General features: G+C 68.9%; 48 protein-coding genes and 5 pseudogenes (1 of these 53 running past the window's edge). 21 read left to right on the top strand and 32 right to left on the bottom strand.

What is annotated here, in order from left to right; all coding sequences use genetic code 11:
- Positions 1-197, bottom strand: the 5' portion of a protein-coding gene (locus tag ACZ69M_RS49025) for a hypothetical protein (protein WP_470060199.1). Its footprint begins 457 nt before the window's first position; the window shows 197 of its 654 coding nt (coding positions 1-197); the start codon lies at positions 195-197; its stop codon lies beyond the left edge, outside the window.
- Positions 198-302: 105 nt separating this feature from the next.
- Entirely contained in the window at positions 303-848 is a 546-nt protein-coding gene (locus ACZ69M_RS49020) for an AAA family ATPase (RefSeq protein ID WP_470060198.1), read from the bottom strand.
- Between the two features lie 266 nt (positions 849-1114).
- Between ACZ69M_RS49020 and ACZ69M_RS49015 the strand changes: the two genes are divergently transcribed.
- Entirely contained in the window at positions 1115-1642 is a 528-nt protein-coding gene (locus ACZ69M_RS49015) for a hypothetical protein (protein ID WP_470060197.1), read from the top strand.
- 177 nt (positions 1643-1819) lie between these two features.
- On the opposite strand, the gene ACZ69M_RS49010 is transcribed toward ACZ69M_RS49015, so the two are convergent.
- A complete protein-coding gene (locus tag ACZ69M_RS49010) occupies positions 1820-2755 on the bottom strand; it encodes a LysR family transcriptional regulator (protein WP_470060196.1) in 936 nt (311 codons plus the stop codon).
- A 133-nt stretch (positions 2756-2888) separates the two neighbouring features.
- Here ACZ69M_RS49010 and ACZ69M_RS49005 point away from each other — a divergent pair, with 133 nt between their 5' ends.
- From ACZ69M_RS49005 to ACZ69M_RS48995, 3 genes and pseudogenes are all read left to right on the top strand, one after another.
- Positions 2889-4199 (top strand): MFS transporter, encoded by a 1311-nt coding sequence (locus ACZ69M_RS49005; RefSeq protein ID WP_470060195.1) that lies wholly within the window; start codon positions 2889-2891, stop codon positions 4197-4199.
- A gap of 249 nt (positions 4200-4448) precedes the next feature.
- A pseudogene (locus tag ACZ69M_RS49000) lies at positions 4449-4679 on the top strand (transposase family protein); the annotation flags it as partial.
- A gap of 223 nt (positions 4680-4902) precedes the next feature.
- Entirely contained in the window at positions 4903-6045 is a 1143-nt protein-coding gene (locus ACZ69M_RS48995; protein ID WP_470060194.1) for an ISL3 family transposase, read from the top strand.
- A gap of 22 nt (positions 6046-6067) precedes the next feature.
- On the opposite strand, the gene ACZ69M_RS48990 is transcribed toward ACZ69M_RS48995, so the two are convergent.
- Complete coding sequence (locus ACZ69M_RS48990) at positions 6068-6646, bottom strand: DUF4240 domain-containing protein (RefSeq protein ID WP_470060193.1); 579 nt, start codon at positions 6644-6646, stop codon at positions 6068-6070.
- A 268-nt stretch (positions 6647-6914) separates the two neighbouring features.
- Positions 6915-7532 (bottom strand): TetR/AcrR family transcriptional regulator, encoded by a 618-nt coding sequence (locus ACZ69M_RS48985; RefSeq protein WP_470060192.1) that lies wholly within the window; start codon positions 7530-7532, stop codon positions 6915-6917.
- Positions 7533-7698: 166 nt separating this feature from the next.
- On the opposite strand from ACZ69M_RS48985, the gene ACZ69M_RS48980 reads away from it, so the two are divergent.
- From ACZ69M_RS48980 to ACZ69M_RS48960, 5 genes are all read left to right on the top strand, one after another.
- On the top strand, positions 7699-8847 hold the full coding sequence (locus ACZ69M_RS48980; RefSeq protein ID WP_470060191.1) for an FAD-dependent oxidoreductase: 1149 nt from the start codon (positions 7699-7701) through the stop codon (positions 8845-8847).
- 386 nt (positions 8848-9233) lie between these two features.
- Positions 9234-10460 carry an acyl-CoA dehydrogenase family protein gene (locus ACZ69M_RS48975; RefSeq protein WP_470060190.1) on the top strand — a complete coding sequence of 409 codons (1227 nt, stop codon included), beginning with the start codon at positions 9234-9236 and terminating at the stop codon, positions 10458-10460.
- Between the two features lie 5 nt (positions 10461-10465).
- Positions 10466-11698 carry a CaiB/BaiF CoA transferase family protein gene (locus ACZ69M_RS48970; protein WP_470060189.1) on the top strand — a complete coding sequence of 411 codons (1233 nt, stop codon included), beginning with the start codon at positions 10466-10468 and terminating at the stop codon, positions 11696-11698.
- A gap of 402 nt (positions 11699-12100) precedes the next feature.
- Positions 12101-13090 (top strand): 3-hydroxyacyl-CoA dehydrogenase NAD-binding domain-containing protein, encoded by a 990-nt coding sequence (locus tag ACZ69M_RS48965; protein ID WP_470060188.1) that lies wholly within the window; start codon positions 12101-12103, stop codon positions 13088-13090.
- Positions 13087-13992: a 3-hydroxyacyl-CoA dehydrogenase gene (locus tag ACZ69M_RS48960; protein WP_470060187.1), complete on the top strand. Its 906-nt coding sequence runs from the start codon at positions 13087-13089 to the stop codon at positions 13990-13992. The genes ACZ69M_RS48965 and ACZ69M_RS48960 overlap by 4 nt, the downstream gene beginning before the upstream one ends.
- 223 nt (positions 13993-14215) lie before the next feature.
- Here the strand turns inward: ACZ69M_RS48960 and ACZ69M_RS48955 are convergent, their stop codons facing one another.
- Positions 14216-14668 carry an iron chaperone gene (locus tag ACZ69M_RS48955; RefSeq protein ID WP_470060186.1) on the bottom strand — a complete coding sequence of 151 codons (453 nt, stop codon included), beginning with the start codon at positions 14666-14668 and terminating at the stop codon, positions 14216-14218.
- A 180-nt stretch (positions 14669-14848) separates the two neighbouring features.
- Between ACZ69M_RS48955 and ACZ69M_RS48950 the strand changes: the two genes are divergently transcribed.
- Positions 14849-15442, top strand: a complete 594-nt coding sequence (locus tag ACZ69M_RS48950) for a TetR/AcrR family transcriptional regulator (RefSeq protein ID WP_470060185.1) — start codon at positions 14849-14851, stop codon at positions 15440-15442.
- 86 nt (positions 15443-15528) lie between these two features.
- Here ACZ69M_RS48950 and ACZ69M_RS48945 read toward each other — a convergent pair.
- The 4 genes and pseudogenes from ACZ69M_RS48945 to ACZ69M_RS48930 form a co-directional block, all read right to left on the bottom strand.
- Positions 15529-16295 (bottom strand): annotated as a pseudogene (locus tag ACZ69M_RS48945) (SDR family oxidoreductase).
- 168 nt (positions 16296-16463) lie between these two features.
- Positions 16464-17045 (bottom strand): NADPH-dependent FMN reductase, encoded by a 582-nt coding sequence (locus ACZ69M_RS48940; protein WP_470060184.1) that lies wholly within the window; start codon positions 17043-17045, stop codon positions 16464-16466.
- 123 nt (positions 17046-17168) lie between these two features.
- Positions 17169-18089, bottom strand: coding sequence for an RNA polymerase sigma-70 factor (locus ACZ69M_RS48935; protein ID WP_470060183.1), 921 nt, complete (start codon positions 18087-18089; stop codon positions 17169-17171).
- Positions 18086-19024: an NAD-dependent epimerase/dehydratase family protein gene (locus ACZ69M_RS48930; RefSeq protein ID WP_470060182.1), complete on the bottom strand. Its 939-nt coding sequence runs from the start codon at positions 19022-19024 to the stop codon at positions 18086-18088. Before ACZ69M_RS48930 ends, ACZ69M_RS48935 begins: the two co-directional genes overlap by 4 nt.
- Before the next feature lie 828 nt (positions 19025-19852).
- On the opposite strand from ACZ69M_RS48930, the gene ACZ69M_RS48925 reads away from it, so the two are divergent.
- Both ACZ69M_RS48925 and ACZ69M_RS48920 read left to right on the top strand, forming a co-directional pair.
- Positions 19853-20119, top strand: coding sequence for a hypothetical protein (locus tag ACZ69M_RS48925; RefSeq protein ID WP_470060181.1), 267 nt, complete (start codon positions 19853-19855; stop codon positions 20117-20119).
- A gap of 452 nt (positions 20120-20571) precedes the next feature.
- The gene (locus tag ACZ69M_RS48920; RefSeq protein WP_470060180.1) at positions 20572-21975 is read left to right on the top strand and encodes an SLAC1 family transporter; all 1404 of its coding nucleotides are present in this window, start codon (positions 20572-20574) and stop codon (positions 21973-21975) included.
- A 130-nt stretch (positions 21976-22105) separates the two neighbouring features.
- Here the strand turns inward: ACZ69M_RS48920 and ACZ69M_RS48915 are convergent, their stop codons facing one another.
- From ACZ69M_RS48915 to ACZ69M_RS48865, 11 genes are all read right to left on the bottom strand, one after another.
- The gene (locus ACZ69M_RS48915) at positions 22106-22387 is read right to left on the bottom strand and encodes a hypothetical protein (protein ID WP_470060179.1); all 282 of its coding nucleotides are present in this window, start codon (positions 22385-22387) and stop codon (positions 22106-22108) included.
- A 38-nt stretch (positions 22388-22425) separates the two neighbouring features.
- Positions 22426-23232: a DUF6551 family protein gene (locus ACZ69M_RS48910; protein WP_470060178.1), complete on the bottom strand. Its 807-nt coding sequence runs from the start codon at positions 23230-23232 to the stop codon at positions 22426-22428.
- Between the two features lie 151 nt (positions 23233-23383).
- Positions 23384-23800 carry a hypothetical protein gene (locus ACZ69M_RS48905; protein WP_470060177.1) on the bottom strand — a complete coding sequence of 139 codons (417 nt, stop codon included), beginning with the start codon at positions 23798-23800 and terminating at the stop codon, positions 23384-23386.
- Complete coding sequence (locus ACZ69M_RS48900) at positions 23797-25935, bottom strand: hypothetical protein (RefSeq protein ID WP_470060176.1); 2139 nt, start codon at positions 25933-25935, stop codon at positions 23797-23799. The genes ACZ69M_RS48905 and ACZ69M_RS48900 overlap by 4 nt, the downstream gene beginning before the upstream one ends.
- Entirely contained in the window at positions 25932-27863 is a 1932-nt protein-coding gene (locus tag ACZ69M_RS48895; protein ID WP_470060175.1) for a hypothetical protein, read from the bottom strand. Before ACZ69M_RS48895 ends, ACZ69M_RS48900 begins: the two co-directional genes overlap by 4 nt.
- Positions 27853-29331, bottom strand: coding sequence for a tyrosine-type recombinase/integrase (locus tag ACZ69M_RS48890; RefSeq protein WP_470060174.1), 1479 nt, complete (start codon positions 29329-29331; stop codon positions 27853-27855). Before ACZ69M_RS48890 ends, ACZ69M_RS48895 begins: the two co-directional genes overlap by 11 nt.
- A 728-nt stretch (positions 29332-30059) precedes the next feature.
- Positions 30060-30842 carry an SDR family NAD(P)-dependent oxidoreductase gene (locus ACZ69M_RS48885; protein WP_470060173.1) on the bottom strand — a complete coding sequence of 261 codons (783 nt, stop codon included), beginning with the start codon at positions 30840-30842 and terminating at the stop codon, positions 30060-30062.
- 81 nt (positions 30843-30923) lie between these two features.
- On the bottom strand, positions 30924-31451 hold the full coding sequence (locus tag ACZ69M_RS48880; protein WP_470060172.1) for a carboxymuconolactone decarboxylase family protein: 528 nt from the start codon (positions 31449-31451) through the stop codon (positions 30924-30926).
- Between the two features lie 93 nt (positions 31452-31544).
- Positions 31545-32078: a DinB family protein gene (locus ACZ69M_RS48875; protein WP_470060171.1), complete on the bottom strand. Its 534-nt coding sequence runs from the start codon at positions 32076-32078 to the stop codon at positions 31545-31547.
- A 15-nt stretch (positions 32079-32093) separates the two neighbouring features.
- On the bottom strand, positions 32094-32375 hold the full coding sequence (locus ACZ69M_RS48870; RefSeq protein ID WP_470060170.1) for a hypothetical protein: 282 nt from the start codon (positions 32373-32375) through the stop codon (positions 32094-32096).
- A gap of 130 nt (positions 32376-32505) precedes the next feature.
- Positions 32506-33393 (bottom strand): LysR family transcriptional regulator, encoded by an 888-nt coding sequence (locus ACZ69M_RS48865; RefSeq protein ID WP_470060169.1) that lies wholly within the window; start codon positions 33391-33393, stop codon positions 32506-32508.
- A gap of 131 nt (positions 33394-33524) precedes the next feature.
- On the opposite strand from ACZ69M_RS48865, the gene ACZ69M_RS48860 reads away from it, so the two are divergent.
- The 4 genes from ACZ69M_RS48860 to ACZ69M_RS48845 all read left to right on the top strand — a co-directional run bounded on the left by ACZ69M_RS48860 (position 33525) and on the right by ACZ69M_RS48845 (position 38515).
- Positions 33525-34553 carry an alcohol dehydrogenase catalytic domain-containing protein gene (locus tag ACZ69M_RS48860; protein WP_470060168.1) on the top strand — a complete coding sequence of 343 codons (1029 nt, stop codon included), beginning with the start codon at positions 33525-33527 and terminating at the stop codon, positions 34551-34553.
- Positions 34554-34620: 67 nt separating this feature from the next.
- Positions 34621-35733 (top strand): flavin monoamine oxidase family protein, encoded by a 1113-nt coding sequence (locus ACZ69M_RS48855; RefSeq protein ID WP_470060167.1) that lies wholly within the window; start codon positions 34621-34623, stop codon positions 35731-35733.
- Between the two features lie 88 nt (positions 35734-35821).
- A complete protein-coding gene (locus ACZ69M_RS48850; protein WP_470060166.1) occupies positions 35822-37090 on the top strand; it encodes an MFS transporter in 1269 nt (422 codons plus the stop codon).
- A 225-nt stretch (positions 37091-37315) separates the two neighbouring features.
- A complete protein-coding gene (locus ACZ69M_RS48845) occupies positions 37316-38515 on the top strand; it encodes a hypothetical protein (RefSeq protein ID WP_470060165.1) in 1200 nt (399 codons plus the stop codon).
- A gap of 209 nt (positions 38516-38724) precedes the next feature.
- Here the strand turns inward: ACZ69M_RS48845 and ACZ69M_RS48840 are convergent, their stop codons facing one another.
- The 3 genes from ACZ69M_RS48840 to ACZ69M_RS48830 form a co-directional block, all read right to left on the bottom strand.
- The gene (locus ACZ69M_RS48840) at positions 38725-39519 is read right to left on the bottom strand and encodes an SDR family NAD(P)-dependent oxidoreductase (RefSeq protein WP_470060164.1); all 795 of its coding nucleotides are present in this window, start codon (positions 39517-39519) and stop codon (positions 38725-38727) included.
- Positions 39520-39887: 368 nt separating this feature from the next.
- Positions 39888-40418, bottom strand: a complete 531-nt coding sequence (locus tag ACZ69M_RS48835) for a GNAT family N-acetyltransferase (protein ID WP_470060163.1) — start codon at positions 40416-40418, stop codon at positions 39888-39890.
- 553 nt (positions 40419-40971) lie between these two features.
- Entirely contained in the window at positions 40972-42219 is a 1248-nt protein-coding gene (locus ACZ69M_RS48830; RefSeq protein ID WP_470060209.1) for an MFS transporter, read from the bottom strand.
- 205 nt (positions 42220-42424) lie between these two features.
- Here ACZ69M_RS48830 and ACZ69M_RS48825 point away from each other — a divergent pair, with 205 nt between their 5' ends.
- Complete coding sequence (locus tag ACZ69M_RS48825) at positions 42425-42559, top strand: hypothetical protein (RefSeq protein WP_257017117.1); 135 nt, start codon at positions 42425-42427, stop codon at positions 42557-42559.
- 96 nt (positions 42560-42655) lie between these two features.
- Positions 42656-44173, top strand: a complete 1518-nt coding sequence (locus tag ACZ69M_RS48820) for an aKG-HExxH-type peptide beta-hydroxylase (RefSeq protein WP_470060162.1) — start codon at positions 42656-42658, stop codon at positions 44171-44173.
- A gap of 55 nt (positions 44174-44228) precedes the next feature.
- On the opposite strand, the gene ACZ69M_RS48815 is transcribed toward ACZ69M_RS48820, so the two are convergent.
- Complete coding sequence (locus tag ACZ69M_RS48815) at positions 44229-44924, bottom strand: LuxR C-terminal-related transcriptional regulator (RefSeq protein ID WP_470060161.1); 696 nt, start codon at positions 44922-44924, stop codon at positions 44229-44231.
- Between the two features lie 358 nt (positions 44925-45282).
- On the opposite strand from ACZ69M_RS48815, the gene ACZ69M_RS48810 reads away from it, so the two are divergent.
- The gene (locus ACZ69M_RS48810; protein ID WP_470060160.1) at positions 45283-46395 is read left to right on the top strand and encodes an ABC transporter substrate-binding protein; all 1113 of its coding nucleotides are present in this window, start codon (positions 45283-45285) and stop codon (positions 46393-46395) included.
- Positions 46396-46660: 265 nt separating this feature from the next.
- Here ACZ69M_RS48810 and ACZ69M_RS48805 read toward each other — a convergent pair whose 3' ends face one another.
- The 6 genes and pseudogenes from ACZ69M_RS48805 to ACZ69M_RS48780 form a co-directional block, all read right to left on the bottom strand.
- Positions 46661-47905, bottom strand: coding sequence for a ricin-type beta-trefoil lectin domain protein (locus ACZ69M_RS48805; RefSeq protein ID WP_470060159.1), 1245 nt, complete (start codon positions 47903-47905; stop codon positions 46661-46663).
- Positions 47906-48578: 673 nt separating this feature from the next.
- Positions 48579-49658, bottom strand: a pseudogene (locus ACZ69M_RS48800) (sensor histidine kinase).
- A complete protein-coding gene (locus tag ACZ69M_RS48795) occupies positions 49651-50379 on the bottom strand; it encodes a response regulator transcription factor (protein ID WP_470060158.1) in 729 nt (242 codons plus the stop codon). The pseudogene ACZ69M_RS48800 and the gene ACZ69M_RS48795 overlap by 8 nt, the downstream one beginning before the upstream one ends.
- 92 nt (positions 50380-50471) lie before the next feature.
- Positions 50472-51200: a VanZ family protein gene (locus tag ACZ69M_RS48790; RefSeq protein WP_470060208.1), complete on the bottom strand. Its 729-nt coding sequence runs from the start codon at positions 51198-51200 to the stop codon at positions 50472-50474.
- 90 nt (positions 51201-51290) lie between these two features.
- A pseudogene (locus tag ACZ69M_RS48785) lies at positions 51291-51778 on the bottom strand (transposase family protein); the annotation flags it as partial.
- 42 nt (positions 51779-51820) lie between these two features.
- Positions 51821-53245: a Mucin-2 gene (locus tag ACZ69M_RS48780; protein WP_470060157.1), complete on the bottom strand. Its 1425-nt coding sequence runs from the start codon at positions 53243-53245 to the stop codon at positions 51821-51823.
- Positions 53246-54049: 804 nt separating this feature from the next.
- Here ACZ69M_RS48780 and ACZ69M_RS48775 point away from each other — a divergent pair.
- Entirely contained in the window at positions 54050-54694 is a 645-nt protein-coding gene (locus tag ACZ69M_RS48775; RefSeq protein WP_470060156.1) for a hypothetical protein, read from the top strand.
- Positions 54695-54885: 191 nt separating this feature from the next.
- Here the strand turns inward: ACZ69M_RS48775 and ACZ69M_RS48770 are convergent.
- Positions 54886-55006: pseudogene (locus ACZ69M_RS48770) on the bottom strand (IS5-like element IS4811 family transposase); the annotation flags it as partial.
- Positions 55007-55145: 139 nt separating this feature from the next.
- On the opposite strand from ACZ69M_RS48770, the gene ACZ69M_RS48765 reads away from it, so the two are divergent.
- Complete coding sequence (locus ACZ69M_RS48765; RefSeq protein WP_470060155.1) at positions 55146-56276, top strand: protein kinase family protein; 1131 nt, start codon at positions 55146-55148, stop codon at positions 56274-56276.
- Positions 56277-56312 lie beyond the last annotated feature (36 nt).

The raw sequence follows: 56312 nt of genomic DNA, 5'->3' as shown, positions 1-56312 counted from the left end.
CCGAGCGGGGTCTTCGTCTGCTGCAGGGCACTGGCCAGCAGGTCGCTGGGGACCGGCTTCGGGATCCCTGTCGGATTCCCGACGCGAAGGTGCTGGGCGGGGTCGCGGAAGACCACCCGTTCCCGCTTCAGCGTCCTGAACAGGCTGCGCAGGGCGAGGGCGAGCTGTCGGCGGGCACGTCCGGCATGGCCGTCCACGGCCGCGTCGACGTGGTGCCGGGTGATCTCTCGAAGCGAGAGCAGACCTGCCTCCGCCGAAGCGACTGGCCATATTCCGGGCGCCTTTCGCGACGCCCGGGTGTCCTACCTGTCCGAACCCACCCCGATACGGGCCAACACCCGGTCGGCCAACTCCGGCGGTGTCAGCTCTCCGTCCAGGAACACCGTGTCGCCGGGCAGGGTGTCGACCGCGGCCATGCACGGCGCGATCCTGTCCATGCTCCAGCGTCGGACCTGCTCCTCCCGCTCGGGATCATCAGGGAAGAAGATTCGTCCGTCGATCCGCTTCTCCAAGACCTCTCGAGAGGCCTTGAGGAAGAAGTGGTGAAGGTCGATGCCCGCGTTCTTCAGCACGCCGAAAATCTCACCGACATAGCCGGGGTCGACCACGGTCATGGGGACCAGGAGCGGGCGACGGTACTCCTCGATCAGCCCTACCGCCAGGTCGGCAACCTGTCGCCGCCACAACCGAAGATCCTGGAAGTCGCCAGTCGGCACCTCCACGATCTCCCGCAGCACGAAGCCGACCATCTCGGGGTCATAGACGAGTGCCTCGGGCCAACGAGGACGCAACTCGTCCACCAGCGTGGTCTTCCCGCTGCCGAACGCACCGTTCACCCAGACGATCAACGCGATCCTCCCTACCCCGTCGCCAGGCCCGCGCGTCGAACCCGGCGTGTCGGATCAGCATGCCGGTCGACCTGAGCGGGGCCAAATTCCATTGCCGGACCATGCCTGGAAGATCGCTGATTGGGGTCGAAGCAAAGCTGTCAATCGGAGCCGGTTCACGTTGCCGAAGCCAACGGGTCACGAGTGTCGACGACGGCGTAGTTCTCCGTGCCGTGGTCGCGTAATTCCCCAGGTCCTGGGGTCGGTGTGAGGTTAGGTTGGCGGGCATGAGCAATGGTCGAAGGAGCTATGGCTATGTCGGACCCGCCCACTTGAAGACTCTTGTCCGAGCGGGAAGCGAGGGCCGGAGCATGCGCTCGGCGGCGGACTTCGACGAGTGGGCCTCGACCCAGACAGCAGGAGAGCTGGCTGAGTCCTTCACCTTCGTAGTTGATGCCTTCGGGAACCTGCGGCTCGCACCGCGCCGGAGCGAGCACGTGGTTTGTGCCGGTGGAGGACCGGTTCTCAGTGCCGGTGAGGTCAGCTTCCGCAAAGAGTCCGGTCGGTGGACGGTCGAAGAGGTCAGTAACCAGTCGACCGGCTACTGCCCGGACGTCAGCTCATGGCCGGCTGTGGCGGAAGCCCTGGACCGAGCCGGGATCTTCCGGCCCTCCACTTTCACGTATCAAGTGGTGTTCCGACGCTGCGCATCCTGTGGGCAGCTCAACATCGTGAGAGAGGAGGACTTCGTCTGCGTCTTTTGCGACGCAGTCTTGCCGGCGGAGTGGAACGTAGCCGAACCGTATGCTAGTTGATCGGCGGTTTGCTGGTCTTGTCTGGTCGGGTTCTTGGGGCGCTTGTTCGGGCGGTAGCCGGGGCCACCGCTCGTTAAGTGTCCGGACCGTTCCGATCCGTGAGTGTGCCGATCGGCACTACTGCCCTCGAGCCACCGTCCGCCGATCCGCCGACGCTGATCACGGACGCGGCGGCGCTCAGCGCGGAATCACCCAGCTCGGCGCCCAGGTCCCGGTGGCGTCGTGGTCGGCTGCTGTCGCGGCGAGGTGGGCGCGGAGGGTGGCCAGCGCCGGGTGGGGGTTGTCGCGGTGCCAGAGGAGCGAGTGCGGGTAGACGGGCGTCGGGTCGGTCACCGGGATGCGGCGCAGGCCGTGGCCGGAGGGCCAGACGAGGCGGGTGTGCCCGCCCATGAAGGTGGCCAGGGCCGGGGTGTCGGCGACGGTGTCGAGGAGCGCGTCGGAGCCGAAGTTGGGGCCCGTCGCCTCGATGGTGAGGCCGAACTCGGCGACGAGGTCGTCGTAGTAGGCGGCCCACTCGGTACCGGGGACGATGCCGGGCATCCAGATCCGGTGCCCGGCGAGCTGAGCGACAGTCACCGACCGGGCGCCCGCCAGCGCGTGTGCGGGGCCGGTGAGGAGCTCGAGCGGCTCGTCGAGCACCCGGACGGACTCGATGTCCTCGGGAAGGGGCCGGCCGGGCGCGGCGACGGCGCGGAAGGACGCGTCGATCGCACCGGACCGGATGGCGGCGACGGCCGTCTCGATGTCGAACAGCATCACCACGTCGAGGTCGATCTCGGGATGCGCACGGTAGAAGCCGCGCATCAAGCCCGCCGCCGCGCCACGCGAGGCGATCACGTCGACGCGCAGCGGACGGCGGCCGGGGCGCACGGACGCGACCGCGCGCTCGGCGACGCGCAGCAGCTCGCGCGCGTGGGGCAGGAACGCCTGCCCGTCGATGGTGAGCTCGGCGCCGCGCGCGGTGCGAGTGAACAGCCGCACACCGAGATTGCGCTCCAGCGCGGCGATGCGCTTGGAGACGGCCTGCTGGGTGACCGCCAGCTCGGCGGCGGCCTCCTGGAACTGCCCCGCGTCGGCGGCGACGACGAAGGTCCGGACGGTATCGAGGTCCATGCCGACACCCTACGAGCACAACCGATGGTTGTGGTTGGTGGCCCTACGGTTGTTTGATCCCCTGGTGTGACGCTCGCTTTGATGTCTCCGAACGCGGATCGGTTGTGCGGGTGAGTGGCGAGGGGCGTCGGGCATGAGGGGCGGACACCGGTTGGGACATCTGCTCGGACATCGGCTGGGGTGGCGGTTCGGGTGGCTGTGGGGAGCGTACGGGACCAGCGCGCTCGGCACCTGGCTCGCCTTCGGCGCGTTCCCGCTGATCGCCATCCGGGTGCTGCACGCCGGACCGGCCGAGGTCGCCGCCCTCTCCTCCGTGGGGGCTGCGGTGGGCGCGGCCGTGGCGGTGCCGCTCGGCCCGTGGGTGGAGTTCCGCCGCAAGCGGCCGGTCCTGATCGCGATGGACCTGGCGCGGTTCGCGGCGCTGCTGACGATCCCCGCCGCGTTCGCGCTCGGCGTGCTCACCTTCCTTCAGCTCCTGCTGGTCTCGGTCGTCGTCTCGGCGGCCGACATCACCTTCCGCGCTGCCTCCGGCGCGTACCTGAAGAACCTGCTGCCGGCCGAGGACCTGCTCGTCGCCAACGCCCGATTCGAGTCCACGGCCTGGACGACCACGATCATCGGACCGCCGCTGGGCGGCGCGGCGATCGCGCTCCTCGGCCCGGTGGCGACGGTGGTGGCCGACGCGGTCAGCTACCTGCTCTCGGCCCTGGGCATCCGCGCGACGGGCGGACACGAGCCGCGGCCCGAGCGCCGGGAGGGCGGGCACTTGCGGGCCCGGGACCTGCTCGCCGGCTGGCGGTACATCCTCGCCGACGCGACGCTGCGCCCGCTGTTCTTCAACACCGCCTTGTTCAACGGCCTGGTGATGGCCACCCAGCCACTGCTTGCCGTCCTGATGCTCGGCCGACTCGGGTTCACACCGTGGCAGTACGGCCTCGCCTTCGCCGCGCCCTCGATCGGCGGCCTGCTCGGCTCGCGACTGGCCCGACCGCTCGTCACCCGGTTCGGACAGCACCACGTCCTGGTCGTGACCGGGGCGCTGCGCGCGCTCTGGCCCGTCGGCCTGGCCTTCCTCGGGCCGGGCACCGGCGGGCTGCTGCTCGTGATGGGCGTCGAGCTCGGGCTCATCTTCTGCTGCGGGGTCTTCAATCCGGTCTACGCCACTTACCGCCTCGAGCGCACCGCGACGGACCGGATCACGCGCACCCTGTCCGCCTGGACGGTGACGACCAAGGCCTCGACCGCGCTCCTGACGGCCGTCTGGGGCGTGTTGGGCGGCCTGCTTGGCCCGCGTACGGCCATTGGCCTGGCCGGCGTGCTTCTGCTGGCGACCCCGCTGCTGCTTCCCCGCCGCGCGGCAGCGCCTCTCGCCGAGCCGGAACCGGAGCCGGAGCCGGATCCGAAGCCGGAGTCGGAGTCGGAGTCGGCACCGGAGCGCGCCTGACGGTCCGCCATCGCCGCCACCGCGATCGGGCTGCGCCGCCCTTCTTCGGAGCGGCGGTTCACCCCGCCACATACAGCTCGGGGATGACTGCGACGGCCTCCGCCGTATCCGGGGCCGTGAGGGTCGCGGCCCGACGCATCGTCGCGCACGTGCCCCACGGCGGGGAGATTCAGGGCTCTGTCCGCAGTTCCGTGAATCCCCAGGTCAGCGGAGCGAGCGAGGGATCGTTTCGGCAGAGCATGTCCCGGCATGGCGAGCAAGACGGTCGAGGCTGTGCTGTTTCCCGGGATCGATGTGCGAGTGGAGCGCGTCAGCGACTCCTCAGACGTCCTCGTGGTGGCGGCGGTGTCCACCGCTCGGCCGGGCTGGTGCCCGGACTGCGGGACGCAGGCGAGGCGTAGACACAGCACGTACCAACGTGCCCTGGATGAGAGGCCGTTGGGCTCTCGCCGGGTCATGATACGGCTGCGGGCCCGCCGGTACTTCTGTGACCGGAAGAGCTGTTCCCGTAGGACGTTCGTCGAGCAGGTGCCAGGGCTGTCCGAGCGGCACCGCCGCTCCAGCACCGGGCTGACAGGCTGGCTGCGGTCGATCGCGATCGAGCTCGGCGGCCGTCCAGCCGCACGGCTGTGCCGTCGCCTGCGGTTGGCTGCGGGCCGGACCCGGCTGCTCAGGCTGCTGGTAGCGCCGTTGGTTCCGGACCGTGCGCCGCAGGTGCTGGGGGGTGGACGAGTTCGCCTTCCGCAAGGGCTGCACCTACGGCACCGTGCTGGTCGACATCGCAGCCGGCCGGGTCGTGGACGTGCTGCCCGACCGCACCTCCGAAACCTTCGCGGCCTGGCTCCAGAGCCATCCCGGCGCCGAGATCATCTGCCGGGACCGGGCCAGCGCCCACACCAAGGCGGTCAGGGAAGCCGCCCCTCATGCCCTGGAAGTCGCCGACCGCTGGCACCTGTTGCAGAACCTGTCCGCCGCGGCGGAGAAGACCTGCCACCCGCACCGCGACTGCCTGCGCAAACGCGCCGAGGAGGAGATGGTGACCGAGGTGCCGGAGGTGCCCCCGATGCTGTTACCGCCCGCGGAACCGCCCCGCACTCAGATCATCGAACGCACCCGCCACCGCTACAAGGACATCCACCGCCTGCTGGAGAAACGCTGGACGATCAGTGCCATCGCCCGCCGTCTGAACCTCGACCGCAAGACCGTGCGCCGTTTCCGCGACACCGACCTCGACGAGTTGCTGGCCTCCGCCCGCGAGCGCCGCCCCAACGGCGTCCTGGAGCCGTTCAAGGCATACCTCAACACCCGCTTCACCGAAGCACAAGGCCAGGTCAGCGGCACCCGACTGTTCCTGGAGATCCAGGCTGGCGGCTACCGCGGCAGCCGCCAGGTCGTTCGCAAACACCTCGCTGCCCTTCGCGCGGGCATCGCCGCCCCGGTCCGGGCTGACATTCCGAGCCCCCGCAAAATCACCTCGTGGATCACGCGGCCCCGGGAGACGCTCACCGAAAGCCAGGACAAGCGACTCCTCCAAGTCCGGCTCGCCTGCCCGGACATCACCCAGGCTTGCGATCTCGCCCGGGCGTTCGCCGACCTGGTCCGTCACCAGCGCGGATATCTGTTGCTGGAGTGGATCCGGCAGGCCGAGCAGGACGCGCCGAAGCCCATGAAGGGCTTCGTCGGCTTCCTCCGCCAGGACCTCGACGCAGTGACCGCCGGACTCACCCTCCGGTGGAGCTCCGGTGTGGTCGAAGGACACGTGAACCGCGTGAAAACACTCAAACGAGCCATGTACGGCAGGGCCTCGTTCGAACTCCTCCGAGCCCGCATCCTCACCCAGCCATGAGCATCACGGAACGGCTCGAGCCTCATTTCCAGGGGCTTGTGCCAAGGAACAGGGCGGCCAGACGGGGAAACCGACGGCTCATCTCCCTGTCGTCGTCGAAATCGAAATCCTCGCCCATATCAACCGTGTTGTCGCTCTCTGTGTTAGCCGCGCGGAAACTGCGCCAGGCTTCGTAGAAGGCATCCGCATCACCCGTGATCCGTTCGAACGCCCCGCTGGCTGCATAGTTCACGTCCTCGTAGAACAGCACCTCGGAACGGTCCTGGACGTTCGCCGCCTGATCGACATAAGGGTGCGCAGCGAGGCTGTCGGGGTCAGCGGCCACGCGCTGGTACCACTGACAGCCCAAGGCGATCACACCGGCGCGAAAGTCCATGAAACTGTCGTCGGAGCACCCGCCCCCGATGAGGTAAGCAGCCGCCCACACATCCCAGCGATACAGGGCGTCATGCAACTCATCGAAGCGTTCCGCATACTCCAGGATCTCCTGCCGCGGTCTCTCTGCGAGCTGCTTGACGAGAACCTCGTCAAACGGCTCGCCCGTTGTGGCAGCCCCGGCTTGCGCGGCTTCGATGACGTCCCAGAACGTGTCGATCTCCATGACCGCGCACTCTGCCACGAGCCGATGACAATCGATCTGGCCAACCTGCCGATACCCGTTTCACGGAACTGCGGACAGAGCCAGATTCAGACATCGCCGTCACCACGAAGTCGCGTGCGGCTCAGCGAGCAGGACCTCGAGCGGTCGCCGCCACACGCAGGCCCCGTTCCACTCCCGTAGCCGACACCGCAGCCGACGCCGCTCACGCTGCGGCAGCAGCGGTTCCAGGAGCTTTCAGGAGCTTTCAGGGGTGATCCATCTCGATGTGTCAGCTCTTGCAGGAGCCTGCGATTGCATCCCCGGAATCGTGCTGTGACTGCCAACCGTGGATCAGCAGGTCGAACACCGTCTCCACGGTCGCGCGTGGATCGTGTCGGCCCTTGGCCAAGGTCGGGACTTCCAGGACGAACCGTGCGAGTGCCGAGCATGCGAGATCATCCGTTTCGCGGCCGAGTTCCTCCGCGATGACGGCGCTGAGGGTGCCCGCGTGCCGCATCCACATACGCTCCGCGTACTCGCGGAGCGCGGGCGTCTGGTCCACCAGCGCGGTGAATTGATGCAGACGTGGATTCGACGCGATCGGCACCCAGGACTTCAGCGCGTGGGCGCGGAGCGCCTCGACCACGTTCTGGTCCTTGGGCCGTTCACGGACGGCGGCGGTCAGCTCTGCCTCGACTTCCTCCTCGCGGTCGAAGACCAGCGCCTCCTTGCTGGGGAAGTGTGCGAAGAGGGTCGTCGTCGATACGTCGGCTCGTTCGGCGATGTCGCGGACGCTCGCTTGTTCGAAGCCGTGTTCCAGGAAGAGGTCCAGGGCGGCGTCGGCAATGGCCTGCCTCGTTGCGGCCTTCTTGCGCTCGCGGCGGCCCACGGTCGGAGAGTCGGGCATGACGTCACTGTACCTCATAACTGGAATGAGGCAGAAACTGGAACGGTTGCACTTACGGACTCGTTTCTGCTTTGGTGGTCTCCGTAGGGGTTGCCGCATCCCGACCGGGTCGCGGCGCCGGCCGCCGCCGCGCCGCCGAGAACCCCACCGACGAAAGGAATCCACCGTGGACTCTCCGATGCCCGCAAACGCGCGGATCAGCATCATCGGCGCCGGACCGGGAGGCCTGACGTGCGCACGCATCCTGCAGCAGCACGGCATTCCGGTGACGGTGTACGACCGCGAAACAGACGTGAACTCCCGCAACCAGGGGGGCTCACTCGACCTGCACAAGGAAGACGGCCAACTCGCGCTCCGAGAAGCGGGCCTACTGGAGGAGTTCTTCGCGCTCGCCAGGCTCGAGAGCCAGGAGATGCGCCGCATAGACCCTTCAGGGCGCGTCCTTACCCACCATCTGCCGGACGAGGGCGAAACGGTCAGCCCCGAGATCGACCGAGGACAGCTTCGCGATCTCCTGTTGGGCTCACTCGCTGCAGGGACGGTTCAGTGGGGACGCACACTCGAATCAGTGAGCGGACCGGCCGACGGGCCGCGAACGCTGACATTCACCGACGGGACGGCCGTCGAAGCGGATCTCGTGATCGGTGCGGACGGCGCCTCCTCCCGCGTCCGCACGGCCCTGTCGCCCGCGACACCGCGCTACACCGGGGTCAGCTTCCTCGAGGCATGGTTCGACGACATGGAGACCGCGCACCCCGAGCTTTCCGAACTGGTCGGGAAGGGCAGCGCCCACGTCGCCGACGGCGAGCGCGGCCTCTTCGCGCAGCGCAACAGTGGCAGCCACATGCGCGTCTACATCATGCAGCGCGTCCCTGTGGACTGGATCACGAAGAACGGGCTTCGCCCCGAGGACACCGAGGGCATCCGCGCGCACCTGTTGAGCGAGTACGCGGCCTGGTCACCGCAGACACTCCGGATGATCACCGACAACGACGGCCCGTACGTCGATCGTCCGCTCTTCGCCCTGCCGGTGCCGCACACATGGGAGTGCTCGCCCGGCGTGACACTCCTGGGAGATGCCGCACACCTCATGCCACCACTCGGCGTCGGCGTCAACCTCGCCATGCTCGACGCCAGCGAACTCGCGCTCGCGCTCGTCCACTCCTCCACCATCGACAACGCGGTACACAACTACGAGAAGTCGATGCTCCCGCGCTCGGCCGAGATGGCGAGGATGCTCGAAGGCGGCGCTGAGCATCTTCTGTCCGTGCCCGACCCCGACGAGACCGCGCGGTTCGGTCCGTCCCAGCCCTGACATCGCGGCCGCGGCTCCGTCAACCAGCCGAACGCTCAATCCTTGGGCCCTGACCTTCTCTCAGGTCCGCCGTGGCGACCGGCCGCCGCACCGGCGAGCTTGGTCAGGGCGCGGATGTCCTCCAGTACCCGGTGACCTCCCGCTTACCCAGGCTTGTCCGCGTCCCTCTCGGGCACCTCGCAGTGCTGCCTCATCTCTCCGACACCAGGGGGGACGGGCCACTGGAGTGGTCCGTGGAGACAACGGCACTCGTGCGCGGCGCGGGTCCGGAGGACCGGCCCGGGATCCGCGTTTAATCGCGCCGGAGAACCGAAACGCCAGGAGCGGAGAGCGCTGACGGGCGTGGATCTCCGGGTGACGCCCCACAGCGCTTGAGGGAGATTGCAATGACTGGCACAACGACCTTGCCGACACCATCCGGTCCCTGCCTGGAGAAGGGGCTGCTGCCCGCCGACTTCTACGCCTACGAGGACCTGCTGTCGGGCGGGGAGCGGGAGAAGCTCGAGTCCGTCCGCGAATTCCTCCGCACGCAGGTCGCCCCCATCGTCGACGACCACTGGGCCCGGGCCGAGTTCCCCTTCCAGCTGATCAGAGGCTTCGGCGGGCTCGGTCTGATGGACTGGGCCGACCCGGACTCCCCGGAATCCAAGCCGAGCAACCTCCTCGCGGGCTTCCTCGCACTGGAGTTGGCGCATGTCGACGCGTCCGTGGCCACGTTCGTGGGCGTGCACACGGGTCTGGCCATGGGCACCATCGTGACCTGCGGCTCCGACGAACAGAAGCGTCGGTGGCTGCCGGAGATGAGCCGCTTCGAGAAGATCGGCGCCTTCGGGCTGACCGAGCCGCACGGCGGCTCCGACGTGGCCGGGGGACTGCAGACGACCGCGCGCCGTGACGGCGACGAATGGATCCTCGACGGCGCGAAGCGGTGGATCGGCAACGCGACGTTCGCCGACCTGGTGGTCGTCTGGGCCCGCGATGTCGAGACCCGTCATGTGCTGGGCTTCGTCGTGGAGAAGGACACCCCCGGGTTCACCGCGACGAAGATCGAGAACAAGATGGCGCTGCGGATCGTGCAGAACGCCGACATCGTGCTTGACGGCTGCCGTGTTCCGGAGGCCAACCGGCTGCAGAACGCGAACTCGTTCAAGGACACCGCCAAGATCCTGCGCCAGACGCGCAGCGGTGTGGCGTGGCAGGCGGTGGGAGTGATGTTCGCCGCCTACGAGATCGCCCTGCAGTACGCCAAAGAGCGCGAGCAGTTCGGGCGCCCGATCGGGGGCTTCCAGCTCGTGCAGGACCTGCTCGTGAAGATGCTCGGCAACGCCACGGCCTCGTGCGGGATGATGACTCGTCTGGCCCAGTTGCAGGACGCCGGGGTTTTCCGGGATGAACAGTCCGCCTTGGCGAAGGCCTACTGCACCGTGCGGATGCGCGAGAGCGTGGGGTGGGCGCGGGAACTGCTGGCAGGCAACGGCATCCTCCTCGACTACAAGGTCGGCCGCTTCGTCGCCGACGCCGAGGCCATCTACTCGTACGAGGGCACGCGGGAGATCCAGACCCTCATCGTCGGACGCGCCGTCACCGACGGCCTGAGCGCCTTCGTGAGGTGACGACGATGACCACCGAATCCGTCTTCACCGGCCTGAAGGTCCTCGACGCGTCGAGCTTCATCGCGGGACCGGCCGCGGCCACCGTGCTCTCCGACTTCGGAGCGGACGTCATCAAGATCGAGCCGCCGGGCAAGGGCGACCCCCAGCGGAAGCTGAGCTCCGTGCCGCCCAGCCCCCGAGCACAGGCCAACTACAGCTGGCACCTCGCCAACCGCAACAAGCGGGGCATGGTCATCGACCTGAAGGCACCGGCGGCCACCAAGATTCTCAAACGCCTCGTCGAGTGGGCCGACGTGGTGATCACCAACTTCCCGCACGGCACGCGCGAGAAGCTGCACCTCGGCTACGACGAGGTCGCGGGCTGGAACCCGCGGGTCGTCTACGCCGACATCACGGGCTTCGGGGATGCCGGTCCCGACGCCGGGCAGCCGGGCTTCGACCTGACCGCCTACTGGTCGCGCAGCGGGCTGCTGGCCTCCACTCGGGACGCGGGAGCCCCGCCGACGGTCCCGGTCTGGGGCAGCGGCGACTACATGTCGGCGATCGGGATCTACGCGGCGATCGTGACCGCCCTCTACCGTCGCGAGCGGACGGGAGAAGGGGCCAGCGTCGGGACGTCACTGCTCGCCGAGGGGGTCTGGGCCACGGGAACGCTCGTGGCCGGAGCGCTCGCCGACGGCACCCCGTTCGATCTGCACGACCGGAAGGCGCCGGCGAACCCGCTGATCAACCCCTACCGGACCGCGGACGGCGAATGGTTCATGCTCGTCACCTCAGCTCCGCACTGGCCGGGACTGACACGGGCCATCGGGCACCCCGAGCTGCTCGAGGATCCCCGTTTCGCGGACATCGAGGGCTTCGTCAAGAACGCCACCGCGCTGACAGAGCTGCTCGACGCCGAGTTCCGCTCGCGGCCCTTTGCCCACTGGAAGGACGCCCTGACCCGGGAACGTGTCACTTACAGCCTCATCCAGACACCGGAGGAGGCCGCGCGGGATCCGCAGTTGCGCGCGAACGACATCGTCGTACCGCTGGAGGGAGTCAGCGGGCTGGACTACACAGTCAACAGCCCGGTCAACCTGCGAGGCGTCGCGAAGGTCCCGGCGAAACGGGCACCGGACCTGGGCGAGCACAACGACGAGGTCCTCGCCGAGCTGGGATTCAGCCCCGCCGAGATCGCCGAGCTGCGCGCCGAGGGAGCGATTCCCGGCCCGGCGGAAGCGGAGGGGGCGCGATGAGCGCGGCGCCCGACGCGTCCGGCGCAGTACTCCACTAGCGCCGCGGCAGTCGTGGGCCGAGGCCATACGCGGTCCCGTGACGGCAGAGGGCGAGCTGGTCAGGCCCCGGCGCCTACGCCCGCTCCACGTTGTCGCGCGTACTGCTCACGGCTGAGCCGCTGAACGCCGCCGAAGGCAGCCGTCAACGAGGTCCTGCGCGAAACGCAGGGCTCATAGGAGAGCGACGGGTTCAGACACCAGGACGAGCTCACGAGCGGGTCGGCCGCCGACCAGGACGCGCTTGAAGGGGCACGGGCGTTCGCTGAGAAATGTGCCCCCACCTGGCGCGGCCGCTGGTGCCGGCCACTTCAGCCGCTTTTCCCCCGCAGCCCGTGTCCGACTTTCAGGAGCAGTGAACCAGCCATGAACGCACACAAGCCCGTCCATCGCGTAGCGATCGTCGGCACCGGCACGATCGGTGCGAGCTGGGCCACGCACTACCTCGTCCGAGGCTTCGACGTCACGGCGACGGACCCCGCCCCCACCGCGGAGACGGCCCTGCGGTCGTATGTGGAGGCGGCATGGGACACGGCAGCTTCGATCGGCCTCGCGCCCGGAGCGTCGCCCGATCGCCTGAGCTTCACCACGGACATGCGTCAAGCCGTCGCGGACGCCGATTTCGTACAGGAGAACGCGCCGGAGCGTCCGGAACTCAAGGTCAAGCTGTTCGCCGACATCGACGACGCCACGCCGCCGGACGCGATCATCGCGTCGAGTTCCTCGGGCATCACGATGAGCGTCATCCAGGCCGAATGCCGGCGGCCTGAGCGAACCGTCATCGGCCATCCCTTCAATCCGCCGCACGTCGTCCCGCTGGTCGAGGTCGTGGGCGGGACGAAGACCGCCCCGGAGACGATCCGGGACGTCATGTCGTTCTACGCCGCGATCGGCAAGAAACCGATTCACCTCAAGAAGGAGCTTCCCGGGCACGTCGCCAACCGTATCCAGGTCGCGCTGTACCGAGAGGTCGTGTACCTGGTCCAAGAGGGAGTGCTCGACGTGGCGGACTCCGACGACGCGGTGTCCTGGGGGCCGGGGCTCAGATGGGGTGTCATGGGTCCCCATCTGTTGTGGCATCTCGGCGGAGGAGAGGGTGGCATTCAGCACTTCATGGACACTCTCATGCCGAGGATGGTGGCTTCCTGGCAGGACCTGGGCATCCCAGAGTTCACGCCCGAGCTAAGGGAGAAGATCGTGGGCGGCGTCCTGCAGGAGGCACACGGCGACTCGGTCGACGAGCTGGCCGCCCGGCGCGACGCGATGCTGTGCGCCCTGCTGGCCGTGCGGGCCGAGCACGACCCGCTCGGCCCGCGGAGCGCCGCAGCTGGTCGAGCGGCGAAGGAGGAGTCGTGACGCGGCCCCTGGAAAGACTGTTCGTGCTCGAGGCCAGCAGCGGCGGTCGCCTGTTCTCCGTGAACCCGGACGGCTCCGACAAGAAGGTCATCGTCACCGGATGCAGGATCCCTGACGGGGTCGCCGTCGATGTCACGGCCGGGCACATCTACTGGACGAACATGGGCTGTCCGCCGGAGAACGACGGCTCGATCGAACGCGTGGACCTGGACGGAGGCAACCGGACGACGATCGTCCCGAGCGGTGGCACGTATACGCCGAAGCAACTCCACTTGGAGGCCGCCGGCCGGAAGCTGTACTGGGGTGATCGCGAAGGCATGCGCGTGATGCGCTGTGACCTCGACGGCCACAACGTCGAGACCCTCGTACAGACGGGACAGGGAGAGGACGACCGCCGCGACGAGACCAAGTGGTGCGTGGGAGTCGCCGTCGACCCGGTCGGCGGACACCTCTACTGGACACAGAAGGGCCCGAGCGACGCGGGACTCGGGAAGATCCTGCGGGCCGGAATCGACCTGCCTGTTGGGGAAAGCGCGGCCGAACGCGGCGACATCGAGGTGCTGTTCGACGGGCTGCCCGAGCCGATCGACCTGGAACTCGACCTCACCCAGCGCATGCTGTACTGGACGGATCGCGGCGACCCGCCGCGGGGCAACAGTGTGAACCGCTCGCCGGTGGACGCGCCGGAAGGGCAGCGGACCCCCGAGATCCTGGTGACCCACCTCATGGAAGGGATCGGCCTCGCCCTCGATCCGGACGACGGCCGCATGTACGTGACCGACCTCGCCGGGAACGTCTACGCGGCCGATCTCAACGGCTCGAACCGGAGCGAGATCCTCATCCTGCAGGGCAACCTCACCGGCATCGCCCGTGCCGTGCTGCCGACCGGAACGAACGGATAGGCCGTGTCTGACTCATCGCGCCCGAATCATGCCCGCATCCCGCCCGGCGTCCTCCGGGCGGACGGCGCTCCTTGCCACACACGGCCGAGCCAGGGGGTGGAACTCGCCGCCTGCGGTGCTCAGCCCGGCGCCTCGACGCCGTCAGTGAGGAGGTGCGGCACATGCCGCATCAGTAGTGCCAGGCGGCCGGGCGCGCGAAAAGGCCGCAGAACCCGGGCGCGGCTCAGCTCACCGCCTGCTTCACGAGCGCACTGATCCGCGCCTCCACCTCAGGCGTCACCTCGGCGAGGGCGAATCCGGCCGCCCACATCGTGCCCTCGTCCAGCTTCGCCTGGTCGCTGAACCCGAGCGTCGCGTAGCGCGCCTTGAACTTAGCCGCGCTCTGGAAGAAGCAGACGACCTTGCCGTCCAGCGCGTAGGCAGGCATCCCGTACCAGAGCTTCGGCGCGAGGACGGGGGCGCCGGCTGTGATGACGGCATGGACGCGTTCGGCCATGATCCGGTCCGAGTCCTGCATCTCGGCGATCTTCGCGAGTACCTCCCGCTCCGCCTCCGCCGCCTTGTCCGCGCGCGAGTCGCGGCGCGCTGCTGTCTTGAGCTCTTGGGCGTGGTCCTTCATCGCGGCCCGTTCCTCGGCCGTGAATCCCTCGTGCGTGCTGTTGTCGGTGCTGGTCATGGCAGATCTTCCTTCGTCGATCCGATGTGGCGGGTGTTGATCTGTTCCGGCGGGACTTCGGGCGTCCGTGGCGACACGCCGTCACTCCGGCATCGGCATGCACCGTGCCGATCGATACTGAATGCTGCGCGCAGCCCTCGGCATTGTCAACGGCACGCCACGTGCCGATAAAATGGGGGCATGAGCGACCCGCCCGCCACGCCACGCCGCCGAGGTGCCGTGCGCACCGAAGAGCTGCTGCGGGTGACCCTCGATCTGGCTGCGGAGGTCGGGTACGCGGGCCTGAGCATCGAGGCGGTCGGCCGACGGGCCGGTGTCGGAAAGCACACGATCTACCGGCGCTGGCCGTCCAAGGCGGCGCTGCTGCTCGACGCGCTCAGTCACGTGTGGACCAAGGACCTGGAGTACTGCGACACCGGGGACGTCCGAAGGGATCTGCGCGAACAGTTCCTACGTTCGGGCTTCGCCCTCTCCAGCCCGCCGATCGGCCCCATCTACCGCGCAGTTATCGCGGAAGCGCAGGCTGATTCCACGCTGCGGGCGACTCTGCACGAACGATTCCTGGCCACCGTCGAGCAGAGCACCCTCGATCGGATCACCCGCGCCCAGCACACCGGCGAGCTGACCGCGGCAGCGAACCTGGAATTCGCCGCCGAGGTGCTGTGCGGCACTCTTTACTACCGCAGCCTGCTGTCGACCCGCCCCATTGACGAGGCCGCGATCGACGGACTGCTGGACATGTTCATGGCTGCCTACGGAACCACCGACAGGTGATCGACGGTGTGCTGTGACGTCTGCGGACTGGACCTGGTTGCCTGTTGGGTGAATTCCGCGCGGAGACAAAAGCTCGGCGGTCACCATCACCAGGGCACTGGGCCGTCCTCGCTGAAGAACCCACCGGTCGGCCCGCCTGCGCCGAACGTGGCCAGGCGCACCAGGACCGCGGCACCCTGCGCGACCGTGAGGTACCCGCTGTCGTTGTTGATCTCCGTGTCGACGTAGCCGGGGTCGGCCGCGTTGACGAGGATGCCGTTCTTGCGCAGTTCACTGGCGTATTGCACGGTCAGTGCGTTCAGCGCGGCCTTGGAGGGCGTGTACGCCGCCGACGTCGGCAGAGCCGTCAGCGGGCCGTCCGGGTCGCTCGTGACGGTCAGCGAGCCGACGGCGCTACTGACGTTGACGATGCGTGGCGCCGGTGACCGTCGCAGCAGAGGGAGCACGGCGTTGGTCACCGCGATCACCCCGAAGACGTTCGTCTCGAACACCCGCCGGACCATGTCCAGGTCGACGGAGCTTGGGACTTGATCGTGGGCGTCTTCGGGAGAGACCTGTCCGGACCCGGTGATGCCGGCGTTGTTGATCAGCACGTCGAGGTGGCCGAAGCGCTCCGAGATCTGCTGTGCGGCCGCCCGGACGGTGGCCTGGTCGGTGACGTCCAGGACGACCGCGTGCGCGTCGCCGCCGGCCGCGCGCAACGCCGCAGCCGCATCCTCGCCACGCCGTGGGTCTCGGGCACCGATCAGGACCGTCATGCCCACGCGGCGAGCTGCTCGGCAGCCGCACGGCCGATTCCCTTGTTCGCCCCGGTAATCAGCGCGATCTTCTGGTGGGTGGCGTACTCGCTCATGACCGGCTCCTTGCTACGGGATGGTGGCGTCCAGTGACTCGTGGTGGGAGCGCGTCCGACGATCGGATCGACGGGGCGGTCCGCCTCCGGCGCAAGGTCGGGGTGCGGACCGCCAGTTCGTACGGCGGATCCAAGTTGTAGGGATGGCGATGATGGGGTTCCGGCCGTTCAAGCAGCGGCCCGGGAAGCCGCGCGCAGCGGGCCGAGCGCCTGCGCCCACGCCAGGAGCTCGTCGATGAGTCCGTGCACCTCCGCCACGTGCAGCCCCTGAGGCCGGAAGTCGGCAAAGGCTTCGAAGTCCTCGCGCAGCGAAAGCGCCACCTGAGGCCCGATGTCCGCCATCCGCAACGGGCCCGCCTGCGCACGTAGCTTCTGCACCGCCATGACCGCGCCGAAGATGCCGTAGCCGACGTAACCGACCGGCTTGCCGCCCCACTCCGCGTACAGGTAGTCGATGGCATTGGTCAGGGCGGCGGGCGGGGCGGTGTTGTACTCGGGCGTGACGACAATGAAGGCGTCGCACGATCCGATCCGCTCGGCCCATCGCCGTGTGTGCGGCCGTCGGCCCGGTGCCATGCGCGCCGGCACGGGCTCGTCGAGCAGCGGCAGCGCGTAGTCCTTCAGGTCCACGAGCTCGAACTCCGCGACGTCGCCTGCGTGTTCAACCGCCAGGTCCCGCACCCATTGGGCCACCTGGTCGCCGTTCCGGCCGGGGCGGGTGCTGCCGATGATGATGCCGATCCTGATCATGTCCGATTCTCCTGTTCTGGTACTGGTTCTGGTTTTGGTTCCTGGTGCGCCGAACCTGTCGCTGCTCGGTTTCTGGTCGGGGCGCCGCAAGCCGTTGCCATCCGCCGCAGTGAGCTCTTCAGGTCAGTCCGCGTCTCGAAGGACCTGTGTTGCGCGCAGGACCGCCCATGCGTCAGCCACGGGGCCCATGTGCCCGAGCTTGTCGGGGTTGCTCACCGTGCGGATCGTCTGGATGTGTCCGCCGAGGATGTCGAGAGTCCAGGTGTTGAGGACCTTGCCGTCCGCGTCGCGGAAGATCGCGCCTGGCTGGCCGTTCACCTGGTGCGGTTCCACCGAGCCGCCGATCTGGATGAAGGGCGGAAGGAGGATGGCGAGCACCTGGGACACATGGTCGGCGCCGAAGAAGCCCCTGGCCCACTGCGGAGCCTTGCCGCCGCCGTCCCCGACCAGCGACACGTCGTCGGCGAGGAGTTGCCGCAGCCCGTCGATGTTCCCCTCCCGCAAGGCGTCGAAGAACCGCTCGGCGAGCCTCTCGCGCTCCTTCCGGTCGGCCTCGAACCGGGGTCGGCCCGCGTCCATGTGGCGGCGTGCCCGCACCGCGAGCTGGCGGCACGCCGCCTCCGACCTGCCCACCGCCGAGGCGATGTCCGGGAAGCCGAAGGCGAACACCTCCCGCAGGACGAAGACCGCACGTTCCAGCGGGCTGAGCCGTTCCAGCAGCAACAGGGATGCCATCGACAACGTGTCGGCCAGTTCCGCCGAGTGCTCCGGGTCCTCGTAGGGGTCGGTGAGCAGCGGCTCGGGGAACCACGGCCCGACGTACTCCTCCCGTCGCAGGCGGGCCGAGCGCAGCACGTCGATCGAGATCCGGGTGACCACGGCCGAGAGGAACGCCTTGGCCGACGTGGGCCGGGTCGCGGAGAGCTCGTAGCGCAGCCAGGTCTCCTGGACCGCGTCCTCGGCCTCGCTCACGCTGCCCAGGATCCGGTAGGAGATCGAGAACAGCAGTGGCCGCAGCTGTTCGAACTCCTCGGTGCGGGTCACGCCAGCCCCTCCTTGAAGCCCTGCCGCCACGACGGATAGCGCGGCTCCCAGCCGAGCTCCCGCTTGGCCTTCGCGTTGGAGAAGCCGCGCCCCTCGGTCATCATCGTCACCACCACCTGTCCGGCCAGCAGCCGGGCCAGCCACGGGGGGATGCGCACCGGCCGCTTCGCCCCCGCGCACGCCGCGAGATGGGGCAGCCACTCGTCGGCCGGGGCCGGGTCGTCATCGACGATGTTGAACACGCCCCTCGCTTTCCGCTCGACGGCCAGGACGGTGGCGCTCGCCGCGTCGTCGAGATGGATCCAGGAGGCATAGCCGGTGCCCTTGCCGACCAGCGGGAACTGCCGCTTGCGCACGAGTACGACCTGGTCGTCGGTGGCGCCGGGCCCGTAGAACGCGCCGTATCGCAGCACCGCGCCGCCGGCGCTGGTGACGGCATCCTCGACGTGGCGCAGCGCTGCCATCGCCGGGTGCGCGGGTGTTTTCTCGTGCAGGTCCAGCGGGTCCTCCTCGGTCTTCACCCAGCCGCCCTCGCGGATCCCGTTCCAGTTGGCGTAGCCCTGCGCGACGAAGTGCGGCACGCCGGTCGCCTCGGCGGCGGCCAGCAGGTGATCGGTTCCTTCGGTGCGCAGCCTGATGGTGGGCAGGGACCAGCGGTCGAAGTGCTTCAGGTCGGGCTTGCCGGCGTGAGCCATGCTGATCCCGGTCATCTGATGCACGATCACGTCCGGGCGGGCGGCCGCCACCGCTTCGCCGACGGACATCGGGTCCAGTCCGTCCATCACGACGCCGTCCGCGCCCAGTTGCTCCACGAAGCCGAGCTTGGCCGTGTTCGTCGTCGTGGCCGTCACCTGATGACCACGAGCCACGAGCTGCGGCACGAGCCGCCGCCCCAGGACTCCACTGCCGCCTGCCACGAACACCCGCATGACCATCACCTTCCTGCTTTCGGATTCCGTCTTCGACGATCTGAGACGAGACAGCCCCGCCGTTCTGTGACATCGGAGGGCGCGGGAGGGAAATGGCGGGGAGGAGGCCGCCGGTGCCGCCCGGGCACGGGCCGAGGCGGGGACGGACCCGCCGCACGTCGGCAGGTGGTCAGGTCGTCAGGTCGTCATGAAGGGCCCGGGTTGCCGACCGGACGAGCAGCGAAAGAGCGCGGCTGACTAGCCACCGGCCAGCTGGGCCAGGGCTCTTGCCCTTCCCCGGCGAGAAGGGCGTGCGCACGGTCGCGACCTGGTTCGTCATCGACGGCGCGGCGCCGACAACGGCCGCCGTCAGCTGCACCGAGCGCATGGTGGTGACGCGGCTCGCCGGCGATGATGATCCCGATGAGGACACCGTCCCCTGCCCGAGGCACTGCGGATCATCAGCCACATCCCCGGCACGGGCTTCCCCTCCCCTCTGACGCGGCTTGGCCGGTCGGCCGTCGGCCGGGCCAGTGCCTGGGGAATCGCCTGGCCACAGCCCCTGGGGCATGACGTCGGCGTCGGCGAACGGGCGCCGGGATCCGTCGTTCCGGGAGTGCGGGCGCGTACGGAGTGCTCTAGCGTCGTATGAGCGAGGGTGGCCGATTCCGGGCCGATCGGGTCTCGGAGGAAGCGCACACCACCCGCACGACAGGCACGGCACACCGCCTGCTCGACCCCTGTGGTGCTCGATCCCCGGGGGATCTCGTCTCGCGCGTTCGCTCGCGCCGCCCCCGCCCGCGGTCCGGCGCGCCCGGGACCGCGTGATCCGACCCAGAGAGCAGGTGCATCCTCATGCGTCGTTCGGCTTGTATTCCCAGTGTTCTCGCCGGTCTGGCCCTCGCCCTGGGCGGCACCGTCATCGCCGCACCAGCCGCCCACGCGGACATTGCGGCCTGCGCGAACCTTGTCCAGAACCAGGGCACCGAGGTCACGGACGCCGTCCGGATGGGGTGTTACGTCGGCCTGGTGGGCGACCAGAACGGCTGTGTCGGCGATCTGGCGCGGGCCGGGGTGGCGGACGCCGTCGCCACCGAGGCGTGCCGCCTGGCCCCGCAGTAGGTCGCTGCTCTCAAGGAACGGGCCGAGTGCTCCGGAGACCTTCGCGGGCCCCATGACGGACGGTGCCCGGTAGCCGAGTTCGAATAACCGCCGCCCGTCTACGCCACAGGCTCCGATCGGCGACGGCCGCGCTGCCGGCCCTCGCCGCCGCAGGTGCCAACAGCTGCTCAGCACCAGAACATGCCCCGCATGGCGAGCCATCAGCGCCGCAGTCGCTGAACAATGACGAACTGTCAGGTGACGGTGTCTGTACGGGCAACTCGTGGTCTCGGCAATCACGGGCGGCAGCAGGCCGACCGGGGTGCCGCCACCGCGGCCGGTACACGGTCGCGACCGGTCGGGTCGGCCCCGCGGGACTGCCGCACGGTGGCGGTCGCTCGATATGTGCTCCAAGCCCCTCGCATCTGGACATGACCGGCGGTGCCGCCCCGACCCCGCCGTAGGTTCGGGTCATGAATTCCTCCTCGTCCGCCCGTCCCTTGCCGCCTGCCGCAGACACACCCACGCGTGCGGTGTTCGGCCCCAGCTGGTTCGCGGCGGTCATGGGCACGGGCATCGTCGCCAACGCGGCTGTCACGCTGCCCCGGAGCTTTCCCGGGCTGCGGACTTTCGCCACGGTGATCTGGCTGGGTGCCGCGCTGCTCCTGATCATGCTGGCCGTCGGTTACCTCAGGCAGCGGGCGCTGCGGGTACACGCGGCTGATCCGGTGGCGGCCCAGTTCTTCGGCGCGCCGCCGGTGGCGCTGCTCACGGTGGGCGCCGGGGCGCTGGTGCTGGGTCGGCGGCTGATCGGGCTCGAGGCAGCGCTGAGTGTGGACTGGGTGCTCTGGTCACTCGGTACCGTGCTCGGTCTTGTCACCGCGTGCACGGTGCCGTATCTGATGGTCACCCGGCACCGCTACGCGCCGGACGCGGCGTTCGGCGGCTGGCTGATGCCGGTGGTGCCGCCGATGGTCTCCGCCGCGACGGGCGCGCTGCTGGTCCCCCACGCACCGGCCGGGCAACTGCGGCTCACCTTGCTGCTGGGGTGTTACGCGATGCTGGGGCTCGGCTTCGTCGCGGCGCTGCTGGTGCTGGCCATGATCTACGGGCGCCTGGTGCACCACGACGTACCTGCCGCGACAGTGGTGCCCACGGTGTGGATCGGCCTGGGGGCGTTGGGCCAGGCGGTGACGGCGCTCGGCGCGCTGGCCGCGGTGGCGCCGAGCGCGTTGCCCGCGCCCTACGCGCGAGGCGCCGCGGTCGCCGCGTTGCTGGGGGGAGTGTCGGTATGGGGCTTCGCCATGTTGTGGCTGGCGCTCGCCGCGGCGCTGACCGCACGGACGGTCCGGGGCGGGCTGCCCTTCGCACCCACATGGTGGTCTTTCATCTTCCCGGTGGGCGCCTGTGTGACGGCCACGAGTGCTCTCGCGGCGCGGACCGGCTCGCAGCTGTTCACATGGGCGGCTGTCGTGCTCTACGTGCTGGTGGTCATTGCCTGGATCGTGGTGGTGAGCCGCTCCCTGCGCTACGCCGCCGGACATGTGCGCCGCCGGCCCGTCATCGAGCACGCGCGCCGCCGGCGGGCCGAGCCCGACGCGCGCCGAGGCGTGGCGTCCGTCCTCAGGGGCACCGTCCGCAGCAGCACCACGGACGGCCGCCCGGTTTCCGAGGCCCGTGTCACCCTCCTGGACCCGGCGGGCGACGTCGTCGGCATCGCGCTCACCGCCGAGGACGGCTCGTACGCCTTCACCGGTCTCGAAGCGGACCAGTACACCGTCGTCGCTGCAGGTTACCCGGCCCGGGCAGCATCCCTCACCCTGGATGCGGCCGGCCAGGACGCCTTTGATCTGACGCTGGCACACGACGAGGGATGAACGGCTCTGTCACCGACGGGCCTGCTCCGCGCGTTCGGAGCGGGCCCGCCGTGGCATTCGCGTGATCATGGGGGCAGGGCCACGCGGCTGCCGGCCGCGGCCGGCCCCCTTCTCGCAGCGGCACGTGGTGTCACGTCAACTGCTGCTCATGTCCCTTGCGCAGTGCGGCGAGCCGGGCCATTTGCTCACCCATGCCGCGTGTCCCGGCCAGTGGTGTGCGGGCGTGTGGCCAGATGGCGCGGACGAGGGCCACAACGGGGTCGAGGAGCACGATGTTGCGCACCGTGGCCTGCCTCGGTAGGGCTTGGGCCGTGACGGCGTCGGCAGCGCCATGGGGGGTGTCGTACGGGTCGATGACCTCGTCGAGGTCGAGCAGGCCGTAGCGCGCGGAGAGGTTATGAGGGTCTTTCAAAACTGTCCGTTGTCCGCATGCTCTGGACGTCCTCAGACTCAGCCAGTGAGGCTGATCATGTTCTCCGTTCCCAGACGGCGGTTGTAGATCGTGACGATGTTCGAGGCGAGAGGCGTGGACCGTGAGGAGGAGCCACCACCACCCGTGGTGGCGCCGATCGCGTTGGCTTTCCAACGACCAACCGGCATCTTCTCCAAGGTCTTGATCAGACGCGCATGGTTGATCTTGTCCCAGTTCTGATGAATGACCATGCCCAGAGCGCGAAGCATCATGTTGTCCCAGGTCGTCGAGTCACGACCCCATGCCCCCTCAGCCGTCTCAAGGACGACCTCCACGAGTCCCGGACGCTTTGCGCCGAGGGCCATCAGAGCCTGGACGGCGCCGATTCGGTTGGTTGAGGTGCCGTTCGAAACCTGTAGGCCACGGCTGCTCACCTCAGCGTCGATCTGCATCACCAGCGGGTCCCTCGCGGTTCGAGCGACCTTGAAGTTGTCAAACGGCTTCACGGGCTTGCGGTCCCGGTTCGCAGCCAAGAAGAGTCGAGCCTCCATCTGAATATCGAGGAACTCATAGACCATGCAGTCCCGGCGAAAATCCGGCCCCTCAAGGTCCATGGCAACCCGGGTGCTGTGCTGCCCGTCGATCAGGTAGTACTTCCCGTCCGTGCGCTTCGCGACCGTTGCCACCAACAGCACCTGGGGATCCCAGATCTTCGCGAGCTTGGTCGCCCAGGTGGGCTGGAAGATCCTCTGCGCGTCGTGATTCGGGTCGATGTGCAGCTGCCCGACGGGAATCGACTCGTAGTACTTCTTGATCGGCTTCTTAACGATCACCTTGCGCGTCATGACGAATCCCCTCGATAGCGGTGTCGTCATGACGGTAGGCGAAGATATCTTCGCTCGTCAGGGATTCTCGCTGATTCGAAATCCTCGCTCCATGAAAATCCTCGCTCCTCTCCACTCCCTATGCGCTCGCCCGTGGATCTGACCTGCGGCTTCAGCTACTCCCAGAGGTATCCCCCGACGATCGACGGCGTTCGTCAAGGTGGGCAACACCTGACTGAAGGTGTAGCTCATCTTGCAGTTGTGCCGTCTTGAGCGTCAGTTGGCGGATCGCTTCGGCGTAGATCCGCACCTGTTTGCGGAGGTCCGTGTTCTCGCGTCGGAGGCGGGCCAGATCGTCCTCGCGCTTGGTTGTGTCCCTCTCGGTCACCGCCTCCTGGCGTCGGGTGGCGAGCTGAGCCTTGAACCACTCGATCAGGTCGGGGTAGTTCCGGTAGAACGTCGCGTGCGTGACGCCGAGCTGCTTCTCGATGTTGGTGGCGGTGGCCCGTCGGCCGCTGGCCTCGCTCTCGGCGAGTTCGGCCGTCATCGCGCTGCGGACCTGCTTCTCGGTGGGCAGCTGGCGGTTCATGATGTCTCCGGGGTGACGGCCTGAGCTGGGTCGATGGTCGCGGCGAGGAAGTCGACGATCTCTTGTCGACGGGTTTGCAGGCGGTGGCGGACGAGTGGGGCAAGCAGCTCACCCCGGGCAAGTTCGCGGTCGTAGGCGGTCAGAGCGTCTCGCATTTGGGCGAGGTTTTCGCTGGTCAGCGCGACGTTGCGGCAGCGCAGGGGCTGGCAGTCGGGCAGCGACGGGCCTTCCGTCCCGTCCGGCCGGTGGCAGAGTGCCCGGTCGCGGTTGTGGACGCAGGTGACGTACTCACCTGGATAGATGTGCGGGTCGTAGCGGTTCATGTGTCGCTGGAGCCGCTTGCGGTCGTTGATGACCTTGCCGTCGAACTGGACGTGCCGTTCGAAGGTCGTCAGCCGGCTCTCCGCCTCTGCCGCGGCCGGTCCGGTCAGGCGGTGGAACTCGTCGCTGGTGATCAGGTCGCCGAGCTTCTCCCCTCGGGCGATGGCGTCCTCGGCCTCGACCTCGTCGCGGAACCCTGACTCCGAGGTGCCGGCGTAGCCCTCGAACATCTGGACCCGCAGATGCCGGTATTGCAGGGCGCCGGCGATGACGCCGCCGGGACGACGGGCGATGAACCAGGCCAGGGTCCTGCGGAACTGGCTGGTGGTGATCTTCCACTCCTGTTTGTTGACCAGTGGGACGCCGTCGTCCCGTCCGGCGCGGAGGCAGTAGTCATTGATCCACTGCCCGAAGGCGATGAGGTCCTTGTTCGTCGCTGCCGTTGTCTTCGCCTCGTTCTGACCGCCTTGGGCGACGTAGCCGCGCGAGGGTGGCAGCAGTGCGAACAGGAACTTCTGCCGGGCTGGGTGAAGCCGCTCCAGGATCTCGACGGCCCGCTGGGCGGGCCCGCTGATCACCCAGGTGGTCTCGACCCCGGTGTGGTCCTCCTCGCCCTTGAAGGCCAGGCTCTTCAGCCGGCGGCGGACCACGCGGCCGTCCTCATCGCGCCAGACCTTCACGCATCCGCGCTTAATGTGCTTGACCTCGCTGTCGCGCATGCCGGAAAGGAACGCGATCACGATGTAGCAGGCGGTCTGCAACATGCGTGTCAGCAGCTCGACGTCGTCGTATTCGATCGGTCCGCGCCAGGGCTGTCCGTCCAGCCGTCCGGCGACCGGCGCCCGCAGGTAGGTGGCGTCCGCGACGCCCAGCTCGGCGGCGGCCTCCCGGATCAACTTCCCCCCTGCGTACTTGTCCGACAGGCTCGTGCGCTCGACCCGGGCCTCGCGGGCGATGTGGCAGCGGTTGGGTTCGCCCTTCCATCCCGGCAGCGGGCGCCGCTCGGCCCGGTAGCGGGCCAGGACCCGGGTGGTGGCCTTGGCGACCTGATGGCGTCCGGCGGGTTTCTGGCCGCGGCGCCGCCGGGCCGGCATGGACCATCGGTTCAGCTGCCGCCATTCCTCGTGGGCGGCCACGATGTCGTCGGCGAAGTCGTCGATGAAACGCAGGGCCCAGACCAGATAGGGGGCGTGAACCTGCTCCGGGATGCGGTCGGTGACGTTCTCCCGGCGCCGGGAGGTCGCCGAGCGCGACTGGGGCAACCGCATCCCGGCGACCACGACAGCCGGGTCGAAAGCCATGGGGTCGTTGGTCTTCGACCGGCACAACCACAGCAGCCTCATGCCCCGGTGGCGGCTGTCCTTGGTGTCTTGGCTGAGCCGCTGCCCGGCGATGTAGCGGGCGAACGCCTCGACGTCTGCCGGGACGATCGCGGCGACTTCTGTGATGCCGTGGCTCTCCAGCCACTCGAAGACCATCTTCAGCTCGGTCAGATAGCAGCGGATCGAGTCGATGTTGCGGATCCCTTCGCAGCCAGGCGGCAGGTCGCTGCGCAAGAGCGTGAAGCAGATCTCCTTCGCCACTGGGCGGAAGGGCGCCGGGACGCGGAGGAAGTTCAGGACCAACTCGCTCTGGTGCTTCTGCGTCTGAGCGTGCTTGAGGAACCAGGCGTCGTCACTGAACCGGGAGGTCTCGCTCAGCCTCGCTCCGGGCCGCAGAGGGCGCCCGGCCAGGACGAGGGCATCGGCAGGGATGCGTACTCGTCCGCGGTTGAGCACGTTCGGCTGTACTTCGCCGACGGTCAGGTCGGTCACAAGGGCTCCTTGAGTCCGTCGAGGAGTTCGGTGGGCAATTCCTCGGAGGCGTTCGCGCGGGCCTGCTCCTGCTGGGCCTCGGTGAACTTGGGCAGGATCAGGCGCGTGATGATCAGCCAGGTGATGCCGTGGCGGGCGATCCAGTCGCCGACGCCGCGTGCGTCGAGTTCGCTCTGGAGCCATCGCAGCAGCGCGAACATTTTCGGCAGGTGCCGTTCCGCCACCAGCGCGTTCGGGCAGCGCAGGCAGGTCAGGAACGACACGTTGCAGAGCCCGCCGTCGTTCTGGGGGCTGTGCTCGAAGTCGAGGCAGGAGGCCACCAGCGTGTCCAGCTCGCCGCCCACGGCGGCGGTGAGCTTGTCCGCTGTGGTGCCCAGCTTCTCCGCCGCGCCCGCGGGGTCGTGCCCGGCCTCCTTGGCCATCTGCTCGTCCAAGATCCGTCCCCGGAAGGCGCGGGCGGACGCCTCGGTGTCCTCCAGGGCCTCGGTGAGGATCTCCTCGGCCCAGTCTCGGATGGTCGGGTCGTTGCGCAGGTAGTGCAGGAACGACACGTCCGGCGTGTTGGTCCGTGACGCGGACGGCAGGTGCCCGCCGACCGACCGTGTTGTGCGGACTTCGGCCGTCTTCTTCAGCCGGTTCATCGTCAGCACCAGCGGCTCGGGGTCCGCTTCCTCGTCAGTGGCATCAGCCGTCAGTCCGTGCCGGGCGACCCACTTGTTCCACTCGAACTGCCGGTTGAGCTTCAGACCGAACGGGTCGATGTGGCCCTTGGCGGCACTGCGGGCGGCCTTGAAATCCTCTGGCCCGCCGGCGATATCACCGGTCCAGATCGACCACACCCGCTCCGACCCGCTGAACACGCGGCTGGACTCGGCCAACTCGTTGAGCAGCAGGAACCAGCCGCCGGGAGTATGCAGGCGGGAGCTCTCGCGCCCGACCTCCCAGTGGATCGTCCGGCGGGTGCGGGCCTTGTTCCGGCGCCGCTTGACCAAGTTGACCGCGACCGCCCGCCCGTCGAGGACCCGGAAGCTGGCGGCCAGTTCCTTGATCGTCTCGCCGTTCCGGCCGGAGAGACCCACCCCCATCACCATGAGCGCGGGCAGGTCCTGTGTGGTGAGGAACACCTGTCCCGCGCAGTCCCTCTGTGCGGCCAGATCGGGAAGGTGTCCGCCGTTGCCCTTGGCGTTTATCGGCGGGGGAACCTCGCCGGTCCTCAGCATCCGCGCGAGTTCCTGGGCCCGTGACTGCTCGTCCTCGCTGAGGGTGTGTGGGGCCGTCTCGAACTGCTCGATCAGCGTGTGGGAGGCCCTCAGACGCTGGCGGATCGCGACCACGTCCTTGCGGGCGGCGGCCATGATCGCCGCGAACTCGCGGTCCGAGTAGCCGGGCGGCGGCTCCTTGGAGTTCACTTCCCGCCACCGGCCGTAGAGCTGTCCGGGCCGGTCCAGATACTCCCGTGCTTCCTCTCGCAGCAGACCGGCCGGCTCGACCTCCCTCAGGAGGGCTCTGACCTGGGCCATTTCCAGCACGGCGCTGGTGGGCTGGATCGTCATACGCCGGTGCTGGTCGAAACGCCGCAGGTGAGACAGGGTCAGTCCGCGCAACGTCCGTGGCGGGCGGGCGAGCTCGCCAAGCCATCTCACCAGCCGTCCGATCACGCCCCAGGCGTAGGTGGAGGCCGCGTGGGTCCGCAGGCCGTCGCCCGTCGGGCTGGTCCTGCGGGCCCAGGCCGCGGCAAGATCGGCATGGAGCCCGGGACACGGCAGTTCCGCGAACGAGTAGGTGGCCCGTCGGCCGTCCTCTCCGAAGAACTCGACGACCGGGCCGGCCTCCTCGCGCACGATTTCCGGCTCGTAGAAGCCCTCGGGCTGGGGCGAGACCTGGCCTCGCCCGGTCCGGCGGCGCTGGCTCGGGATCTCAGGCGGCATCGTCCACCGCCTTCTCCTCCAGGTCCTCCGGGTGGACCCCGGTCGGCTCCCAGCTGTCGGGGACCAGCGCCATCCGGGTCTCCATCGCCAGTTCTTCCAGGGTATGCAGGTAAATCTGAGTGACCTCGATCGACGAGTGGCCCAGTCGCATCCGGACCCAGTTCAGCGGGTCGCCGAAGACCCGTTGGAAGGTGAAGCGCTGGCCCGGCGTCATCTCCGCCATCTCCTGGATGTGCCCGCGCATGAGCTGTTCGAGGGTGATCACTGCGAAGCTGTGCCGCAGAACGTGGGGGTGGCAGCTGACCTTCAGCCCCAGCCGTTCGCACCGGCCGTTGGCGGTCTTGAAGACCTCCTGCCAGGCCGATGGCTTGCTCGGCATGCCGTACTGGTTCAACCACAAGGCCGCCGGCTCCAGCCCCTGTGGTGTGTCGATCAGCACCCGGCGGCGTTCGTGGTGCTTGAGCTTGCCGATGTTCATGCGCTCGCCGTCGAGCATCACGACCGGCTTTCGCGGGTTGGTGATGATCAGCGGGTTGCGGATGCGCTCGTAGGTGCCACTGTCCCGGGCGGCCTCGACGGCCTCGGCCCGGTCTGTCTCGACGTAGTCCCACACGTCCTTGAGCGGGGACGCCGCGAAGTAGATCCGGCGGGCCGAGCCGCCCTTGGCGATGGCCTTCGGCAGCCACGACCTCATGTTCAGCAGGCCCGGCACCACCTCGGGCAGTTCGAACATACTCAGGCTGGTCTGCTCGGACAGCCGTAGTCCGGTGCGGATCATCGAGTCGCTGTAGGCCGCGTTCCGCGAGGCGAACCGGCCTCGGAATGAGCGGTCCGGGAGTCCCTCTGGGGTGAATCCCCGCAGCCCTGCATCTCTCCACCGCCGGTAGAGGGCCGGCGGCAGCCACTCGATGTCGTTGGGGCGGCCCTCGTGCGAAGCCTCCGCCGGGGTCTCCTCTGCGGTCCGCTTGCGCGGATCACGGCTCCGAGACTTCCGCTGCCGGAACGGGTTGCGGGCTGCGTGGCCCTCCCTCACCGCCCAGATGTAGAACTGGTGGACCGTGGCAACCTCACGGTCCCAGGTCGTCAGCTCCACCCGCGGACCGGCGATGTCGCTGGTCCGCCAGTGCTTGAACGCCGCCCGGTCCTCCGCCGTGGCGACCTTCCAACTCCGACGACCGCGGTTGTCCCACAAGAACTTCAAGAACCGCTTCAGGTCGTAGGCCACGGCCTCCTGGGTAGTCGTCGGCTCGTTCGCCAATTCGGTCAGGAAGTAGTCGTTCAGATCGACGTCGTACCGACCCAACGGGTCGATCAGGTACGGCGATCCGTCCTCGACTCCCCTCGCGTCCAGCCAGTCGTCAAGGTCGTCTAGTTCGGCCAGTACATCGGTCCCGGCCCTCGGCTGGGGCAGCTCACGACGCGTGAAGAACACCCGCCACCCCAGCACACCCGTGTCTCTCGTTCGCACCGCTGGACACTAACAAGGACAAGTCCGAACCCGCATAAGACAAGATGAGCAGCCGGTCGGGCCGCAGCGCATCAGCGGCCTTGCGGCACGCACGGTGATAGGAGCCGACATACAGGTCTGCCGCTCGTGCGCGCCGGCCCAGTTTGCGGCTGCCGCACGGGGAAGCGCGCGGCAGCCGAAGTACGACGAACCCGGACGCCAGTTGCCTGTATCCATGAGCGGTCCAAGATGCGTTGTGCGACTTGAGGGAGGTCGTTGTCGGACACCTGGGCGTAGCTGCGTTCGATTCGCACGTGCAGCGATCCCGCTTCCTTGGGGACCTCCGGCATGGCTGGCTCCGCAGACGCTGCGTTGAGGGTGGCATGCGTGTTCCCGCTGAGGTAGCGCGAAACGATGTCGTCCAGCAACTGCCGAAGTCCCGGGCGCTCCCTGCTGGCTGGCCATCCGTCGATGATCCCAGAGCTCAGCCGGGCAGTCAGCAGTTCGTACCGTCCAGCCCGTGCGTTGAGTCAGCCGGTTGGCCTGCGCAGCGCTTCCGCTGCAGGTATGGCGTCACCGCGCAGGATGATGACGCCACACCTGCTGCGCAGTCAGCGTCGACAGCACCGGCACTGAAGTACACGGAAGCACCCCAAGCTCGCCCCAGGCTGCAACCTCTGTCCAAGAGAGCGATGGGGCCCGGGCTTGCGGCTTCTTGGCCGGTGCAACACAGGTGACTGCGGCAAGAGTCAGTTGCGGCCGGCCATGACGCCACCGTCGATGTCCCAGACGGCGCCGGTGACCCAGTCGGTCTGCTCGGAGAGGAGGAAGGCGACGGTGGCGGCCACATCGTCGGGTGTACCGGTGCGGCCGATCGGGTGGAAGTCGTTGAAGCCGTCGAGGGCGGAGTCGAGGTCCTCCTTGGGGATGAACTCCTCATAGATCGGGGTGCGCACGACGGCGGGGGCGACGGCGTTGACGCGAATGCCGTGCGGGGCGAGTTCCATCGCCAGGTGCCGGGTCAGCGAGTGCAGCCCCGCCTTGGCCATCGAGTACGCCGAGGAGGGGGTGGCGGCGATGGCCTGGTGGGCCCACATGGAGCCGATGTTGACGATGGAGCCCTTCGCGCCGCGGGCGATGATGTTGGCGGCGACGGTCTGGGTGAGGAAGAAGAAGGCGCGGTTGATGGCCTGGTAGCGGTCGTAGTCTGCGGCCGTGTGTTCCAGGAAGAGCTTGGGGGCGAAGACGCCGGCGGCATTGACCAGGAGGGTGGCGTCGTCGTGCTCCTCGGTGAGGGTGGCGCGCAGGCGGTCGTCGGCGGCATGGTCGGTCAGGTCGGCGGCCAGGCCGAAGGCCTTGCCGTGGCTGGACAGGGCGGTGGCCGCCTGGTCGACGCTGGACTGGGTACGGCCGGTGACGACGGCGGTGCCGCCAGCGTCGAGGATGTGGCGGGCGACGGCGCGGCCCATGCCGCTGGTGCCGCCGATGACGATGACCTTCTGGCCGGTGAAGTCGGGGGTGGTGCTGGACATGCAGTGCTCCTGGTTCAGGGAATTTCTTGAACGGCGGGGGTGGGCAGGCGTCGAGGCGGCAGACGAGCCGACCGTTGGTTTTCAGATGGCCAGCGCTACCAGGAAGCGCGAGACCATGTTGTAGGCCGCGACGGTTGCGACCGCTTCGACTGTCTTGGCTTCACCGAACAGGCGGTTCAGCTCCTCGATGACGTCGGCCTCGACTTCAACCTGCTGTGTGGACTGGTCGGTCAGTGCGAGCAGGGCGAGCTCCTCTTCGTTGAAGAGGCCGCTTTCTGCGGTATTTCCCTTGAGGGCATCACACTTTTCTTCCGTACCTCCTGCCTGGAGGTATGCCGGGTAGTGCACTCCCCACTCGAAGTCGGCACGGTTCAGCACGGCCACTCGCAACATGATCAGTTCCCGGTATTGCAAGGCCAGGTCGAACTCTGCGCGAACCCGGCCCAGCAATCCGTTCCAGCCTGTCGCGAGCGGGAAGCTCCTGAGCAGGACACGGTCGATGCCAATCAGCTCGCCGTTGGGCCGACGCGCCTTCATTCCCGCGAGAAGCTCAGGCGGGGGCGAGGGGAGGCTGTCGTCTTGCCAGGGGGTGACTCGCACATCACTCACATTGCGCTCCTTGACTGTGCACCGGCCCACGATGGAATCGGGTCGTGCCGGTGATGGCTTGCTGCCGACTTTGCCTGGCAGAGGTGCAGGCGGTCAGGCGTAGGGGTTGCAGACGAGGTAGCCGTCGACGCGGCTGATCCAGTCCGAGGCGGGGTCGCAGGGGAGTGCGTGGCCGAGGTTGTCGGCGCGGACCTCGCTGATCCACTGGTCGTGCTGGTACTCGTGGTTGATGAGCGCGAGCAGCAGATGGTTGGCGACGATGGTGAGCTGGGTGGGGGCGCCGACCTTGCCGGCGGCGATGTTCCCGATGCGGGCGTGGACGCGTTCGGCGACGGTGGCGCGGAATGCGGTGAGCCGTTCGACGGTCGGCAGTGCGCCGCGGAACTTCTCCGGGTTCGCCGAGTCCATGAGGCCGTCCAGTTCCGGGTCGGGGCTGGGCTCGGCGGCGGTGAGGTTGCGGATCATGAAGTGGGCGACGTGGGCCTGGTGGCCCAGGTGCCATCCGATGGCGCTGGAGTCCTCGCGCGGGCGCCAGGTCACCTCGTCCGGGGTGAGGTCTCGCCACAGCTCGTCGGTGTAGGCGCGGGCGCGGTCGTACTCGCGCAGCAGGGCGTTGATGTCGTGCATGACGTCACCCTGCCTTCAGGCGGCGTTGTAGAGGCGGACTTCGGGACTCGTTTCCAGCAGCGGGGACAGACCGCCGACCACGTCGCGGGTGAACAGGTCGCTCTCCAGGTAGGCCTTGGCGTCGGCCGCGGTGTCGAAGCCGTGGAGGACTTGGACGTCCTCGTCGCGGACAAGGAGCTCCTTGCTGGTGGCGCCGGGGACGGTGTCAAGGAAGGGCCGCTTGTACTTCTCGTACACGCCCGCGGCTGCGGCACGGTTGGCCGGGGCCACCTGCAGCGTGATCTCAAGATATGCCATGGTTATGCCTCGCTTGATCGGCAGAAAGGGTTCGGTGCGGCGGGTTCCGCAACGTGCCTGCCAAGTTAGGCATCCTCAGGAGAGCGCGGTAGAGGATCTCGCTGAATCAGGCCATAAGCGATGCATATGGCTAGTGGCGGGTGGCCGCCAGGCTGTCGGCGAGGTGGAGCAGGTCCGCAGCGAGAGAGGAGTCGGCGTTCCAGACCGCTTCGAACGAGATCTGGACCTCCCGGCCGTCATTGAGCAGCGGACGGTGCGGCACGTCGGGCGAGGTGAGCTTGGAGCGGGGGACCATGGCCGAGCCCAGGCCAAGCCTCGTCCAGTCCTCCAGGACCTGGTAGCTGGCGGCTTCGCCCGCATAAGTGCGCAGCGGCATCTCGTGGGCCTGGAAGAGCTGCGTGGTGAAGGTGGTCAGGCCGCACGCGTCGGGAACGAGGATGAAGCACTCCTTGCCGGCTTCCTCCAGTTCAAGAGGGGTCGCGTCCGGGCCAGTGTCGGGGCTGACAACGACGATGGGCTCGACGTCGACGACCCGGTGCTCGAAGCGGGGCATCGCGGTCACCGCGGGGATGAGGATGATGTCGAGCTGCCCGGCGAGCAGGCATTCGCGCAGCTCCTGCATATTCGCCTCGCGCAGCACGAGGTCACGAGGCGCGGGGAGGTCCTGGACCATGCTGAAGGCACGGGCGACCAGCTGGGAGCTGATCAGGGGCGAGAGACCCATGCGAATCTTCTGCTCGCCGGGTTCGGTCAGGCGTCGGGCCTCTGCGGCGACGGCGTCGAGCGCGTCCAGGGCACGTTCGATCATAGGCAGGATCCGGGCGCCGAACGCCGTCTGAGTCACGCCGCGCGGGGAGCGGTCGAAGAGCTTGTCGCCCAGGCGCTCCTCCAGCTTGGCAATGCCGTTGGACAGGGCGGGCTGGGTGACGCCGTAGGCGCGGGCGGCGGCGCTGAACGACTTGGTCTCGGCGACCGCCTGCGCGTACCGGAGCCCTTCGAGGTTCAAGCGATCGATCATAGCCACGGTTTATAGCTCCATTCACGGCTGTCCCCTACCCGCTACGGTGGCCGCTGCCTACGGTGGGACGCCTGCCTACTCAGCATAACCAGCAGCTATGAGCGGACGTTCTGTCCCGGAGGAGACGCGCCATGCCGAACAGGTCCGTGACCATGGTCGTGACCGAGCCCCGAGGCCCCCTGCACCCCCTCGTTGCCGGGACTGCGCGGCCGACGGGCCGGTGGGTCAGGGTGGAAATCGTCGCGAGCGGCGTCTGCAGTGCCGACCTCGGCACGGCCGCGGCCACCGGTACCGGAACGTCCTTCCCGGTCGCCCCAGGGCACGAGGTCGCCGGCATCATCGCCGAGACCGGCGACCAGGTCGAGGGCTGGTCGGCCGGAGATCGTGTGGCGGTCGGCTGGTTCGGCGGCAGCTGCGGGCACTGCACGTTCTGCCGAGCGGGCGACGTCGTCCACTGCGCCGAACGCAAGACCCCCGGCCTGTCCTACCCGGGCGGCTGGGCCCAGAACATCACTGTGCCCGCCGACGCCCTCGCCCGTATCCCCGACGGCCTCGACCTCTTCGACGCTGCCCCCTTCGGCTGCGCGGGCGTGACCACCTTCAACGCCGTCCGCAAGGCCGGCGTCCGACCGGGCGGACGCGTCGCCGTCTTCGGGATCGGCGGCCTGGGCCACCTCGCCCTCCAGTTCGCGGCCAAGCTCGGCTACGAGACCGTCGCCATCGCCCGCGGCGAAGACCGCGAGCAGATCGCGCGCGAGCTCGGCGCCCACCATTACATCGACAGCACCGCCCAAGCTCCCGGCGCCGCACTGAGCAAGCTCGGCGGCGCCGACCTGATCATTCACACCGCCTCCTCCACCGCCCCCGTCGACGAACTCCTCACCGGTCTGGACGTGCACGGGCAGCTCACCCTCGTCGGCGTCGACGCCGGCTCCCTCACCGTCCCGGCCGCCCGGATCGTCATGAACGGCCACACTCTCACCGGTCATCTCACCGGCAGCCCGCGCGAGACCGAGGAGGCGATGGCCTTCGCCGTCACCACCGGCGTGCGGCCCCTGATCGAACGCCTGCCGCTGCGGCAGGCCGGCGAAGCCGTGAACCGGCTGCGCTCCGGCGCTCCCCGCTTCCGCATCGTCCTCGACACCGCCGACGGCGCGTAACCCCCCCTCCTTCCGCTCCCGCCGCGCAGGGGCCCCGGGCCCGGCCCGATGAGAAAGGACGTCTTCCATGTCCCACCCGGACACACACGACGTGATCGTGATCGGCGCCGGCGCCTCCGGACTGGCCGCGGCCGGCGCCCTGCACGCCGCCGGCCGCGACACGATCTGCCTGGAGGCCCGCAACCGCACCGGCGGACGCCTGCTTTCCGTGCCCGTCCCGCACCCCGATCGGGCCCTCGACCTGGGCGCCACCTGGTTCTGGGACGGCGAGGAACGCGTCCGCACCCTGGCCGCGCACCATGGCGTCGCCACCTTCGACCAGCACCGCGCCGGCGACACCCTCCTGCAGGAGACCACCGGCACACGCCGCCTGGCCGGCAACCTGATCGATGCCCCCTCCCGCCGCTTCGCCGCCGGGGCCCAGAGCCTCACCACCGGCCTTGCCGCCGCCCTGCCCGCCGGCACGCTGCGGCTGAACACACCCGTCACCGCCGTCCGCCCAGGCAGCGAGAGCCGCCTCGCCGTGCTCACCCCGGCCGGAACCCTGCACGCCAGGCAGGTCGTTCTGGCCGTCCCGCCGGCCCTCGCGCTGGAGCGCATCGACTTCGGCGACGCCCTCCCGGCCGAACTCGTGCGCCTCGCTCGCTCCACCCCGGTCTGGATGGGCACCGCGGTCAAGGTCGTCGCCCACTACCCCACCGTCTTCTGGCGCAAGGAAGGGCTGGCCGGCGCGGCCTTCAGCAGGACCGGACCGCTCCAGGAGATCCACGACATGTCCGGCCCCGGCGGCGAGCCCGCCGCCCTGTTCGGCTTCGCGCACGCCCGCACCGTACGGCCCGGCTTCGAGCAGGCCGTCACCGACCAGCTCACCGGGCTCTTCGGCCCGGCCGCCGCCGCTCCCGCCGCCCTGCACGTACAGAACTGGAGCACGGAGCACTGGACGTCCCCGTCCACGGTGCAGCGCCTTGCCGACTACTCGCTCTTCGGCCATCCCCTCTACCAACGGCCGACCCTCGACAGCCGACTGCACTGGGCGTCGACCGAGACGGCGACCGAGTATGCCGGACACATCGAAGGAGCCCTCGCCGCAGGCGAAAGAACCGCACGGTCCGTGCTGGCGACCTTGGAGAACACCGACGACCTGATCACCGAGCTCGCCCGGCTCTCCGATCTCAGCTGACGCCCCACCCCGCACACAGGCGACGACCCACCGAACCTGATTCGGGCCGTCACCCCGCCATGCCCGCAGCCCTGCCCCGGAAGAGGACATGACCTCGCACGCACCCTCCCACGCGACGATCCACATACCCGATGCCGCTCTGTCCCAGCGCCGCATCCTGCGGGTCCTGGTCGCCTCGCAGATCCTCAGCGGCGCAGGTCTCGCCGCCGGCGTCACCGTCGGCGCCCTTCTCGCCCAGGACATGCTCGGCTCCACCAGCCTCGCCGGACTGCCCAGCGCCCTGCTCACCGCCGGATCCGCCCTCACCGCCGTCGCCGTCGGCCGCATCTCCCAGGCCCGCGGCCGCCGCCCCGGCCTGGCCACCGGCTACCTCACCGGCGCCATCGGCTCCGTCGGCGTCATCATCGCCGCCGTGCTGGACAACCCCGTCCTGCTGTTCCTCGCCCTGTTCGTCTACGGCGCCGGCACCGCCACCAACCTCCAGGCCCGCTACGCCGGAGCCGACCTCGCCGCCCCCGCCCACCGCGCCCGCGCCGTCTCCACCGTCCTGGTCGCCACCACCCTCGGCGGCGTCGCCGGACCCAACCTCGCCGCCCCCGCCAGCACCCTCGCCGCACACCTCGGCATCCCCCACCTCGCCGGACTCTTCGTCATATCCGGCGCCGCCTACGCGCTGGCCGCCCTCGTTCTCGTCCTCTGGCTGCGCCCCGACCCGCTGCTCCTGGCCCGTATCGTCGCCGAGGCCAAGGAAGCCGACGCCGCGGCCGACCCGGCCGCCGCCGACGGTCGCGCCGACACGGGCGAGGGACGCGGCGGCGTGGTCCTCGGCGCGCTGGTCATGGTCCTCACCCAGCTCGTCATGGTCGCGATCATGACGATGACGCCGGTCCACATGCACGACCACGGCCACTCCACCGCCGCCTCCGGCCTCGTCATCGGCATACACATTGGCGCCATGTACCTGCCCTCGCCCCTCACCGGCTGGCTCGTCGACCGCTACGGACGCATGAAGATCGCCGCCGCATCCGGCATCACCCTCCTGGCCGCTGGCATCCTCGCCGCCGCAGCCCCCGGCGACTCCGTCGTCCTCCTCGCACTGGCCCTGGCCCTGCTCGGGCTCGGCTGGAACTTCGGCCTCGTTTCGGGCACCGCGATCATCACCGACACCGTGCCGCTCGCCACCCGCGCCAAGACCCAGGGCCTGGTCGACGTCGCCATCGCCATCGCCGGCGCCACCGGCGGCATGGCCTCCGGCATCATGGTTGCCGCCACCAGCTACCCCGCCCTCGCCCTCACCGGCGGAGCCCTCTCCCTCGCGCTCCTGCCCGTCGTCGCCGCCACCGCCTACCGCCGATGAACGCAACGCACCCCGAAACTCCCGCGCCCGACATCACACAGCCGGCGATGTACGACCGCATCGACGCCAGGGCTTCGGCGCGCAAGCTGTACGCCGAGGCGCTTGTCCGCCGGGGAGACATCACCGAGCGGCAGGTGGAAGGCGCCCTGCGGGACTATCAGTGGCAGCTCGAACGGGCCTTCGCCCAGACCCGGGCGCGTCCGGTGCCCCCACTCCGTGAACCCCGTGAACGCCACGAACCCCGTGAACGCTCAGCATTTGGCCGCCTCCCAGGTGGCGACGGCGATCACGGAGGCCACCGCCCGCCAGGTGATCGGCTCCCAGACCGCTGTGCCGGGAGGTTTCACCGTGCACGCGCGTGTTCTTCCGCAGCTCCAGAGGCGGACCACGACGCTGGATGCGGGAACGATCGACTGGGCCACCGCGGAAACACTGGCCATCGGCTCCCTGTTGCTGGACGGGGTTGCCGTGCGGCTGGCCGGGCAGGACTCCCGCCGTGGCACGTTCGGCCAACGGCACGCCGTGCTCACCGACCGGCGCACCGGCGCGGAGCACACGCCACTGAGCTCCCTCGGCTCGCGGACCGCCGACTTCGCACCCTACGACTCGCTGTTGTCCGAACTGGGCGCGCTGGCCTTCGAGTACGGCTACTCACTGGCGCGGCCCGACGCGCTGGTGCTGTGGGAGGCCCAGTTCGGCGACTTCGCCAACGGAGCGCAGGCCGTGATCGACGAGTACATCGCGTCATCCGAACAGAAATGGGGCCAACGCTCCGGGGTGACGCTGTTGCTGCCGCACGGCCTGGAAGGGCAGGGGCCCGACCACTCCTCCGGGAGGATCGAGCGGTTCCTCCAGCTCTGCGCGCAGGGGAACATGACCGTCGCCATGCCCTCCCTGCCGGGCAACTACTTCCATCTGCTCGGGCAGCAAGCGCTCGATGAGCGCAGAAGGCTACTGGTCGTCTTCACGCCGAAGTCGATGCTGCGCTCGAAGGTGGCTGCCTCCGGGCTGACGGAGCTCACGAAGGGCGCGTTCCGTGCGGTCATACCGGATGAGACGGCGGACACCGCCCGGATCAGGCGCGTGCTCGTGTGCTCGGGCAAGGTCTGCCACGACCTGGACGCCCATCGGCGAAGCGCCGCTCTGTCGGACACCGCGATCGTCCGCCTTGAGCGTCTCTACCCGTTCCCCACGGAGGAGCTGGGCGCGGAACTCGTCCGTTTCCTCGCCGGGACCGAGGTGCGATGGGTGCAGGAAGAGCCGGGGAACCAAGGCGCGTTGTCCTTCGTGGGGCCCCATGTGCACCGGGTGGCGGGCCGTCCCGTCGTATGCGTCAGCCGCCCGCAGGCGCCGGCCCCCGCCGTGGGTTCTGCCCGCCGGCATGCCGGAGAACAGCAGGATCTCGTGACGTCAGCCTCCCACTGACCGTGCCGCCCCCAACGGTTCGGAAGACGGCCCCCTGCGGTGCCGGGTACCCCGCCACCGCAGGGGCACCAACGGCCGGTACACGGAGCGCCTCACGGGACGAGTGCCTCGGGCAGGTGAACATCCCACTTCGAAGGCCAGGACCAGCGGGGCGCGTACAGGGCCTCGACCAGACCGCGGACTCATGGGTGATGGGGGTCGGGCCATTCCTAGGGGAGGATGGAATCGACGTACCCTCCATCGACCCGCAGTGCGCCGCCTGTGGTGGCGGACGCCAGGTCGGAGCTCAGGTAGACCACCATGTTGGCGATCTCCTCGGGCTCGATCAGGCGCTGCAACAGCGACTGCGGGCGATGCTCTCGCATGAAGGCTCGCTGTGCCTCGTCCCAAGGAAGGTCACGGTCGACGAGTTGGTACACGAAATCCTCCACACCAGCGGTGTGGGTGGGGCCGGCGATGACGGAGTTCACGGTGACGCGGGTCCCTGAGGCATGCTTGGCGAAGCCGCGGCTGACCGCGAGCAGGGCGGTCTTCGACATGCCGTAGTGGATCATCTCGGCGGGGATCACCACTGCAGAGTCACTCGCGATGTACTGGACGCGGCCCCACCCCCGTTGGATCATCCGCGGCAGGTAGGCACGGGTGAGACGGACGGCGGCCAGCACGTTCACTTCGAAGTAGCGACGCCATTCGTCGTCCGTGATCTCCAACGGGTCCTTGGCGCCGAAGATGCCGAGGTTGTTGATGAGGATGTCGACGTCCGGCAGGGCTTCCCGGGCGGCGACGGCGCCCTCCTCGGATGCGACATCGGCGGTGACCGGAAGGAAGTCGCCGTCCGGCACGTCGGCCTCGAGCTGTCTGACGGACTCCTCGACCCGGCCCCGGTCGCGTCCATTGACTCCGACCCGCGCGCCGGCCCGCGCGAGTCCGGCCGCGATCGCGGCTCCGATGCCTTGGGTGGATCCCGTCACCAACGCGGTCCGTCCCGTGAGGTCCAGGCGCATGTCTTTCCCTTCCCGACGTAGGCTCTGCGGCTGTCAGCCGTCATGGCACTTCTTCTCGTCGGAGCGCCCGATCATGTTCGGCAACCCTGGGATGGGGCAGTACGGGTGACTGCCGACGGCGCGTTCTCGACTTCGCCAACACCGATTCCTATGGCCAGGGCTGGATGTTCGAGAGTGACATCGACCCATTGGCGTCGGACGAGCAAGTCACCGATCGATGACTGGAAAGGCGACTGGGCGTCGGGCGCCGACCCCGATCGCCGGGACGACGCCAGCTTCGCCGACTTCGCCGTCCCGGACGGCAACACCTGGGCGCTCCAGGAAATCGGCCGAATCAGCGACAGCACCAGAGCCGTTGCGCACGTTGCCTACAGAGTGATCCAGTAGCGGCGCTTCATGCCCGCGTTGGTTGTGCGGACATCTTCCAGGACACCACCGTTGCGTTCGATGCTGCGCGCCGACGCGACGTTGTCGTCGTCGCACGTGACGAGGACTCGGTCCAGGCCGAGCGCACGGGCCTCCGGTAGAACCGCCCCGAGAGCCCAGGTGGCCAAGCCGCGTCGCCGGAAGGAGGGCCGGATGCTGTAGCCGATGTGACCGCCGATGTCGAGCAGAAGGGCGTTCAGGTAGTGCCGTAGGTCAACGGCCCCCAGATAGCTGTCGCCCTCGACGATCCACCAATGGGTCGCGTGGACGCGCTCCTCCCCGACGGCAACCGACCTGTCCGACTGCTGTCGCAGTCGTTCGACCCACTCCGAGAAAACCTCGGGGTTGTCGAGGTCGGCACCAGGAGCGAGACGCAGACCCGTCCCGTCCTGATGGGCACCCGGAGACCACTCGTCACGCGCCGCGAGCCATGAGGAATGCAGCCGACCTGTGGGTGCGATCAGTTCAGGCATACGGGCGACGCTAGCACTCGTTCGTCTCCCGTGATCACGGTTTTCCCCGCTGGGTTGTGGGCGTGTGCCTGCCATGCGGTGAGGCTGGGGTTGCGCTGGTAGGCCACTGCCTGGACCGCGTGCTGGAGGCCATTGCCGCGCTGCCGACGGCAGTCGCGGTGGATGGTGTAGTGCTTCATGCGGGCGAAGGCATGCTCGACGCGGGCCCGTACCCGGAGACGCTCCGCGCTGTCTGTTTCCTGGCCGGCACACGTAGACGAAGCCGCCCCTGGCCGTAGTACAGCAGTCCCAGCCGTGGGTGATGGTGCGCCGCTCGCGGGCGATCGTGCCGTGCCTGTCCCGTTGGTGTCGCTGCCAAGCGCAAGAACGCTGCGCTCCTGCACCGGCCTCCACGGGTCGGCTTCGGCATCCGTACCTGATCGTTCCTCGGGCATCGTCCGGCGCCAACACGGTACCCTTGTCCCGCCAACGCCTCGGTGTGCAGGCCGAGTTGCGGCTCGGAGTACGGCTGAGTCCTTGGCTGACATGACGTCAGGTCCGCAAGGGTCCGGCCCTACTGCCCGCGTCCCGTGCGCCACGGGGCGATACACCTTGCCACGCACACCGTCGCAAGACCGGCGAGTGCCATGGCCACGCCGGCGTCGGTGAACTCGGCGACGGCCCCGAACACGACCGGTCCCGCTCCCTGTACGGTCATCAGCCCGGCGGTGAGCAGACCGAACGCCTGGCCGCGGCCGGCCTCCGGGACCGCGTCGAGGAAGGGGCGTTGGAGTCCGAGCGCGTAGGCGAACCCCGTTCCGGTGACCAGCAGGAGGCCCGCGCACACCACCCACGGCGGATCCAGCGCGAAGCCTGCCAGCGGCAGGCCGATGACCACCACCAGCGCGGCGACCAGGCGTTCCCGTACGGCGGGACGGACGAAGCGGCCGACGGCCAGGTCACCGGCGAGCATGCCGACCGGCAGACAGGCCAGCAGGAGTCCGGCCGAACCGGCGGGCATGCCGCGACCGCCCGCGAACGGGACGATCAGGCTCTCGGCGCCGGCGACAAACGCGGGCGGCAGCCACTGGGCGAGCAGGAGCCTGCGGACCCTGCGCTCGGCGAGCAGCTTCGTGTTGCCGGACCAACTATGGCGCAGTACCGAGCTGAAGCCCTGCCGCGGTCCGTGCCGTACCGCCTGCTCGGGTGCGGGCAGGTCGGGCAGCCGGAAGCGGACGGCGACCGCGGCGGCCAGGTAGGCGCCCGCGCTGAGCAGGAGTGAGGTCCGCGGGCCAAGAAGCTCGACCGCGGCACCGCCGCCGGCCAGGCCGAGCAGTTGCGCCGCGGACGCGGACATGTTGGACAACGACCGTCCCAGGACGTAGGCGTCACCGGTGAGCGTCTCGGCGATGAGTCGGTTGGTCACGCCGCTGAAGGCGGGGGTCAGGCAGGCCACGGCGGCGATGACGACCAGGAGCGCCGCCACCGGTAAGTGGGCCGTCCCCATGACAGTGGCCGCCGCACACTGGAGGCCGTATCCCGCGGTGACGAGCCGGCGTGGTCGGGCGCGGTCGGCGAGCGAGCCGAGGAGGAGCGAACCGGCGAGCTGCGGCAGGAAGCCGACACCGAACGTCAGGGCGCCCAGCAGGGGTGAGCCGGTCGTCGCGAAGACAATCACCGAAAGGGTCATGATCCGCAGCGAGTCGGCCGTGACCGTCAGGGTCCGGGTCACGAACAGCAGCCGGAAGCGCCGGTTGGCCAGCACTTCCCGATACGTGGCGCGCCGTTCCGGGGTGAGGGCGGGGGCGGAGGTCACGGGCAGCAGCGTGCCGGGCGCCCCTCGTCCCGGTCGGCCGTTACGCCGGAGGCGTAAGCCCATCAGCGTGCCTGCCGGGGCTTGGGACAAAAATCAGGACAACAGTCCCATCGGTACGGGACGCGGGGTGCCGGAGAATGACGCATCCGGGCGGGATGCCATCCGCCCTGCCCGGGCCTGCTCCGTCCAGAGACGACCGAAGGGACCGGACATGCTGGTAGACCACATCGAGACCCCCGACCTGGCTCCGCAGACCTACCTCGACGACGAGGCCCCGGAGGTTGCCGTCGACGCACCTGAGGAGCGCGCCTGGCTCCCGTCGTACCAGGCGGTCCGGACCGCCTGACGCGCGGCGCGTCCCGTCGGCACCGGGCCCGAGACAGGGCCCGGTGCCGATGCCTTCCGTCCACGTCCGCCGCCCGACCCCGAAGGACGGTCCTCGTTGCCCGCTTCACCTTCCGCCGCCGAGCCGGTCACCGACCGGGTGGCGCAGGCCGACACCATGCTCTGCGCCGATCGGCAGTTCGGCGACTCCGCCGCCATCGGCGAGCGCAACCTCGCCCGGTTCCGGCTGGGCCTGACCATGCTGGCGCGGCATGACGGCGAAGCAGCGGACGTGCTGCGGACAACGGCCGCGGCGGCCGACGAACACCTCCGCCCGCTGCTGTACGACCCGGTGCTGCGCAACTGCTTCGAGGTCGACCTCGCGCGACTGGAGAGCGGCCGACTCGGACACAGCTCGTTCGGCGCCTACGTGAACGGTTACGTGCCGGCCTTGGCGGCGGACGCCCCGTCCGCCATGGGGCCCTGCGAAGCCCTCATCCGTCCGCACCGGAGTGCCTGGCCCGGTCTCGGGGACGCCTGGGTGCTGACCGAGCCGACGCCACACGGCAGTGCGCAGGAGATGCTGGCCGGGCGCCTCATGGAGCTGTACCGCGGCGCGCTCGGCGACAGCCGGGCGGCAGCCCCGGTCGATCCGGCGGACGGCGTCCGTGCCGTCCTGCGGGAGGGCGCGGAACTCCTCGCGACTCTGCTGCCCGCCGCTGGAGCCGGTGTACTCACCCACGTCACCATGGTGGGCTTCACCCACAGGGAGAGCGAAGAGGGCCCCCTGCAGTCCATGTCCGGCGGCGACCCGCTTCCCTCGACGGTGCTGCTGGCGCCCGAACGCTGTACGTCTCCATGGCTCGCCGCCGAGAGCCTGCTGCACGAGGGCGCCCACCTCAAGCTCTTCGACGCGCTCCGTACGGGCTCCGTGGTCAAGAACGCCACCGAGCGCGTCCCGATCCCTTGGCGGATCGGTTCGTGGACGGTCATCCGGGTGTTCGTAGCCCTGCATTTCTACGTGCACCTGCTCGTCTTCCGGGCCGCGGCGGCCGCCGCGGGTGAAGCGGTCAGGGAGAGGTTCGGTCCGCCCCCGTCGGTCGAGGACCTCGACGAGCCAAGCCCCGGCACCCCGGCCGCTCGCAGCGGGCAATACCGGACCAGTGCGGAACGGGCCCGCTACCTCGCCGAGTGCGTGCTGTCCCTGCCGGAGCAGGCGCTCACCGAGAACGGGCACCGGTTCGCTCGCTGGCTCCTCACCGCGCTCCGTCTGGTGGACGACGACGCGCCGCGGCCCCATGACCGTGCCGCGGCGGCGACCCGGCGGGGGGAACCGTGGCAGCCGCCGGAGCATCCCTCAGGAGGCGTCGTCCAGCGGATCACCCCGGTGGACGCATGCGCCCTGCCCGGCCTGGGACAACTCGTCGTGAGCCCCACGCGGTCGGCTCGCATGCACTGGCTGAACGCGCGCTCGTGGACGGTCTACTCCTTGTGCGACGGGCGTGACCTCGGCTCGGTACGCACGGCCTACGCCCGAGCGGTCGATCTCCCGGCCGACTCGGAGGAGGTCAACCGGCAGGTGAGTGACAGCGTGCGCCGGCTTGTGGCAGCCGACCTCATCACCCACGACATGTGACACTCTCCGCCCCGGGCACCAGTTCCGTCGGCAACGGCTATTCCGCTGCTGCGCGTTACGTACTTGCGGAGCCGGAGCCGGAGCCGGAGCCGGAGTCGGAGTCGGAGTCGGGGGCGGTCGTTTCCAGGCCGGCCAGCCGTGCGGACACAATGGCCTCCAACCGACTGGAGACATGAATTTTCGGCAGGATGGCCGAGACGTAATTGCGTACGGTCTTCTCCGATATGAACAGCTCCTGCGCTATTCGGCGGTTTCCGTAGCCGAGCGAGACCAGTCGCAGCACTTCCCGTTCCCGGTTCGTAAGCGCCGGGAACGGGAGCGTGCCGTCGGCCTCCGCCAGACGCACCAAGAGGGCGGAGAGTTCGCCACCGGTTCGCGGCCCCAGCGTGACGTACCCCCGCTGTACGGCCCGCACGGTGCGCAGCACGTCCACCGTCGCTGTGTTCTTGAGCAGGTAGCCCGTGGCCCCCGCCATCAGGCTGGTCAGCAGCAGGCTGTCGTCGTCGTGCTCCGGGGAGACCGCGGCGACCAGTCGCGGCGCCGGGTAGTGCCGACGTAGTTGCTGGAGCAGCCCGATTCCCGCGCGGCCGGGCAGGTCGAGGTCGACGATGACCACATCGGGCTTTTCCTCCCGGACCGCCCGCACGCCGGCGTGCGGGTCGTGGGTTCCTGCGGCGACGGTGATCCCGCCATCTTCCAACGCGGACCGTAAGCCGCCCAGAATCAGGGGAATGCTCTCTATTACCACCACACGCGTACCGAAATGTCGGACCGCATTGGCCATTCTGGCCCTTCCTCACACCCGGGCCGGCGTGAGGCGCAACGAAGCGTCTTCCCCACACCGCAATGATCAACGTTCGGGTGAAAGCGTAGAACCCCAGTTGATCGACGGCCGGTACAGCGCATGTGCGGATCCGGCGGAGCGTCGGGGGACGCCATCGGAGCGGTGTGGTGTGGCCCGCTATCCGCTGCCAGGGAGGGCCTACTGACAGCCACAGAAACGGCCGCCGAAATCGGCAATCTCGACTCGGCTACTCTCGGTTCTCCTGACGTTCACTCTGTGATCCGGGCAGACTACGACCGAATCGTCACTCGGGAGACGCCAACGCATGAATACGCCACCATCGCCGCCTGCAGCGGAGCGGACTGGCGGAACAACCGTCCGGATCGGCGCTCTCGTTCCGCTGACTCGGCCCGGTTGGGTCGAGGCAGGCCGACACTTGCTCGCTGGACTCGAGCTGGCCGTTCGCGAAGTCAACGACGCCGGCGGGATCGTAGGAAGACCACTCGAGCTGGTGGTCCGAGACACCGCGGCCGATCCACAGAGGGCCGCGGCGGCCGTGGACGAATTGGCTCGCCTGGGCGTGGCTGCCTTGGCGGGGGAGTATCACAGCGTCGTCGCCCGTGCCGCTGCCGCCAGGGCCGACTCCCTCGGCCTGCCGTTCCTCTGCTCGTCAGCGGTTCTCGACGCGCTCACCGAGGAGCCGACGGAATGGGTCGCGCGTCTCGCCCCGGCACAGTCCCACGGCTGGCGGATCTATGCAGACTTCCTCCTCAGCACGGGCCACAGCCGCATCGCCGTAGCAGCCGAGCCGAGTGTCTACTGGGCATCCGGGGCCCGCATTCTGCGGGACTACCTCGCTCCGCGCGGCGGCACCGTCATCGAACTCGACATGCGCACGATCGCCCCCGCAGACGTGTGCGACGAACTCGTCGACCATCGCGCGACAGCCCTCCTTCTTCTGGTCGGCCACCCGGAGCCGGCAGTGTCGATCGTCAAGTCCGTCCGCCGCGACCAGCGCCTCGCCGAGATCATGATTGGTGCTCCGGCCGGGCAACCGGAGTTCGCCGAATGGGCGACGTTGCTGGGCGACGACAGCGCCGCGATCCCGTTCTTGCGCTACCTGCCCGAGCGCCTCAGCCCGCTCGGTGCACGAGTCGAGACGGCCCTCCGCGAACGGCTCGCCGTAGCGCCCTCGTTCGTCGCCTTCGAGGGCTACGACACGGTCGCCGTCCTCGCCGATGTGCTGCGTTCTCACAGCGCGGACCGGGCGCGCACTGCCGAATCCTGGCCGCGTGTCGCAGTCGAAGGCACCCGCGGGAACATCCAGTTCTCCCGCACGCCAGGCATCAGCGTCTGGCAATGGGCCTGGACGTCAGTCCAAGTCGTTGATCGAGATCCGGCGCAACCTGATCGCTTTCGGATCCTCCACGCCGGCTGAGAGGGCCCGGTAGTCCGACTGCCTGGATCTGTCCGAAAGGACATCCTGCGGCGGCCCTGTAGGCAGCGCAGGGCCTCCGGCCGATCGTGATCGGCCGGGAGGTGTTGTTCCGAACCAGTACAAGAGGCAACCCGGTAAACATTCCCGGTCACAGCACTGGCTGAGGGTGTGCCAGTTCGTGCGGGGGACACGTACGGGGGTCCGGCCGGGGCGAACCCCCACCGTCCCCCCGTCCCCCCGTTCCCCCGTCCCCCGTGGCGGAATCTCAGCTCACGTTCCACTTCTGGTTGGCGCCGCCCGAGCACGACCAGATCTGCAGCCGGGTGCCGTTGGCCGAGCTGTTGCCCGTCGCGTCCAGACACTTGTTGGCCTGCGGATTCACGATGTCGTGGGCCGCGCTGACGGACCACTTCTGGTTGGGCCCGCCCGTGCAGTCCCACAGCTGTACGGTCGAGCCGTCCGCCGTGCCGTTGCCGGTGACATCGAGGCACTTGCCCAGCGCGCGTATGGTGCCGTCGGAGGAGACCGTCCACTGCTGGGCCGTGGTGCCGTTGCAGTCGTAGAGCTGTACGGGCGTGCCGTTGGCTGGGTTCGCCCCGGCCACGTCCACGCACTTGCCGGCGAGGCCGGTGATCGGGCCGCCGGTGGACCCCGAACCGTCGCTCGTCGTCACCTTCACCTCGTCCACCACCAACTGCTGCGGGAAGACGGTGGAGCCGTCGGGGTCGCCCGGCCAGTAGCCGCCGACCGCGAGGTTGAGGATCATGAAGAACGGCTTGTTGAACACCCAGGTCTTGCCGCCCAGATCGACGGGCGTGCGCCGCTGGTACACCGTGCCGTCCACCGACCAACTGATCGAGTCGGGAGCCCAGTCGACGGCGAAGGTGTGGAAGGCGTCGGCGAAGGCCTGGCCGCCCGGCAGGGAGTAGGCGGCTCCGATGCCCCCGGATCCCGAGTACCCGGGCCCGTGGATGGTGCCGTGCACGGTCGAGGGTTCGAAGCCGACGTTCTCCATGACGTCGATCTCGCCCGAGTTCGGCCAGCCGACCTGCCCGATGTCGCTGCCGAGCATCCAGAAGGCGGGCCACATGCCCTGCCCGCGCGGGATCTTCATCCGCGCCTCGACATGGCCGTAGGTTCCGGTGAACTTCCCGGAGGTGTTCATCCGGGCGGAGGTGTACTCGCAACGCCCGTACCAGCACTGGTAGTTGCCGGGATTCTCGCGGCGAGCGGTGATCACCAGGTGACCCTGGCCGTCCAGCGCCGCGTTGTTGCTTCCGGACGTGTAGTACTGCCGCTCGTGGTTGTTGACGTTGTCTCCGGTCTCGATCTGCCACTTCGAGGTGTCGACGCCCGCGCCCGCGGCACCGTCGAACGTGTCGGAGAAGGTGGTGACGGCCGCGGCCGCCGTGGGGGGATCCGCCTGGGCGGGAACGATGGCGGCAGCCGTGACGAGCGCTGCGGACAACGCTGCCAAGAGGCATCTGCGCAGGAGACGTGGGGAGTCCAAGACTCTCCCTTCCGTACGGTGCACCGAAAAGGGGGCGCCGACTGAGGTGGGGGGTGCGTGCATCGCCTCTTGATTTAAGGAGTGAGGTAAGGGGGTGTCAATACTTTGGTCCGGACCAGCCCTTCGGGTTCGGCTCAGGCTTCCTGGGAGTCGAGCCGGTTGCGGAATCGACGCAGTGGGCACACCGCCCGGCCGAGCCGCCGTCCCAGCTGCAGACAACCCACCAGCGCGCCAATGGTGTTGAGAATGACTCGTCGATGTCGAGGGCGCGGCAGGCACCGCGGCCGGCCGCCCTGCAGGGCCGATCCTGACCTGTTCCCGCACCACCGTCAGCAACCTTCCGAACTCCCTCACCCGCAGCCCAGTGAACGTCTCCACACACGGCTCGGCCCTCAACACCCCAGCCGAGCAAGGGACATGCCCGGCTCACGGGCGTCTGCAACACGCTTCAGTTGGCGACGTTCATCCCCCTGAGGTCAAGGAGGCAGGGCTGCTCCAGGGCATCGGCGGCAGGCCGACGAAGGAGCTGCCCGCGCGCCGACTCGGCGCGGCGAGGGACCGGCCGGCGGCAGAACCGACCTTCCGTTCTGAAGGTTGACCCGTACGGGGCGGGACCCTGGCCTGCACCGAATTTCCAGTCAACGATCCAGTGGGTCCCGCTCGGGGACGACGCCTACGGTGTGCCAGGAAGCCGTACCGTGACGAGGAGACCGCCGGCGGGGCGGGGGACGAGGTCGAGAGTCCCGCCGTGAGCGCGGACGATGCTGTGCACGATGGCCAGGCCGAGGCCGACGCCGGCGTGCCCGTCGGTGCGTACGCGTTCAGATCCGCGCTGGAAGGGTTCGGTGAGGGTCGGTACCAGTCCGGGAGGGAGGCGACGGCCGGTGTTCTCGACCCGCAGCACACTCGTGTCGCCGTGAGCCTCGGTGTGGACCGTCACGGTGCCGTCGGCGGGGAGGTTGTGGACGATGGCGTTCTGGACGAGGTTCGTCACCAGCCGCAGCAGAAGCTCCGCGGAGCCGCTGGTCTGGGCCGCCCCGCCGGTGACGTCGAGCGTGATCCGGCGCTGTTCGGCGAGGGGTAGCAGCGTTTCGGCGGCTTCTTCGGCGATGAGGGAGAGGTCGACGCTCTCGCGGGTGAAGTTGCCGCGGTCGCCGCGGCTGAGCAGCAGGAGGGCCTCGGTGAGGTCGATCGCCCGCGTATTGACAGCGTGCAGGCGTTCGATGAGTTCGCCCCGGTCCCGCGTGGGGTCCTTGCGGGCGACGTCGAGGAGCGTCCGCTAGATCGCCAGCGGGGTGCGCAGTTCGTGGGAGGCATTCGCGGCGAACCTCTGCTGCTCGGCGACATGGGACTCGAGTTGCTGGAGCATCGAGTCGAACGCGTCGGAGAGTTCACGGAATTCGTCCTGGCGGCCCTTCATGCGGATCCGGTGGGACAGCGACCCGCTCCCGGCCACCCGTGCCGCATGTGTGATCTGTGTGAGTGGTGCGAGCATCCGGCCGGCGAGGAGCCATCCCCCGACGAGGCCGAACACGAGCAGGAAGGCCATCGCCACGGCCGCGGCGGGGGCGAAGGTGTGGACAAGGAGGTAGCGGTTGGGTGAGATCCCGAGAAGCCCCCGGGAGTTGTTGGGTACGTAGCGCAGCAGGAACACCCACACCACGGCCAGCAGGAGAGCGCCGGCGACGGCGAGGAATCCGGCGTAGCTGAGGGTGAGTTTCAGCCGGGCGCTGAGCCCTGGGCGTCTATGCATGCGCACTGCCGGGGTCAGTGGTGTCTCTGCCGGGGGCGATGGTGTCCATACGGCTGTCCCTACCGGTGTCGATCCGGTAGCCGACGCCGGGCACCGTGGCGATGATCCATGGTTCGCCGAGCCGTTTGCGCAGTGCGGAGACGGTGATGCGGACGGCGTTGGTGAGGGGGTCGGCGTTCTCGTCCCAGGCCCGTTCCAGCAGTTCTTCGGCGCTGACGACCCCGCCCTCGGCGGCGACGAGGACTTCAAGGACGGCGAACTGCTTACGGGTCAGCGCGACGTAGCGTCCGTCGCGGAAGACCTCGCGGCGGAAGGGGTCGAGCAGCAGGCCCGCGATCTCGCGGACCGGTGGCCGGGCGTACGCGCGTCTGCGGTCGAGCGCCCTCAGCCGCAGGACGAGCTCGCGCAGCTCGAACGGTTTGGTGAGGTAGTCGTCGGCGCCGAGCTCGAAGCCGGAAGCCTTGTCGTCGATCCGGTCGGCGGCGGTGAGCATGAGGATCGGGATGCCGCTGCCGGAGGCGACGATGCGCCGGGCGACCTCGTCGCCGGAGGGGCCGGGGATGTCGCGGTCGAGGACCGCGAGGTCGTAGGAGTTGACGCTGAGCAGTTCCAGGGCGGAGTCGCCGTCGCCGGCGATGTCGGCGGCGATCGCCTCCAGCCGCAGCCCATCACGGACGGCTTCTGCCAGGTAGGGCTCGTCCTCCACGATCAGTACGCGCATGACTGAAGCCTAAGCAGCGCAACATATCGCCGTCGTATGCAAGGAGGTACGCAAGGACGTGTGCAATGACATGTGCACACCGCACGCGCTACTCAGTCTGCCGGTGCCGGTGCCGGTGCCGGTGCCGGTGCCGGCGCGGGGCGAGGCTGGTCCGACGGCGCTTGCGCAGTAGTGCGCCACCAGCGGCGCGACGCCAGCGCGGCCAGCGTGGCGCCGATGGCGTTGACCAGTACGTCGTCCACGGAGGACACCCGGTCGAGGCGCAGGACGTACTGTGCGGTTTCGACCAGGACCGAGCAGCCCGCCCCGAGCGCCAGGATCCGCGGCACGGACGCCAGCGCCGCGAACCGCATCGGGGCGAAGAACCCCAGCGCCGCGAAGATCAGCAGGTTGCCGACGATCTGGCCCGTCCCCATCGTGACCAGGTCCCGCAGCGGTACCAGGCTCACCCGGGCGGGGACGGTGCCGGCCCCGGCGCCCGGCATCATGGTCATCCATATGAACGGCACCGGCCCGTGGACCATGCCCACCTCGGCCAGCGACATCCGCCACGCCGATGTGACGCCGGTGGCACGTCGACGGCACGCCAGAGCCCACACCACCAGCGCGGCCAACGGCAGCGCGACCAACGTCATGAGCACCACACCGTTGAACGTATCGAAGCAGCCATGCCACCGCCCGGCCATGCACATCGGAGCGGACATCATGAGCGGCCGCCGCACGACGAACGCGGCGCTCATCATGCCGAGGATCGCCAGGCTGAGGAGCACGATCCTGCGCGCGCGGCGGGGCGGCGCTGACAGGCATGTGTTGTGGTTCATGCCCCCATTGGAGACGGAGGGCCGTTGCGGTGGGGTATGCGATTTTCGATACGCCCGCGATACACGGGATCCCCTAGGGAGTGAGAGTCGCACCGTGAGGGCAAGATCGTGAAGTCGGGCGGTGCCGAGCATGGCTTGGTGGACGCCGTTGTCCTTGAGTCGGCAGTCCCGCAGGATCTTCCAGATCTTCAGGCGGGACAGGGCGTGCTCGACGCGGGCGCGTGCTGTGCGGTGAACCCGGTTCTCGGCTTCCTGCTCGGCACTCAGATGTCGTTGGCTTCTCCGTCGGCGATGATCGGAGCTCCGCGACTGGACCGGTCAACGCCGGATGCGTTGGCGTTGATGACGATCTGCGGGTTCGTCGAGTTCCGGTGGTTCTCGCTCGATGCGGAGATGCTGCGGTCGCGGGTTGGCACCAGCGTTCCGTCCACGGTGTACGCGGTGCCCTTGCGCGGCTGGTTGGGCAGCGAGATCGCCATCTGCAGGGCGAGATGGTTCAGGTTCCGATCGGCCGGGGACTCCGAGATCCTGAACAGCGGCGCGATCTGCCGCAACGTGAGGTTCGTCCGCCAGTACGTCAGCTGCGAGTACCTCGGCCGCGTCGCTCCAGGCGCTCCTCGTCATGCGGGCACCCCGGCCACGTCCATGACTACGGCCATCTCACCCGGGGGGAGGGCGGGGTTGGCACCCGCGCTGGAGGCCAGCTCGGGCAGGGCGAGGGCCTCGAGGAGCCGGGGGAGCGGCAGGCGTGGGTCGCGTGCAGCCGCCTGGCGCGTCCAGACGTCCGGGTCGTGGCTGAGTCGCTCGATCAGGTCGGGGTCGGCGGCGGGGTCGCGGACTACCAGTTGTCGGTAGATCCCGTCCGGATGGTCCGCGTAGCGGGCGGCGAGCCCCGCGCGGGGGAAGCGGGGGTGGCCGGTCGCCATCCAGGCGGAGAACGTCCCGCCGAGCCGTGCGTACACGCTCATCAGGACCTCCTCCGGGGTGTCGGGGTGATATATGGCCAGGTGGGTGCGCACGAGGATGTCCGTGTCCTCGGCCAGCAGCCGCAGGAGATCGGGTGGCAGATGGGGGCTGCGGGCGGCGGCGCGACGCAGCAGAGGATGGGTGGAGGTCGCGGCCCGGTGCAGTACGTCCTGATCGGCGATGCCGGCCGCCACCCAGTCCACGTCATCCCGTGCGTGCGGGGCCACTGTGAAGTCGATGGCGGCGCGCCGGGCTTCGGTCAGCTCGGGCCGGAGGGAGACGGCGAGCCGCACCCCTTCGTCGGGGTCGATGGCGAGACGGTCCACGAGGTCGGCCGGCAGGGACGGATTACCGGCGAGTTCGACCAGGTGGACGCCCTCGGCGAGGAACCGCTCGGCGTCCGCGCGGTCGAGAAGCCCACGGCGCAGCGCCTCGGGCCGGGCGGCGGGGTCGAGGAGCAGCGCCGCCGTGAGCCGTGCGTCGTGAGGACACGTGCACAGCGCAGCCCACCGTCGTACGTCACGGTCGGGGTCGTCGAGCAGCGTGGCATGCCCGTCCGCCGTGAGGTCGTCCCAGACCCGCAGGGCGGCACGTCGTGCGGCCGGATCGGGATGCCGGACCAGCGAGGCGAGGAAGGTCGGCGCCAAGTGGCGCGAGTGCAACAGTGCGCTACGTACGGACGGTTCGGGGTCTTCCAGGAGACGCATACACACGGCATCCGGCAGCGGACGGACCTTCGTCCGGTGATCGTGGGTCCACTCGGGTCCGCTTGCGACGGCGGCCCGCACCTTGGGTGAGGGGTCGTCCGCGAGCCGGGCCCGCTGTTCGGCATCCGCCTGGCCGCTCGTCGCGAACTCGACTCGCGCGTCCAGGACCGGGTGGGCGAGGACAGCCGCCACGGCCGACTCGGGCACCATCGGCCGGTGGAGGGCCTGGAAGGGCGGGCCGTGGCCCCCGCCGTCGAAGGCGATCAGTCGTAGCAGCAACGGTGTGGGAAGGGCCGGATTGGAGGCGACTCCGTCCAGCGCGGAGGAGTAGAAGGCGACCATGTCCCAGCTCTCCGCCCCGTCGCTTTGCATGCAACCCCGACGCCTACGCGGCTTCGGCCTTTCGGGTCAACGGCCGTCATCCTGTCACGGCCGAAGCTGTCTCCGCACGCGATCATCGAGAGCCCGCACGACGTCAGGTAGATGTCTCCCGCGCCGCGTCAGCCACAACAGCCCGGACCCTTCTACGGCGATCAGGCCGACTCGGACAGGCATGAACCTCCGGCGTGAACGTCACAACGATGCAGGCCGGCCTGCGGTCTGACTTGTCAACGCGGCGCGCGTAGCCAGTGCAGCCCCTGCCGAACCGGACAGTCACCAGCCCCTGCTCCTGTCCGGGTCCGGAACTCCGCATGCTCGCAACTACGCCCACGCCACGGCCGGCTCCGCCTCGTTCAGACAATCGCACGGCGACACTCGGGAGTAAGTTCGGCTCGGTGCCCTGGCGGATGCGTGGTCGCTTGAACTGGTGCGGCCAGGCGAAAGACGCGATGCCCCCAGGCCAGAGCCGTGGGCGACATCACGTCAGGCGAGGAAGAGTTTGATGTTCCCCTTCCCCTTCCGCAGCAGGCGGCGGCACTTGTTGTGGTCGTAGCCCGGGTCGGCGCAAGGCCGCCTGGGGCTCGCGGCTGCAGCGCCACCGGGCCCTGGATGCGGTCGCTTTTCCTGGGGCCGCAGGCCGAGGACGAAGGGCCGGCCGGTACCCGGGGCCGACCATCAATGATCCGGCGACTTTACATTTCACATACACGTCGTCAATGTGGGTTGTTCTTGGGATAGTTGTGACGCCTCGGGCGGATGTTCTGGCCGAGGGACTAACGATCCCGGGGGGGACCTGTGACTTTCATTCGCCGTGCCGTTACGGCGGCCGCTGCCGCCGTTGTCGTGCTCGTGGCGACGTCTGCGGACTTCGCTTCGGCCACCGGTGGGGAGCAGTCGTACATCGCCGCGGACGGCACGATTCAGGGATGCGTGAACTCGAGCGGTCACCTGCGCCTCGTCGAGGTGGGCTCCGCGTGCCGGACCCACGAGCAGTCCGTCACCTGGGCGCAGACCGGCCAGCAGGGGCCCGCTGGACCGAAGGGGGACACCGGGGCGCAGGGGGACACCGGAGCGCAGGGGTCGGCGGGACCGGCCGGTCAGCAGGGAGACACCGGACCGCAGGGCCCGGCCGGACCCACGGGTCCGCAGGGGCCCGCCGGAACCCCCGGTCTGGCGGGCGTGCACGTGGTGACCGTGTCGAAGAACGTCGGCGTCCTGGACGTGGTCGACGTGGACGCCACGTGCCCGGACGGCGAGATCGCCACCGGGGGCGGCTGGTACCTGCCCAGTTCTGACGCCCAATCGTATGGCTCGGAATTGCACTCCAACCCGATCCTCTCCGGCACCACGCCCGTCGGCTGGACCGCCGGGTTCCTGAACGGCGGCTACGAGCCGTACTACACGGCCTCCGTCTACGCGATCTGCGCCAAGACCGGCTGAGGCCTCAGAGGCGAGGGGCCCGGGTCCTTGCGCCTCTCCTGATCGTTTGAGAGCGAGGACGTCTCGCACAGGGGGCCGGTGAGGACAACGGGATGTAAGCCCGAGCGTCCCGGCGTGGATGCCGCCTGGCGACAGACTGGGCAGCTCAGAAGGCCTGTGCGGCAGGTAAGGGGCCAGGCTCATCTGGCCCCGGTCAGCCGACGGGTCATCAGCGTGATCGCCGCCCAGGGTGATCAGACCCTCAGAGCGCTGGACTGGCGGTTCGACGTCGCGGGCATGCCGACGTGCGTGCATGATCCAGGCGAGCGAGCGTCGTCACCACTACGGCGACCACGACCGATCTCCTCATCGACCTTCATCTACAGTGCAGAGGCAGCAGTTGGTGGACACTCGTGGACATGGTGGAAACGAGGTCGGCATTCCGATGCACGTAACGGTTGAGTATCCCGATATGTCGGAAGACGCGCGCTTGGCTGCCTACAGCTCGGTCTCCACCTCACTCGCCCTGCGAAGTGATCACCGGCTGGGCGAGCTTGTGGACGCCGCCGTGCCGCTCGGCTCCGGTATCGGCGGGAAGTCCGCGCTGCTGGAGGTTGACGGGAAGCCGGTCTTCGTGAAGCGGGTGCCGCTCACGGATTTGGAGCGGCTGCCGGAACATGTACGGTCCACGGCCAACCTGTTCGGGCTTCCCACCTTCTGCCAGTACGGCGTCGGCGGGCCCAGTTTCGGAGCGTGGCGGGAGCTCGCCGTTCACACCATGACGACGAACTGGGTGCTCGCAGGGCAGTACCAGGGGTTCCCGATGATGTACCACTGGCGCGTGCTGCCGGACACGGCCGCGCTTCCGCAAGAACTCGCGGACGTGGAGCGGGCTGTGGCCTATTGGGGAGGTCGGCCGGAGGTACGCCGTCGTATCGAGGCCCTTCAACAGTCCTCTGCGAGCCTCGCACTGTTCCTGGAGTACATCCCACAGACCCTGCACGAGTGGTTCGCCGAGCAGGTGCAGGCTGGTGAAGAGCCTGCTGACCGGGCTTGCTCCCTGGTGGAGGGCGAGCTGGAGGCCGGCACATCCTTCATGAACGCTCGCGGGCTCCTGCACTTCGACGCCCACTTTCAGAACATCCTGACCGACGGCCGACGCCTCTACTTCGCCGACTATGGCCTCGCCCTCTCCTCCCAATTTGATCTGTCACCGCCCGAGACCAGCTTCTTCGAACTGCACAGGACCTACGATCGCTGCTACACGCTCAGCTGGCTGGTGAACTGGCTCATCACGGCTCTGTACGGATACGACCGGAAAGAACGCGTGGCGCTCATTCGCGCATGTGCGGAAGGGGAGAACCCACCGGACGGACCGCAGGAGGCCAGGGCGATCCTCTCCCGTCATGCACCGCTCGCCGCAGTACTGACGGACTTCTACCTCAAGATCCAGGACGAGAACAGGGAAACCGCGTACCCGTTGAAGGCGCTCCGTAGGGCCCTCTATTCCACTGGTCTCGGAGGCTCCGGCGTCCCGAGCGGGCCTAGTACTCCAGCAGCGGTTCGCTATCTGGCCTGGTCAGAGATGTTGTCCGGAGTGTAGTTGGCTGATGGTGCGTCAGGGGCGGTCTTGCCGGAC

The organism is Streptomyces sp. NPDC107454 (genome assembly GCF_055582885.1).
Note: the sequence above shows the minus strand (reverse complement) of the source record. Positions and strands in the feature narration are given on the sequence as shown.

Excerpts from the sequence above, each read along its gene's own strand:
- ACZ69M_RS49015 (WP_470060197.1), top strand. The coding sequence starts at position 1,115 with ATGAGCAATGGTCGAAGGAGCTATGGCTATGTCGGACCCGCCCACTTG.
- ACZ69M_RS49010 (WP_470060196.1), bottom strand. The coding sequence starts at position 2,755 with ATGGACCTCGATACCGTCCGGACCTTCGTCGTCGCCGCCGACGCGGGG.
- ACZ69M_RS49005 (WP_470060195.1), top strand. The coding sequence starts at position 2,889 with ATGAGGGGCGGACACCGGTTGGGACATCTGCTCGGACATCGGCTGGGG.
- ACZ69M_RS48990 (WP_470060193.1), bottom strand. The coding sequence starts at position 6,646 with ATGGAGATCGACACGTTCTGGGACGTCATCGAAGCCGCGCAAGCCGGG.
- ACZ69M_RS48985 (WP_470060192.1), bottom strand. The coding sequence starts at position 7,532 with ATGCCCGACTCTCCGACCGTGGGCCGCCGCGAGCGCAAGAAGGCCGCA.
- ACZ69M_RS48975 (WP_470060190.1), top strand. The coding sequence starts at position 9,234 with ATGACTGGCACAACGACCTTGCCGACACCATCCGGTCCCTGCCTGGAG.
- ACZ69M_RS48970 (WP_470060189.1), top strand. The coding sequence starts at position 10,466 with ATGACCACCGAATCCGTCTTCACCGGCCTGAAGGTCCTCGACGCGTCG.
- ACZ69M_RS48965 (WP_470060188.1), top strand. The coding sequence starts at position 12,101 with ATGAACGCACACAAGCCCGTCCATCGCGTAGCGATCGTCGGCACCGGC.
- ACZ69M_RS48955 (WP_470060186.1), bottom strand. The coding sequence starts at position 14,668 with ATGACCAGCACCGACAACAGCACGCACGAGGGATTCACGGCCGAGGAA.
- ACZ69M_RS48950 (WP_470060185.1), top strand. The coding sequence starts at position 14,849 with ATGAGCGACCCGCCCGCCACGCCACGCCGCCGAGGTGCCGTGCGCACC.
- ACZ69M_RS48940 (WP_470060184.1), bottom strand. The coding sequence starts at position 17,045 with ATGATCAGGATCGGCATCATCATCGGCAGCACCCGCCCCGGCCGGAAC.
- ACZ69M_RS48930 (WP_470060182.1), bottom strand. The coding sequence starts at position 19,024 with ATGGTCATGCGGGTGTTCGTGGCAGGCGGCAGTGGAGTCCTGGGGCGG.
- ACZ69M_RS48925 (WP_470060181.1), top strand. The coding sequence starts at position 19,853 with ATGCGTCGTTCGGCTTGTATTCCCAGTGTTCTCGCCGGTCTGGCCCTC.
- ACZ69M_RS48920 (WP_470060180.1), top strand. The coding sequence starts at position 20,572 with ATGAATTCCTCCTCGTCCGCCCGTCCCTTGCCGCCTGCCGCAGACACA.
- ACZ69M_RS48910 (WP_470060178.1), bottom strand. The coding sequence starts at position 23,232 with ATGACGCGCAAGGTGATCGTTAAGAAGCCGATCAAGAAGTACTACGAG.
- ACZ69M_RS48905 (WP_470060177.1), bottom strand. The coding sequence starts at position 23,800 with ATGAACCGCCAGCTGCCCACCGAGAAGCAGGTCCGCAGCGCGATGACG.
- ACZ69M_RS48895 (WP_470060175.1), bottom strand. The coding sequence starts at position 27,863 with ATGCCGCCTGAGATCCCGAGCCAGCGCCGCCGGACCGGGCGAGGCCAG.
- ACZ69M_RS48885 (WP_470060173.1), bottom strand. The coding sequence starts at position 30,842 with ATGTCCAGCACCACCCCCGACTTCACCGGCCAGAAGGTCATCGTCATC.
- ACZ69M_RS48875 (WP_470060171.1), bottom strand. The coding sequence starts at position 32,078 with ATGCACGACATCAACGCCCTGCTGCGCGAGTACGACCGCGCCCGCGCC.
- ACZ69M_RS48870 (WP_470060170.1), bottom strand. The coding sequence starts at position 32,375 with ATGGCATATCTTGAGATCACGCTGCAGGTGGCCCCGGCCAACCGTGCC.
- ACZ69M_RS48865 (WP_470060169.1), bottom strand. The coding sequence starts at position 33,393 with ATGATCGATCGCTTGAACCTCGAAGGGCTCCGGTACGCGCAGGCGGTC.
- ACZ69M_RS48860 (WP_470060168.1), top strand. The coding sequence starts at position 33,525 with ATGCCGAACAGGTCCGTGACCATGGTCGTGACCGAGCCCCGAGGCCCC.
- ACZ69M_RS48855 (WP_470060167.1), top strand. The coding sequence starts at position 34,621 with ATGTCCCACCCGGACACACACGACGTGATCGTGATCGGCGCCGGCGCC.
- ACZ69M_RS48850 (WP_470060166.1), top strand. The coding sequence starts at position 35,822 with ATGACCTCGCACGCACCCTCCCACGCGACGATCCACATACCCGATGCC.
- ACZ69M_RS48840 (WP_470060164.1), bottom strand. The coding sequence starts at position 39,519 with ATGCGCCTGGACCTCACGGGACGGACCGCGTTGGTGACGGGATCCACC.
- ACZ69M_RS48835 (WP_470060163.1), bottom strand. The coding sequence starts at position 40,418 with ATGCCTGAACTGATCGCACCCACAGGTCGGCTGCATTCCTCATGGCTC.
- ACZ69M_RS48825 (WP_257017117.1), top strand. The coding sequence starts at position 42,425 with ATGCTGGTAGACCACATCGAGACCCCCGACCTGGCTCCGCAGACCTAC.
- ACZ69M_RS48810 (WP_470060160.1), top strand. The coding sequence starts at position 45,283 with ATGAATACGCCACCATCGCCGCCTGCAGCGGAGCGGACTGGCGGAACA.
- ACZ69M_RS48795 (WP_470060158.1), bottom strand. The coding sequence starts at position 50,379 with ATGCGCGTACTGATCGTGGAGGACGAGCCCTACCTGGCAGAAGCCGTC.
- ACZ69M_RS48790 (WP_470060208.1), bottom strand. The coding sequence starts at position 51,200 with ATGAACCACAACACATGCCTGTCAGCGCCGCCCCGCCGCGCGCGCAGG.
- ACZ69M_RS48780 (WP_470060157.1), bottom strand. The coding sequence starts at position 53,245 with ATGCAAAGCGACGGGGCGGAGAGCTGGGACATGGTCGCCTTCTACTCC.
- ACZ69M_RS48765 (WP_470060155.1), top strand. The coding sequence starts at position 55,146 with ATGTCGGAAGACGCGCGCTTGGCTGCCTACAGCTCGGTCTCCACCTCA.